43 protein-coding genes and 1 pseudogene are annotated in these 41,407 nt (G+C 66.5%); 18 read left to right on the top strand and 26 right to left on the bottom strand.

Annotated elements, in window-relative coordinates:
• Positions 1–185: pseudogene (locus D6M19_RS34460) on the top strand (HNH endonuclease signature motif containing protein); the annotation flags it as partial.
• A 43-nt stretch (positions 186–228) separates the two neighbouring features.
• Here the strand turns inward: D6M19_RS34460 and D6M19_RS31925 are convergent.
• Complete coding sequence (locus tag D6M19_RS31925) at positions 229–501, bottom strand: hypothetical protein (protein ID WP_164478794.1); 273 nt, start codon at positions 499–501, stop codon at positions 229–231.
• Between the two features lie 326 nt (positions 502–827).
• On the opposite strand from D6M19_RS31925, the gene D6M19_RS31920 reads away from it, so the two are divergent.
• Positions 828–2,369, top strand: a complete 1,542-nt coding sequence (locus D6M19_RS31920) for an adenylate/guanylate cyclase domain-containing protein (RefSeq protein WP_123029307.1) — start codon at positions 828–830, stop codon at positions 2,367–2,369.
• A gap of 113 nt (positions 2,370–2,482) precedes the next feature.
• Positions 2,483–2,773 (top strand): CDGP domain-containing protein, encoded by a 291-nt coding sequence (locus tag D6M19_RS31915; protein ID WP_123029306.1) that lies wholly within the window; start codon positions 2,483–2,485, stop codon positions 2,771–2,773.
• 6 nt (positions 2,774–2,779) lie between these two features.
• Here D6M19_RS31915 and D6M19_RS31910 read toward each other — a convergent pair whose 3' ends face one another.
• The 6 genes from D6M19_RS31910 to D6M19_RS31885 form a co-directional block, all read right to left on the bottom strand.
• The gene (locus D6M19_RS31910; RefSeq protein WP_123029305.1) at positions 2,780–3,211 is read right to left on the bottom strand and encodes a prepilin peptidase; all 432 of its coding nucleotides are present in this window, start codon (positions 3,209–3,211) and stop codon (positions 2,780–2,782) included.
• A 9-nt stretch (positions 3,212–3,220) separates the two neighbouring features.
• Positions 3,221–4,039 (bottom strand): shikimate dehydrogenase, encoded by an 819-nt coding sequence (locus D6M19_RS31905; RefSeq protein ID WP_234835148.1) that lies wholly within the window; start codon positions 4,037–4,039, stop codon positions 3,221–3,223.
• Positions 4,017–5,267, bottom strand: a complete 1,251-nt coding sequence (gene mltG, locus D6M19_RS35045; RefSeq protein ID WP_123029304.1) for an endolytic transglycosylase MltG — start codon at positions 5,265–5,267, stop codon at positions 4,017–4,019. Before mltG ends, D6M19_RS31905 begins: the two co-directional genes overlap by 23 nt.
• Positions 5,260–5,757, bottom strand: coding sequence for a Holliday junction resolvase RuvX (gene ruvX / locus D6M19_RS31895; RefSeq protein ID WP_123029303.1), 498 nt, complete (start codon positions 5,755–5,757; stop codon positions 5,260–5,262). The genes mltG and ruvX overlap by 8 nt, the downstream gene beginning before the upstream one ends.
• 4 nt (positions 5,758–5,761) lie before the next feature.
• Positions 5,762–8,452: an alanine--tRNA ligase gene (gene alaS, locus D6M19_RS31890; protein ID WP_123029302.1), complete on the bottom strand. Its 2,691-nt coding sequence runs from the start codon at positions 8,450–8,452 to the stop codon at positions 5,762–5,764.
• A 79-nt stretch (positions 8,453–8,531) separates the two neighbouring features.
• Positions 8,532–8,933, bottom strand: coding sequence for a secondary thiamine-phosphate synthase enzyme YjbQ (locus D6M19_RS31885; RefSeq protein WP_123029301.1), 402 nt, complete (start codon positions 8,931–8,933; stop codon positions 8,532–8,534).
• Positions 8,934–9,036: 103 nt separating this feature from the next.
• On the opposite strand from D6M19_RS31885, the gene D6M19_RS31880 reads away from it, so the two are divergent.
• The 3 genes from D6M19_RS31880 to D6M19_RS31870 all read left to right on the top strand — a co-directional run bounded on the left by D6M19_RS31880 (position 9,037) and on the right by D6M19_RS31870 (position 10,709).
• Positions 9,037–9,657, top strand: a complete 621-nt coding sequence (locus D6M19_RS31880; RefSeq protein ID WP_206428690.1) for a hypothetical protein — start codon at positions 9,037–9,039, stop codon at positions 9,655–9,657.
• Between the two features lie 94 nt (positions 9,658–9,751).
• Positions 9,752–10,063: a GlsB/YeaQ/YmgE family stress response membrane protein gene (locus D6M19_RS31875; RefSeq protein WP_123029300.1), complete on the top strand. Its 312-nt coding sequence runs from the start codon at positions 9,752–9,754 to the stop codon at positions 10,061–10,063.
• Positions 10,064–10,184: 121 nt separating this feature from the next.
• Positions 10,185–10,709, top strand: coding sequence for a cupin domain-containing protein (locus tag D6M19_RS31870; protein ID WP_123029299.1), 525 nt, complete (start codon positions 10,185–10,187; stop codon positions 10,707–10,709).
• 17 nt (positions 10,710–10,726) lie between these two features.
• Here the strand turns inward: D6M19_RS31870 and D6M19_RS31865 are convergent, their stop codons facing one another.
• From D6M19_RS31865 to D6M19_RS31845, 5 genes are all read right to left on the bottom strand, one after another.
• Positions 10,727–11,200, bottom strand: a complete 474-nt coding sequence (locus tag D6M19_RS31865) for an SRPBCC family protein (RefSeq protein ID WP_123029298.1) — start codon at positions 11,198–11,200, stop codon at positions 10,727–10,729.
• Positions 11,197–11,529 carry an ArsR/SmtB family transcription factor gene (locus tag D6M19_RS31860; protein ID WP_123029297.1) on the bottom strand — a complete coding sequence of 111 codons (333 nt, stop codon included), beginning with the start codon at positions 11,527–11,529 and terminating at the stop codon, positions 11,197–11,199. The genes D6M19_RS31865 and D6M19_RS31860 overlap by 4 nt, the downstream gene beginning before the upstream one ends.
• Positions 11,530–11,667: 138 nt before the next feature.
• Complete coding sequence (locus D6M19_RS31855) at positions 11,668–11,853, bottom strand: hypothetical protein (protein ID WP_123029296.1); 186 nt, start codon at positions 11,851–11,853, stop codon at positions 11,668–11,670.
• A gap of 61 nt (positions 11,854–11,914) precedes the next feature.
• Complete coding sequence (locus D6M19_RS31850; RefSeq protein WP_123029295.1) at positions 11,915–13,258, bottom strand: replication-associated recombination protein A; 1,344 nt, start codon at positions 13,256–13,258, stop codon at positions 11,915–11,917.
• A 46-nt stretch (positions 13,259–13,304) separates the two neighbouring features.
• The gene (locus tag D6M19_RS31845; protein ID WP_123029294.1) at positions 13,305–14,141 is read right to left on the bottom strand and encodes a DUF3097 domain-containing protein; all 837 of its coding nucleotides are present in this window, start codon (positions 14,139–14,141) and stop codon (positions 13,305–13,307) included.
• A 23-nt stretch (positions 14,142–14,164) separates the two neighbouring features.
• On the opposite strand from D6M19_RS31845, the gene D6M19_RS31840 reads away from it, so the two are divergent.
• Genes D6M19_RS31840 through D6M19_RS31825 form a run of 4 tightly spaced genes read left to right on the top strand, consistent with a single transcriptional unit; the run spans position 14,165 to position 16,804 of the window.
• Positions 14,165–14,758 carry a hypothetical protein gene (locus D6M19_RS31840; protein ID WP_123029293.1) on the top strand — a complete coding sequence of 198 codons (594 nt, stop codon included), beginning with the start codon at positions 14,165–14,167 and terminating at the stop codon, positions 14,756–14,758.
• The gene (locus D6M19_RS31835; protein ID WP_123029292.1) at positions 14,755–15,546 is read left to right on the top strand and encodes an SDR family NAD(P)-dependent oxidoreductase; all 792 of its coding nucleotides are present in this window, start codon (positions 14,755–14,757) and stop codon (positions 15,544–15,546) included. The genes D6M19_RS31840 and D6M19_RS31835 overlap by 4 nt, the downstream gene beginning before the upstream one ends.
• Before the next feature lie 2 nt (positions 15,547–15,548).
• On the top strand, positions 15,549–16,028 hold the full coding sequence (locus D6M19_RS31830; RefSeq protein ID WP_206428689.1) for a nuclear transport factor 2 family protein: 480 nt from the start codon (positions 15,549–15,551) through the stop codon (positions 16,026–16,028).
• The gene (locus D6M19_RS31825; RefSeq protein ID WP_123029291.1) at positions 16,025–16,804 is read left to right on the top strand and encodes an SDR family NAD(P)-dependent oxidoreductase; all 780 of its coding nucleotides are present in this window, start codon (positions 16,025–16,027) and stop codon (positions 16,802–16,804) included. Before D6M19_RS31830 ends, D6M19_RS31825 begins: the two co-directional genes overlap by 4 nt.
• Here D6M19_RS31825 and D6M19_RS31820 read toward each other — a convergent pair.
• The 5 genes from D6M19_RS31820 to D6M19_RS31800 are packed head-to-tail and all read right to left on the bottom strand — an operon-like array spanning position 16,801 to position 21,508.
• A complete protein-coding gene (locus tag D6M19_RS31820; protein WP_123029310.1) occupies positions 16,801–17,667 on the bottom strand; it encodes a polysaccharide deacetylase family protein in 867 nt (288 codons plus the stop codon). The two genes, D6M19_RS31825 and D6M19_RS31820, sit on opposite strands and share 4 nt — an antisense overlap.
• Positions 17,664–18,623: an agmatinase gene (gene speB / locus D6M19_RS31815; RefSeq protein ID WP_123029309.1), complete on the bottom strand. Its 960-nt coding sequence runs from the start codon at positions 18,621–18,623 to the stop codon at positions 17,664–17,666. The genes D6M19_RS31820 and speB overlap by 4 nt, the downstream gene beginning before the upstream one ends.
• Positions 18,620–19,366, bottom strand: a complete 747-nt coding sequence (locus tag D6M19_RS31810) for an SDR family NAD(P)-dependent oxidoreductase (RefSeq protein ID WP_123029290.1) — start codon at positions 19,364–19,366, stop codon at positions 18,620–18,622. Before D6M19_RS31810 ends, speB begins: the two co-directional genes overlap by 4 nt.
• A gap of 1 nt (position 19,367) precedes the next feature.
• Complete coding sequence (locus D6M19_RS31805) at positions 19,368–20,051, bottom strand: SDR family NAD(P)-dependent oxidoreductase (protein WP_123029289.1); 684 nt, start codon at positions 20,049–20,051, stop codon at positions 19,368–19,370.
• Positions 20,048–21,508 carry an APC family permease gene (locus D6M19_RS31800; protein ID WP_123029288.1) on the bottom strand — a complete coding sequence of 487 codons (1,461 nt, stop codon included), beginning with the start codon at positions 21,506–21,508 and terminating at the stop codon, positions 20,048–20,050. Before D6M19_RS31800 ends, D6M19_RS31805 begins: the two co-directional genes overlap by 4 nt.
• 236 nt (positions 21,509–21,744) lie before the next feature.
• Here D6M19_RS31800 and D6M19_RS31795 point away from each other — a divergent pair, with 236 nt between their 5' ends.
• Positions 21,745–23,238, top strand: coding sequence for a PucR family transcriptional regulator (locus D6M19_RS31795; RefSeq protein WP_123029287.1), 1,494 nt, complete (start codon positions 21,745–21,747; stop codon positions 23,236–23,238).
• Here the strand turns inward: D6M19_RS31795 and D6M19_RS31790 are convergent.
• From D6M19_RS31790 to D6M19_RS31770, 5 genes are read right to left on the bottom strand one after another with little or no spacing between them, the layout of a single operon-like run.
• Entirely contained in the window at positions 23,203–24,258 is a 1,056-nt protein-coding gene (locus D6M19_RS31790; protein ID WP_123029286.1) for a zinc-binding metallopeptidase family protein, read from the bottom strand. The two genes, D6M19_RS31795 and D6M19_RS31790, sit on opposite strands and share 36 nt — an antisense overlap.
• Positions 24,251–25,165, bottom strand: coding sequence for a transglutaminase family protein (locus D6M19_RS31785; RefSeq protein WP_123029285.1), 915 nt, complete (start codon positions 25,163–25,165; stop codon positions 24,251–24,253). Before D6M19_RS31785 ends, D6M19_RS31790 begins: the two co-directional genes overlap by 8 nt.
• Positions 25,162–27,804 (bottom strand): circularly permuted type 2 ATP-grasp protein, encoded by a 2,643-nt coding sequence (locus D6M19_RS31780; RefSeq protein ID WP_123029284.1) that lies wholly within the window; start codon positions 27,802–27,804, stop codon positions 25,162–25,164. Before D6M19_RS31780 ends, D6M19_RS31785 begins: the two co-directional genes overlap by 4 nt.
• A complete protein-coding gene (locus tag D6M19_RS31775; RefSeq protein WP_123029283.1) occupies positions 27,804–31,130 on the bottom strand; it encodes a transglutaminase family protein in 3,327 nt (1,108 codons plus the stop codon). Before D6M19_RS31775 ends, D6M19_RS31780 begins: the two co-directional genes overlap by 1 nt.
• 42 nt (positions 31,131–31,172) lie before the next feature.
• Positions 31,173–32,102 (bottom strand): DUF389 domain-containing protein, encoded by a 930-nt coding sequence (locus tag D6M19_RS31770; RefSeq protein WP_123029282.1) that lies wholly within the window; start codon positions 32,100–32,102, stop codon positions 31,173–31,175.
• 144 nt (positions 32,103–32,246) lie between these two features.
• On the opposite strand from D6M19_RS31770, the gene D6M19_RS31765 reads away from it, so the two are divergent.
• Together D6M19_RS31765 and D6M19_RS31760 are read left to right on the top strand one after the other, a co-directional pair.
• On the top strand, positions 32,247–32,663 hold the full coding sequence (locus D6M19_RS31765) for a lipoprotein LpqH (protein ID WP_123029281.1): 417 nt from the start codon (positions 32,247–32,249) through the stop codon (positions 32,661–32,663).
• A 4-nt stretch (positions 32,664–32,667) separates the two neighbouring features.
• Complete coding sequence (locus tag D6M19_RS31760; protein WP_123029280.1) at positions 32,668–33,042, top strand: MmcQ/YjbR family DNA-binding protein; 375 nt, start codon at positions 32,668–32,670, stop codon at positions 33,040–33,042.
• On the opposite strand, the gene D6M19_RS31755 is transcribed toward D6M19_RS31760, so the two are convergent.
• Entirely contained in the window at positions 33,039–33,515 is a 477-nt protein-coding gene (locus D6M19_RS31755) for a winged helix-turn-helix transcriptional regulator (RefSeq protein WP_123029279.1), read from the bottom strand. The genes D6M19_RS31760 and D6M19_RS31755 overlap by 4 nt on opposite strands.
• 95 nt (positions 33,516–33,610) lie before the next feature.
• Between D6M19_RS31755 and D6M19_RS31750 the strand changes: the two genes are divergently transcribed.
• Both D6M19_RS31750 and D6M19_RS31745 read left to right on the top strand, forming a co-directional pair.
• Positions 33,611–34,792, top strand: a complete 1,182-nt coding sequence (locus D6M19_RS31750; RefSeq protein ID WP_123029278.1) for a thiolase family protein — start codon at positions 33,611–33,613, stop codon at positions 34,790–34,792.
• A 79-nt stretch (positions 34,793–34,871) separates the two neighbouring features.
• A complete protein-coding gene (locus D6M19_RS31745; RefSeq protein WP_123029277.1) occupies positions 34,872–35,777 on the top strand; it encodes an NmrA family NAD(P)-binding protein in 906 nt (301 codons plus the stop codon).
• On the opposite strand, the gene D6M19_RS31740 is transcribed toward D6M19_RS31745, so the two are convergent.
• Complete coding sequence (locus tag D6M19_RS31740; RefSeq protein WP_123029276.1) at positions 35,746–36,177, bottom strand: nitroreductase family deazaflavin-dependent oxidoreductase; 432 nt, start codon at positions 36,175–36,177, stop codon at positions 35,746–35,748. The two genes, D6M19_RS31745 and D6M19_RS31740, sit on opposite strands and share 32 nt — an antisense overlap.
• Positions 36,174–37,949, bottom strand: coding sequence for an aspartate--tRNA ligase (gene aspS, locus D6M19_RS31735; RefSeq protein ID WP_123029275.1), 1,776 nt, complete (start codon positions 37,947–37,949; stop codon positions 36,174–36,176). Before aspS ends, D6M19_RS31740 begins: the two co-directional genes overlap by 4 nt.
• A 78-nt stretch (positions 37,950–38,027) precedes the next feature.
• Between aspS and D6M19_RS31730 the strand changes: the two genes are divergently transcribed.
• From D6M19_RS31730 to D6M19_RS31720, 3 genes are read left to right on the top strand one after another with little or no spacing between them, the layout of a single operon-like run.
• Entirely contained in the window at positions 38,028–38,915 is an 888-nt protein-coding gene (locus tag D6M19_RS31730) for an oxidoreductase (RefSeq protein WP_123029274.1), read from the top strand.
• 18 nt (positions 38,916–38,933) lie between these two features.
• Positions 38,934–39,431 carry an SRPBCC family protein gene (locus D6M19_RS31725; RefSeq protein ID WP_123029273.1) on the top strand — a complete coding sequence of 166 codons (498 nt, stop codon included), beginning with the start codon at positions 38,934–38,936 and terminating at the stop codon, positions 39,429–39,431.
• A gap of 30 nt (positions 39,432–39,461) precedes the next feature.
• Complete coding sequence (locus D6M19_RS31720; protein WP_407665429.1) at positions 39,462–39,962, top strand: SRPBCC family protein; 501 nt, start codon at positions 39,462–39,464, stop codon at positions 39,960–39,962.
• Here D6M19_RS31720 and D6M19_RS31715 read toward each other — a convergent pair.
• Positions 39,959–41,407: carboxylesterase/lipase family protein (locus D6M19_RS31715; RefSeq protein ID WP_164478793.1), on the bottom strand; the 1,449-nt coding region annotated here is incomplete at its 5' end. The genes D6M19_RS31720 and D6M19_RS31715 overlap by 4 nt on opposite strands.

The following is a 41,407-nucleotide window of genomic DNA, read 5'->3' as shown; positions in this document are numbered from 1 at the left end:
TGTGCGCGCCCACCGCCACCCTCTGGACCGGCCAACCACCAGAGGTCGAACCGGCCCAAGGCCGCGGGGCGATGATGCCCAAACGCCGACACACCCGCGCCCACACCACCGCCAAAGCCAAAGCCGCAGAACGCAAACTCAACGACGCCCACGTCGCCGAACGCAACAAACCACCACCGTTCTGATATGGACACCAGCACATCGTTGCGGATGACAGTTATCCGACACCTACACGATCCCAAAAACCTTCGCTAGCCACTCGATGCCGGATCCGCGGCCAAAGTCGTGGTCGCGCCCCAAGGCGTCCCGTATCAAATCGACGAGTTGTTCAAAGTTGTTCGGCTGGTCCGTTGTAGGAGTACCCGTTCTAGGAGGACTGTCGTTCAGCACGATGTCGCCGAAGAGGTTGGTGACCCGACATGGCCCTTCGCAGGTAGCGGTTTTGAGCGGCACGAGGCTGCCCACATCAAGGGTGACCACATACTTCACTCCGGTTCCCACCTGGTTGATGGTTATTTTCACCTTGTTGTTTTCAAACAGACGCTAGGAACGTCGATTGCAAGGTTTTCTCCCGGGTGCATGCATCGAACGACACGGGGGCAGCGATGGCATTGGCGTCGCGAGCGCCGTCACGCGTCGTGCGCCAGGCGACGCGCAACTATCTGTTCAACGCATGACGCGTCTTCGTAAACCTTCGGGAGTTGTTGCGAGCTGAAGTGCCCTTCGCGCAATCGCAGCCACCGTCTACTGAGAACATTCCGGACCGGCGCGGTCCTCATGCAGCCGATACCGTACCGCTCGTCACAGCGTCAATTACGCTCGATGCTGTGCCGGAGACGTCGTATGCATCCTGCGGCGACCTCAGCCTGGCGTATCAGGTTTTCGGGGACGGGCCAATAGAGCTCGTCGTCGCCGGATCGTTCGCCAGCCACGTCGAGCTGTACTGGACCATGCCCGAATTCGTGGCCTTCTTCGAGCGGCTCTCCACGTTCTGTCGCGTCCTTCTGTTCGACAAGGCAGGGGCGGGGCTGTCGGACCCGGTGCCGAAAGTTCGCACGCTGGACGATCGAGCGGCCGAGATCGAGGCTGTAATGGACGCCGCCGGCTTCCAAAGAGCGGTCGTTTTCGGTGCGAGCGAGGGCGGCCCGGCCGCCATCGTGTTCGCGGCAACACGACCGGAGCGAACGCGGGCGTTGATTCTCACCGGCACCTCCGCGTACTCCTTCGCCAACGGCTGGGATGACCTGGACCGCGATCCGACCGAGGTGCGGGCGCGCCTCCTGCGCGATCTGGGTGAGGACTACACGCCTTCGGTGAAGCAGATCGCCCGCTGGCAGGCTTGGTGCCGCGCCGCCGTCTCGGCGTGGGGCAGCGGCGAGGCGGCGAAGGCTCTGCTGCCGTCGGTGCGGTCGATACGCCTGCTTGCAATGGTGGAGCGCATGAGCGCCAGCCCCGGGATGGCGCGGGTGTCATTCGAAGCCATGTTCCGGATAGACGTGCGGCCGATCCTGCCGACGATGAGCACGCCCACCCTGCTCATCCATGCCCACGACGAAGTCGTTCCTGTGCAGTGCGGCCGCTACCTCGCCGACCACATCCCTGGTGCGCGGCTGCTTGAAGTCGAGGGCAGGGACCACGCGCCATGGCTCGCCGATCCCGACCGGATCTTGACCGAGGTCGAGGAGTTCCTCACCGGCAGCCAGGGGGCGCCGTCGCAGTCACGTCGCGCCCTGCGCACCGTGTTGTTCACAGACATGGTCGCCTCCACGGAACACGCGGCGACGACGGGCGACGAGCGGTGGCGTGCGGTGCTGCATCGCCTTGGTGAAATCACCGCCGACGTCACGCAACGATTCGGCGGGACGGTGGTGGAGAGCACCGGCGACGGCCACCTCATCACATTCGACGGCCCGACGCAGGCCATCCGCTGCGCCGAGGCCTTGCGTACTGACGCCGAGTCGTTGGGTATCGATCTCCGCGCCGGCATTCACACCGGCGAGTGCGAACTGCTGGGCAGCCGCATCGGCGGGATTGCCGTGCACATCGCGGCGCGGATAGTCGGCCAGGCCGGCGCCGGGGAAATCCTCGTTTCCCGCACCGTGCGTGACCTGGTGGTCGGATCGGGCACGGGCTTCGAGGACCGCGGCAGCGTCGAACTGCGCGGCGTGCCCGGCACCTGGCAACTTTTGGCGGTCGATCGCCACGGCCCTCGGCCGGGTTCGGCCGAGGCCGAACTGGTGTCAGCGCCGACCCCCGGCCCCCAGACCGTGATGCACCGTTCGGACCGCGCCGTGGCCGCGATGGCCAGGCGCACGCCTTGGATCCTGCGAGGGATGGCCCGCCTCGCCCCGTCCACGGGTCGCAGATGAGCTGAGACACGTTGAGCCGATGATGCCCAAGCGCTGAATTTCGGTGTCGTGCAAGGCCGCAAAAACCGGGTACACAAGCGGTAACGTCAGCGGCGTTGTGACGGGAGACAACCATGAAGCGCAACATCGTCGGAGCATCGGCGACCCTGCTGATGGCCGCAGGGCTGATCACCTCGGCGCCGCCGGCCAACGCCGGCTGCTGGTACGGAGGACCCGTCATCAGCAAGTGCGATGGCGCCGTCCAGCCTGACGGCACCTGGCAACGTTGCGTGGCAGTTGCCCGCCTGATTCCTAGCGGCTTCAGTTCCTACCTGGTGCCAGAAAAGCGCTGCGACTTGATGGGTCCTGACCTGCACCCGGCGGATCTCGCCTTCGCCGACCCGCCAACGCACATCGACGACTGAGCCGTTCTAAAGTATGACCAGCGCCGCGGCCGCCACGGTGGCCAGGCACATCGACGGACCATGGGGAACAGCCGAACCGGAGCGACGGATGACGGCCGCAGATGCCCATATCGCGGTCAGCAGTGGAGCAGTGACCGCGGCCAGCGCCCACACGTCGAATCCGAACGCACCCGTCAGTCCACCCACGCCCAGCGCGAGCTTCACATCACCGGCACCCATCGAAGCAGGCGATATCAGGTGGACGACGAGATACAAGCCGGCAAGCCCGATCGCACCCCACAGTGCCGGAACGCCGCGGCCCGCCGCCGCGGCGACCGCGAGAATGACCAGCGCGCCCGGCATCGTCAACCAATTGGGCAACCGCCGATCACGGACGTCGTACACGGACAGCACGACAAGCCACGCCGACACGCATACGGCGGCCACCCCCACCCCCATGTAACGAGGCTAATCCTCCGGAAGCGCCGCTCTCATCGCCTCTTTCGGCGCGGGTAGACCGGTGAACTGCTCGACCTGGGCGTAGGCCTGGTGGAGCAGCATCTGCAGGCCGCTGATCACTCGGCCGCCTTCCGCCTCGACCGCCGCAGCGAGCGGCGTCGGCCACGGGTCGTAAATCGCGTCGAGCAGTACCGGTGTCGACGACAGCACCGCGGCGTACCGTGCAGCTGCTTCCGCCGGGACGGTGTTCACCACTGCATCCGCAGACGCGACCACCTGCGCCACATCGGCGCCGTTGATGTCACACCAGTTGGCATCGACGCCCACCCTGGCCGCGAGATCGACCACCGCGGCGACCTTTTCACGGTCACGCGCCACTACCGTGATGCGCTTCACGCCGAGTTCGACCAGCCCTAACACCACCGCCGGTGCAGTTCCGCCCGATCCAACGACGATCGCGTGACCCGATGCCTCACCCAACGCACCGGTCACCCCGTCGATGTCTGTGTTGTCGGCGCGCCATCCCGTGGACGTCCGCACCAGGGTGTTGGCCGCGCCAACCAACTCCGCTCGCGTGGTGCGCTCGTCGGCGAACCTCAGCGCGGCGAACTTGTTCGGCATCGTCACCGAAACGCCAACCCACTCGGGACCGAACTCTCGTACCACGGACGGCAATTCGTCTGCCGTGCACTCGATGCGGTCGTAGGTCCAGCTGTCCAGCCCCAGCGCGCGGTAGGCCGCCAGATGCAGCTGCGGTGAACGCGAGTGAGCAATCGGCGAGCCGAGGACGCCCGCCTTGCGTGGGTTAGCGGGCGCTGTCGAGGACACCGTTGCGCTTCGCGAGCTCGATGTTCGCCAGGTGCTGTGGGTAATCCCGGGTGAAGAGCGTCGTGCCCTGCATGTCGATGGTGACGAAGTACAGCCAGTCCCCGTCGGCTGGATGTTCAGCGGCGGCGAGCGCGTCGGAACCCGGCGAGCAAATCGGGGTGGCTGGAAGTCCGTCGCGCACATAGGTGTTCCACGGGGTCGCCTTCCCACGGTCGGCGTCGGTGGTGGCGACCTCCTGGCGATCCAGTGAATAGTTCACCGTTGAGTCGAACTCCAGCCTGCGGTGATCCGGTGCGACCAAGCGGTTGTAGATGACCCGAGCCACCTTGTTGAAGTCCTGGGGTTTGGATTCCCGCTGCACCAGCGACGCCACCGTCAGGATCTGGTACGGCGACATGCTCAATGACTTGGCGGTGTCCAACAGCCCGCCCTGCGCGTACTGGTAGGCGCTGGCACCGATGAGGGCGGACAGGATGTCCTTCGGTGAGGCGGAGGGGTCGACATTCCATGAGCCGGGGGCGATCAGACCTTCGAGCCTGCGATGGTCATCACCCATGGCCTCCACCGGCTTGGTCGCCCAGTCGGGCACGGACAACTCCGCAAGAGATGCGCTGCCTGCCGCGTCGCGAAGGTCATCGACGGACACACAGTGGCGGTCGCCGTCGAGATCCACACAGGTGGCGTTCGAGATCAACTGGAAGATGCCATCGGTGACATCGTTGGTCTTGACATCCTGGATGTCGTCGAGCTGGCGGCCTTCGGGGATGACGAGCTTGCCCACCCGGTTCTGCGCATCGGCAAGCCGCGCAACGGCATCCGCCGCCGGTATCTCGGTGCGCATCTTGTAGAAGCCGGGCTGGATGGCCTGGATGGCGGCGTTTCCTTCGGCGGCGCTGACGAATGCCTTTGACGTCGCGACCACCTCGCGGTCTTCGAGCGTCTTGCCGATAGCCGTGGTGGAGTCGCCGTCGTGGACCTGGATGACGACGTCCGACTTGCCCTCACCCGAGTAGTCGGAGCCCCCGCCGAACACGGTGTGCCACAGCCGCGAACCGAGGAAGACGGCGCCGATAACGATCACGATGAAGACGCAGAGGGTAACGGCACGCACCGCGCGGCGCCTTCGGCGGCGACGAGCCTCGCGTATCCGGTCCGCACGGCTGAGGCGACGCCGCGGCGGCCCGACCGCCACCGGCTGTGGGCGTCCGCGATCCCACGCGTCAGGCATTGCCGACCTCGTTGATCGAGGTGCGCCGCTGATCCAGCCAGCTCTGCAGGATTCCGACGGCCGCGGCCTGGTCGATCATCGCCTTCTGTCCCCTTGCCCGAACACCGGCTTCACGCAGCGAGCGTTGCGCCGTGACAGTGGTCAACCGCTCGTCAGCCATCCGCACCGGGGTCGGCGCGACGCGGCGCGCCAGATCCTCGGCGAGGCCGATGGCGTCCTCTGCGGACGGACCGGTCCGGTCGGCGAGCGTACGCGGCAACCCGACGACCACCTCAACAACGTCCAACTCGTCGACGAGTTTGGTGAGCCGTCGCAGGTGGCGGTCCGTCCTGTCGCGGCGGACGGTCTCCACCGGCGTGGCGAGGATGCCGTCGGGATCGCTTACCGCGACACCGATTCGAACGCTGCCCACGTCGACGCCCAACCGTCGTCCGCGACCGGGGTCGTCGCCTCCGGGCCGATCCGGCAGACGGTGTTCAGGGTTGCCCACGTGGCTAGCTCCGGCCTATCTCCGCGCGTAGGGCGGCCAGCGCCGCGTCGATGCCTGCGGCCCCCTTGCCGGAGCCCTGCGCCATGTCGGCCTTGCCGCCGCCGCGGCCGTTCACCGCCGCGCCCAGCCCCTTGACCAGATCGTTCGCCTTCAATCCGAGATCCTGGGCGGCGGGGTTGACCGCGACCACGAACGGGACGCTGTCGTCGTCCCCCTCTGCGATCAACGCGATGACAGCTGGTTCGGAACCGATCTTGCCGCGGATATCGCCGACGAGGCTACGCAGATCCGAGGCCGATGTTCCACCAGCCATCCGCTGCGCCACGACACGGACCTTACCGACCTGCTCGGCGCCCGCTGCGGCGTTCACTGCGGCAGCCCGCGCATTGGCCAGCCGCATCCGGTCGAGTTCCTTCTCCGCGGTCTTCAAACGGTCGACCAGCTGGGCCACCCGCGCAGGAACCTGGTCGGAAGGAACCTTCAGCGACGACGCAAGCCCCGCCATCAGGGCGCGTTCCTTGGTGAGGTGGCGGAATGAGTCAAGCCCGACGTACGCCTCGACCCGCCGCACACCAGATCCGATGGACGACTCGCCGAGAATGGTGACCGGGCCGATCTGCGCCGAATTGCGAACGTGCGTGCCGCCGCACAGTTCAAGTGAGAACGGGCCGCCGATCTCGACCACCCGCACCTCCTCGGGATAGGCCTCGCCGAACAGCGCCATCGCGCCCATCGACTTGGCCTTCTCGAGGTCGGTGGTGAAGCTGTGCACCTCGTAATCGGCCTCGACGGCCTCGTTGGTGACCTCTTCGATCTGGGTTCGCTGATCCTCATTCAACGGGCCCTGCCAATTGAAGTCGAACCGCAGATATCCGGGACGGTTGAGTGAACCTGCCTGAACGGCGTTGGGGCCCAATACCTGTCGCAGCGCGGCGTGCACCATGTGTGTGCCTGAGTGCCCCTGCGTTGCGCCATGGCGCCAGCGCGGGTCGACGGCCGCCACGACCGTATCGCCCTCGACGAACTCTCCGGACTCCACGTTGATCCGGTGCGCCCACAGCGTTTTGGCGATCTTCTGCACATCGCTGACGGCCGCCTTCGCCGTCGCCGACGCGGCGGTTCCGGTGATGCTGCCTTCGTCGGCGATCTGGCCGCCGGACTCGGCGTAGAACGGGGTGCGGTCAAGGATCAGCTCGACGCGCTGGGCCTGCTGACCGTCGTGGGCCACGACAGGCACCCGCTTGCCATCCACAAAAATACCGAGAATTCTTGCCTCGGTTGATAATTCGTCAAAGCCGGTGAACTCGGTCGGGCCAGTGTCGACCAGTTCGCGGTACGCCGACAGATCGGTGTGAGCCTGCTTGCGGGCGGCCGCATCGGCCTTCGCGCGCTTCCGCTGCTCGGCCATCAGGCTCCGGAAGCCCTCTTCGTCGACGCTGAGGTCGGCTTCGGCGGCCATCTCGAGGGTCAGTTCGAACGGGAAGCCGTAGGTGTCGTGCAGGGTGAACGCGTCGGTCCCTGAGATCTCGGATTTGCCGGACCGCTTCGTCGTGGTGGCTGCGTCGTCGAACAGCCGAGAGCCCGACGCCAGCGTGCGGTTGAACGCCGTCTCTTCTGCCACCGCGATCCGCTGGATTCGGTCGAAATCGCTGACCAGCTCCGGATATGACGGCCCCATCGCATCACGCACGGTGGCCATGATGTCGCCGATGATCGGCTGGTCGATCCCCAGCAGCTTCGCAGACCGGATGACCCGGCGCAGCAGGCGGCGCAGCACATAGCCACGGCCGTCGTTGCCGGGGCTGATGCCGTCGGCGATGATGATCGCCGCGGTGCGGCTGTGGTCGGCGATGATCCGGTAGCGAACATCGTCTCCGTGGCTGCCCCTGCCGTACCCGCGGGGGGCGATGCCCGCGACGAGGTCGATCACCGGGCGAAGCAGATCCGTCTCGTAGACGTTGTCGACGCCCTGCAGCAGGCAGGCAACGCGTTCAATGCCCATGCCGGTGTCGATGTTCTTGCGCGGCAGCGGCCCGAGGATCTCGAAGTTGTCCTTCGACGTGCCCTCGCCGCGCTCGTTCTGCATGAACACGAGATTCCAGATCTCGATGTAGCGGTCCTCGTTGGCTTCTGGGCCGCCCTCAGCGCCGTACTCCGGGCCGCGGTCGTAGTAGATCTCCGATGACGGGCCGCACGGACCGGGGATGCCCATCGACCAGTAGTTGTCGGCCATACCGCGACGCTGGATCCGCTCTGCGGGTATGCCGGTGACCTCCCGCCACAAATCGGCGGCCTCGTCGTCATCGAGATAGACTGTCGCCCAGAGCCTTTCGGGGTCGAAACCATATCCGCCCTGATCGACGGGATTAGTCAACAGCGACCAGGCCAGCTCGATGGCGCCCTTCTTGAAGTAGTCGCCGAACGAGAAGTTGCCCGCCATCTGGAAGAACGTGTTGTGCCGAGTGGTGATGCCCACCTCGTCGATGTCGGGTGTGCGGATGCATTTCTGGATGCTGGTCGCGCGATTCCACGGGGCGGTGCGCTGACCCAGGAAGTAGGGCACGAACTGAACCATGCCCGCGTTGACGAACAGCAGGTTGGGGTCGTCGAGGATCACAGAAGCGCTGGGCACCTCGGTATGGCCCGCGTTCACGAAGTGATCGAGGAATCGCTTCCTGATCTCGTGTGTCTGCACCCTGTCGTCCTCTTTGTTCTCGGCGTCTTCCGGTCAACCCGACCGCACCACAGTACCGGGCTGGTTTGTCGCGCCTTAACTAGCCGTTTATGAAGCTCAAGCGCACCGAGCGGCGCGGATTGTCCCTGTTCAAGTCAACGAGGACGACACTCTGCCATGTTCCCAGCAGAGGTTGTCCATCCTGCACCGGCACCGTCACCGACGGCGCGACGAGAGCAGGCAGGACATGGTCGGCTCCGTGGCCCGGCGAGCCGTGCGAATGCTGGTATCGATCGTCGCGCGGAAGCAGGGTTTCCAGCGTGTCGACGAGGTCGTCGTCTGAACCGGCGCCGGTCTCGATGATCGCGACGCCTGCCGTCGCATGCGGCACGAAGACGTTGCAGAGGCCGTCGCGGTGGGCGGCGCAGAACTCACGGACCTGCTCGGTGAGATCGACGATCCGCTGCCGCGACGAGTCGATTTCGATTACGTCGGAATCCATAACTCCAGGCTACGGACCTTGAAGGCGTCGCTCGGTGGGAGGATCCTAATCGATGGTGGGTGGCGCCACCGGGGCGCCGCCCCTGAGATAGAGGGGGTGGACCGTGTACGCACGCTCTACCACTATCCAGGCGCAACCCTCGTCCATCGATGAAGGGATCGCATACGTCCGCGACGAGGTCATGCCGGCGCTGAAAGCAATGGACGGCTATGTCGGGCTGTCTCTATTGGTCGACAGGGAGTCCGGTCGGTGTATTGCCACCAGCGCGTGGGAAACAGAAGACGCGATGCGCGTAAGCACAGAGCGCACGAGCCCGCTCCGCGACCAGGCGAGTGTGAGGTTCGGCGGCAAAGCCACGGTCGACCAGTGGGAGATCGGAGCAATGCACCGCGAACACCGCTCGGGTGACGGCGCATGCGTCCGGACAACGTGGATCAAGATGCCGCGCGATCAGATCGACCGGTCCATCGACTTCTATCGAACCGATGTCCTGCCCTCACTTGAGAACCTCGATGGCTTCTGCAGTGCCAGCTTCATGGTGAACCGTGAAACCGGCCGAGGTGTGTCGTCGGCAACGTTCGACAGCCGCGAGGCGATGGCCCGCAATGAGGAGAACGCGAGAGAGCTCCGCAATGCGCGAACCCGCGAGCTTGGTGCGGACATCCTGGACGTCGGCGAGTTCGATCTTTCACTCGCCCAGCTGCGGCTACCCGAGATGGCGTGATCGCCACCCCGCTTCCGATTGATTGACGAGGGCGTTTATTTCGTCGTGGCGAGGGTATTTCATCTCCACCCCACTACGGCTCCTTGGAGGAGAAATGACCATTACCGGCGTTATCACCGCAATTCTGATCGGCATCGTGGTCGGTGTACTCGGCCGCCTGCTTGTACCCGGCAAGCAGTCGATCGGCATGCTCGTCACCATCGTGATCGGCATTGTCGGAGCCTTCCTCGGCACGGCAATCGCCCGCGCGCTCGGCATTCCGACCGTGACCAACGGCATCGACTGGCTGGAGCTGCTGGTGCAGGTCATCGTCGCAGCACTGGGCGTGGCCCTTGTCTCGTCGATGATGGGCCGCAGGCGTGGCGGCGTCGTCGGCGGACGCAGGCGTTCGAGCCTGTTCCGCTAGCCACCACTCAGCGAGCCCGGCGGCGCCCCCTGGCCGCCGGGTTCGCTCATGTTCGGACCGATATCCGGCGAGAACCACTTCGAGGCTTGGCATTCCGCCGATTTCGATGTTGCATCAAAAGATGACCTTCTCGAAGGACGCAGTCTTGACGGTGGTGCAGCCGAGCGAGGGCGAGAGCGTGGCGATTCCCGGCTTCGGAGCCGCGTTCAAACTCACCAGCCAAACCACCGGCGGGCTGGTCGCGATCGTCGAACATCCCTTCGCGGTCGGATTGATCACCGCGGCACATCGACACACCTATGAGGACGAGCATTCCCTCGTGCTTGCCGGAGAAATCGGATTCCGATCCGACGACGACGAAGTCGTGCTCGGCCCAGGCGGTTACATCACCAAGCCGCGCGGCCAGATGCACGCCATGTGGAATGCGGGTAGCGAGCCCGGGCGCATCGTCGAAGTCATCACACCGGGGGGCTTCGAGAACTACTTCCGCGAACTGGGTGAACTGCTGGCGTCGGGCACCGGTTCGACGCTGCACGAAACACCCGAGTTCATCGATCTGGCGACCAAGTACGGCCTGACCTACGGATCGCCGCAGTGGATGGCCGACATCGTGGCGCGGTACGGCTTGACGCCGCCGACGCACTGACGCCACGGGTTCTGCCCTCAGAGCGACTCCAGCAGCACGTCGAGCTTTTCGTAGCCTTCGGTCATGCCGCCCTCCATGCCCGAGGACAGCAGGGCGTCGCGGGCCTCGGTGTTCGGGCAGATCGACCGGCCGCGTAGCCGGCTGCGGCCGTCGCCGAGGTCCTCGAACCACATGAACTCGATGTTCACCATGTCCGGGGCGCCGTCGAATTCGAACGTCTGGATGATGAGTTCGTTCTCGCGGACGGTGTGAAACGTGCCGTTGAACCGGAAGTCGCCGTGCTCGTTGGAGTGCACATAGCGGTAGCCGCCGTGGCCGGTGAAGTTCCACTCCTCGATCACCATCTCCAGGCCGTGCGGGCCCAGCCACTGCTTGACCAGATCCGGCTCGGCATGTGCGCGGAACAACGCCTGCACCGGTGCGTCGAATTCGCGGGTGAACTCCATCGCCAAGGTGTCGACAGGGGCCGCCAGGTTGAGTGCGTTCGTCATCGCTTCTTCCCTCTCTTTGTGGTGTCGGTCATGCCGGCCAGCAGTGCGTCCAGCCGGCGGTAATTGCGTTCGGCGTCAAGCCGATATCGGTCGATCCACGCGGTCAGCTTCTCCAGGGCGGCCGCGTCGAGATGGACCGGCCTGCGCTGCGCATCGCGGGTCCTGGTGACCAGCCCCGCCTGCTCGAGCACCTGAATGTGCTTGGACACCGCCTGTTTGGTGATTTCGAACGGTGCGGCGAGTTCGTTGACCGTCGCGGGTCCGCGCGACAGTCGCGCGACAATGGCCCGACGGAACGGGTCGGCGAGCGCCATGAAGGCGCGATCCATCCGCGCGTCTGCATCTCCATCACTCTCCAATAGTCAACCTTGTGTTTGATCAACAAGTTGGTTGATTACAACGGTACGACGCGATCGTCGAGGCGTCAAGGATCAATCTGGGGCGGAAAAGCGAGGGCCGGCGGTGAACTACAGCTTGCGCGACGACTCAACGCCCGCGATGACCACGGCGAGAGCCGCGACCACGAACACGACGGCCGCGAGCGCGGTCGCGACGACTTCGCTCGGTCCTCCGTGAATTTTCCACATTGTCACCGTGACAGCGATCGCCGCCAGAACACCGGACACAATGACGACCACCCAGACTTCGCGCACGTGCGCGACGATACTGCCCGCCCCCCGGCACGGATGCGAATATGAAGCAGCGGCTCGCGCCTCAAGAGCGTCGGCCGGTCCTGCGAATAATTGCGCGCAGCTTGTCCAACCTGCCCGAGATCTCCCGTTCGGCGCCGTGGTTGGTCGGCTTGTAGTAGTCCACACCTACCAGCTCGTCGGGCGGATATTGTTGCGGCACAACACCGTCGGGGTCGTCATGGGCATACTTGTAACCGACCGCGTTGCCGAGTCCCTCGGCGCCCGAGTAATGCCCGTCGCGCAGTGCGGGCGGAACGAGGCCCGCCTTGCCCGCTCTGACGTCGGCCATCGCCGCGCCGAGCGCCGTCGTCACGGCATTGGACTTCGGCGCGGTCGCGAGGTGGACGGTGGCGTGGGCAAGCGTGAGTTGCGCCTCCGGCATGCCGATCAGCGTCACCGTCTGCGCGGCGGCGACGGCGGTCTGCAGCGCGGTTGGATCTGCCATCCCGATGTCCTCGCTGGCCAGAATCATCAGCCTGCGCGCGACGAACCGAGGGTCCTCCCCCGCAACAAGCATGCGGGCCAGGTAGTGCAGGGCGGCGTCGACGTCCGAACCGCGAACGGATTTGATGAACGCGCTGATGACGTCGTAGTGCTGGTCACCGTCGCGGTCGTAGCGGACCGCGGCCTTGTCCAGCGACTGCTCGATCGTCTCGACCGTGACCGTTGGGCCGGCCTCGGACGCCACCTCCAACGCTGTCAGCGCGCGCCTCGCGTCTCCCGCGGAGAGTTGCACCAGCAGTTCCTCCGCCTCGGCGGTCACCGTGACCTTGCCGGCCAACCCGCGAGGGTCTTCGATCGCGCGCGTGACGACGGCACGGACGTCGTCGGCGGTCAGCGGCTGCAACTGCAGGATCAACGATCGGGAAAGCAGCGGCGCGACGACCGAGAACGACGGGTTCTCCGTCGTGGCGGCCACCAGCAGCACCACCCGGTTCTCGACGGCGGACAGCAGCGCGTCCTGCTGGGTCTTGGAGAACCGGTGCACCTCGTCGATGAACAGCACCGTCTGTTCGCCGTATGCGGCGGCCCTGCGAGCCACGTCGATGACGGACCGGACCTCCTTGACCCCTGCCGACAGCGCGGACAGCGCCTCGAACCGGCGACCGGTGGCCTGTGAGATCAGCGACGCCAGCGTCGTCTTACCCGTGCCCGGTGGACCGTAGAGGATGACAGAAGCCGCGCCAGACCCCTCGACAAGGCGGCGCATCGGCGAGTTCGGCGCAAGGAGGTGATCCTGCCCGACGACCTCGTCGAGGGACGCAGGCCGCATCCGCACTGCCAGCGGGCTCGAGGCGCCAATGGGGCCCGCTGCGCCTCCGGTCGAGGTCGGCTCGCCGGGGACGTCGAATAGACCGTCGGACACGCTCTCTCTCTACCACGGCGCTACGACTTCGCCGACGGCCGAGCCGTCATGTATGCAGAGCCGTCACGAAGTCGATCAGTTCCTCGACCCGGCCGATGAGTGCCGGTTCGAGGTCGTTCCAGTCTCGCACCCGGCCACGGATCCGCTGCCACGCCTGTGCGATGTCCGCCTGCTTGGCGTGCGGCCAACCGAGCGCATCGCACACGCCGTGCTTCCAGTCCACACCGCGCGGAATCGACGGCCACGCCGGGATGCCGAGCCTGGCCGGCTTGACCGCCTGCCAGATGTCGATGAACGGATGGCCGACGACGAGCGTGTGCGCGCCGCCGGGACCCCGCCGCACCGCGTCTGCGATGCGGGCCTCCTTGGACCCGGCGACCAGATGGTCGACCAGCACGCCAAGCCTGCGGCCAGGCCCCGGAGCGAATTCCTCGACGATGGCAGCCAGATCATCGACCCCGCCGAGGTATTCGACGACCACACCCTCGACCCGCAGATCATCACCCCACACCTGCTCGACCAGTTCGGCGTCGTGACGGCCCTCCACGTAGATCCGGCTGGACAGAGCGACCTTGGCCTTCACGCCCGACACTGCGACCGACCCGGACGCGGTACGCCTGCCTGCGGTGGGAGCGGCCCGTCGGGGCGCAGTCAGGATGACCGGCTTGCCGTCGATCAGGTAACCCGGTCCGACGGGAAACGGTTTACGCCGTCCCCTCCTGTCCTCGAGTTCCATTCGGCCGTACTCGATCCGGACCACCGCGCCCACATAACCGGTCTGCGCGTCCTCCACGACCATGCCGATCTCCACCTGGCACTCGGCGGATCGGGGTTTCTTGTGCGGATTGTCGGCGAGGACATCCGAGCCATAGCGGTCAGCCACCGGGTGATCGTAGGGTCACACCTGTGCTGCTGAACCGCGACACGGCCGAGGGAATCGCGAACGGAAACATCACGCTTGTGTTGCGCCGGTGGGACGCGCCCCGCGCCAAGGCGGGTGGCACACAACGGACATCGGCGGGCACCATCCGCATCGATGCGGTCACTCAATACCCGGGCCGCCATCGCGTGACCGCCGCGCAGGCGCGTGCCGCGGGCTATCCCGACACCAAGTCCGCCCAGGCCGACCTGGACCGTAGGCCGGCGCGGCATACCTACGCGATCGAGGTGTCCTACCTCGCCCCCGACGAACGCCCCGACCTCGCCGCCGACGACCAACTCGGCGACTCCGATGTCGACGCCATCAGCGCGCGCCTCAAGCGATGGGACACGGCAGGCGACGGGTCGGCGTGGACCCACGAATATCTGGAGCTCATCGCCACCAACGAGGCCGTCCGCGCTCCTGACCTCGCCGCGCACATCGGGCTGGAAACACCGAAGTTCAAGCGCCGGGTGCGCCAGCTCAAGGGACTCGGCCTGACCATCAGCCTCGATGTCGGCTACCGAATTTCACCGCGTGGGCGTGCATATCTGGTCCGGCAGGGCACGATCGAGCGGTGACTGATCTGCAGAACTACGGGCCGTGGGTGGTCATCGCGGGCGGTTCGGAGGGCGTCGGGGCCGAGTTCGCTCGGCTGCTCGCCGCCGCCGGTCTGAATCTGGTTCTGTTGGCCCGCAAATCCGGGCCGCTCGAGGACACCGCCGAGCAATGCCGCGCGCATGGCGTGGAAGTTCGCACCCTCGCGGTCGATCTCGTCGACTCGTCGGCCATCGACGGACTCTTCGACGCGACGGCAGACCTCGAGGTCGGGCTGCTGATCTACAACGCGGGCGCCAACACCTGCAGCGAGCAATTCCTCGACGGCGACCTGGCCGACTTCCAACGCGTCATCGACCTCAACATCGGTGCCGCGATGCGGCTGGTGCAGCACTACGGGCGCCCAATGCGCGATCGCCGCCGCGGCGGCATCCTGCTGGTCGGGTCCATGGCGGGCTACCTCGGGTCGGTGCGCCACACCGTCTACGGCGGCGTGAAGGCGTTCGGGCGGATCTTCGCCGAGGGCCTCTGGCTCGAACTGCGGGACTACAACGTGCACGTGCTCGAGTTGGTTCTCGGCGTCACGCGCACGCCCGCGATGGAACGCGTCGGCCTGAACTTCGACGTACCGGGAATGCGGGTCGCCGAACCCGTCGAGGTCGCCCGCGAAGGCCTCGAACAGCTGCCGAACGGGCCTGTGTACATCGCAGGAGGAAACGGCGACGACGTCGCGCGCCGCAATGATTTCGACCGTGCGAAGGTGGTGCTCGGCACCCATCGCTTCATGCAGAAACTGTTAGGCGGTAACTAACCGTGAGCTCACTGGCCGAACTCGAAAAGCGGTTGCGCCACATCGAAGACGAGCGGGCGATCGAACGGATGATCGCCGCCTACGGGCCCCTCGTCGATGCCGGTGAAGCCGATGCGGCCGCCGGGCTGTGGGCCGTGGATGGTTCCTACGACGTCGAGGGCTGGCATATGCGCAGCCGCGACGACGTGGCCGCCATGGTGGCATCCGATGCCCATCAGGGCCTGATCCGCCGTGGCTGTTGCCATTTCCTCGGTCCCGCGGTGGTCACCATCGATGGCGACGACGCCATCGCGATTTGCGAGTCGGTGCTCCTGCTGCGCCGCGACGACGGGTACATCGCGGCGCGGGCGGGCGCCAACCACTTCACGTTGCGACGGCTCGACGGACGATGGCAGATCGTGGAGCGGAAAACCCGTGCGCTCGACGGCAGCGCCGAGCCGCGAGAGCTGTTGTCCTCAGGCGTGATCGGAAAGAATCAATGAGCGGGGCACTGACCGGCAAGGTGGCGCTGGTCACCGGTGCGGGCGCCGGGATCGGCGAGGGCATCGCGCGACGTTTCGCCGACGAGGGCGCCCGCGTCGTGGTTGCTGAGCTCGACGATGCCGCAGGCCGGGCCGTCGCACATCAGGTCGGCGGGCTGTTCGTGCGCACCGATGTGTCCGATCGCCAGCAGGTCGAGAACGCGGTCGCCACAGCAGTTTCCGAATACGGCGCGATCGACGTCCTCGTCAACAACGCATGGGGCGGCGGCGGCATCGGGCGGGTGGAGAAGAAAACCGACGACCAGGTGGCGGCAGGCATAGCAGTCGGGTACTACGGCCCGTTCTGGGCGATGCGGGCCGCATTCCCGCATATGAAAGACCGCGGCTGGGGTCGCGTCGTCAACATGTGCAGCCTCAACGGCGTCAACGCCCACATCGGATCGCTGGAGTACAACGCGGCCAAGGAGGCGCTGCGGGCACTCACCAGGACCGCCGCACGGGAGTGGGCGCCGACCGGCGTCACCGTCAACGCGCTGTGCCCGGCCGCCAAGAGCCAGGCGTTCTTTCGGGCGATCGGCGACTACCCCGAACTTGAGGCGATGGCCGATGCGGCCAATCCCATGGGCCGGATGGGCGACCCGTACGACGACATCGCGCCCGTCGCCGTGTTCCTCGCCTGCGACGCGTCGCGCTACCTGACCGGCAACACGTTGTTCGTCGACGGCGGCAGCCACATCAACGGTGTGGCGTGGGCGCCCGACCTCGATGCGTCCTAGAAGTCTGCGGGGTTGGGCCGCTCAACGGAGCGTGGGGTCAACCCAAGACTGCGTACGTGCTTCGCGATGGCCGCCAGGCTGGTGACCCATACATCGTCGTGGGAGCGCACGTACTCGATGAGCGAGTCCAGCGCCTGCGCCCTCGACGGCCGCCCGGACAGGAAGGGATGGTTGGTCAGCACGTAGGCCGCACCCTCGGCGCGCATCGCGTCGAACTCCAGTCGCCACATCTCGATTGCCTTGACAGGGCTTTCGATCAGGCCTGAGCCGCTGAACTCCGGCAGATAGCAGTACTGCTCCCAGTCGTCGAGCGCCCATTGGATCGGGATTTCAACCAACGGTCCGCCATCGGCAACCGCCAGCTCGTACGGGTGGTCGGTGTCCATCAGGCTGCTGTCGTAGAGGAATCCCCTGGCGCGCAGCAGCTTCGGGGAATGCCAATTGAGCTCCCACATCGGCGCGCGATACCCGATCGGACGTGTGCCGGTCACCGACTCGAGCGCGTCCAGCCCACGGTCGAGGATGTCGGCTTCCTGCTGTTCGGTCTTGCCGCGCATCGGTTCGTGCAAGTAGCCGTGGTGGGCGATCTCGTGGCCGTGCTCGGCGATCGAGCGAACGACGTCCGGGTAGCGCACCGCGGTATAACCGGGAACGAAGAATGTGGACGTGATGTCATGCCTGGCAAGGATTTTCAGCAGCCGGGGCACCCCGGTGAGCGGGCCGTAAGCCTGATGGCTGATCGCCGACATCCGGTCGGCGTGTGACGGGTCCACACCAAGCATCGCCGACTCCGCATCCACGTCGAACGAGAAGGACGCCGCGCACCTGGCACCGCCCGGCCACGCGATAGGTGCGACGGTCACTGGCGGCACCCGGCCTTGGCCAGCAGCGCGAGGAATTCGTATGCGAGATAGGCCGCGGCGATGCCGGTCAACTCCGCGTGGTCATAGGCGGGCGCCACCTCGACGATGTCGGCCCCGACAAGGTTGAGCCCTTCGAATCCGCGGACTATCTCGAGGAGTTCTCGGCTGGTGAGGCCGCCGATCTCGGGTGTTCCCGTACCGGGGGCATGCGCCGGATCGAGCACGTCGATGTCGATCGAAACGTAGAGCGGATGATCGCCGATGGCCTCCCGCAGCTGCGCGACCACATCTGCGACGGTACGGGTTTGGAATTCACGGCAAGAAACGATGGTGAACCCGAGTTCCGCATCCGACGAGAGGTCGTCGGGTGAGTAGAGCGACCCACGGATGCCGACGTGCGCGCTGTGTCCCGATACGAAGAGGCCCTCTTCGGCGGCCCTTCGGAACGGTGTGCCGTGGGTCAGCGGCGCGTCGAAGTAGGTGTCCCAGGTGTCCAGGTGCGCATCGAAGTGCACCAGAGCCACCGGTCCGTAGCGGCGATTGTGTGCCCGCAGCAGCGGGTAGGCGATGGTGTGGTCGCCGCCGATCGTGATGAGGCGTGCACCGTCGGCGATCAGTGCGGCTGCCTGCTCCTCGATCTGATCGCACGCCTTGGCGATGTCGTATGGCGTGCACGCGATGTCGCCCGCATCGACCACCTGTTGGGTGGCGAACGGCGAGACCTGCATCTGAGGATGGTACGGCCGCAGCACCCGTGAGCATTGCCGAACATGGGCGGGCCCGAACCGCGCACCCGGTCGGTAGCTGACACCGGTGTCGAACGGAATCCCGACGACGGCGACGTCATATGTCGCGACGTCGGTGATGCGGGGCAGCCGCGCGAACGTGGAGAAACCCGCGTATCGCGGCACGACGGTCCCGTCCACCGGCTGGACCGGTTGGTTTCGCTCATTCATGTCCGGCACCGCGTCGTTCCTCCGTTGATCTGGATGGTTTGGCCGACGAATGCACCCATGTCGTCGCGGGCCAATAGCGAGACGGCGGCGGCGATATCGTCCGGCTTTCCGATGTGGCCGACCGGTATCGCGCGCGCGTACTTGCCGTGCATCTCGGCGAGCGTGATTCCTGCGTCGTCGGCGTCGACCTCGAGCTGTGGCGTGTCGATGATTCCCGGCGCGATGGCGTTGACGGTGATGTTCTCCGGCGCAAGTTCGCGACCGAGCGACTTCGTCAGCGCGATCAGGCCGGCCTTGGACGCCGCATAGGCGCCCGCATTGGGCCAGCCGATCACGCCCCACTCGGACGCGATGATGACGATGTTGCCACCGCCTCGCCGCCGCATGCCAGGTAGGACGGCCTGAACCAGGTAGACGGTGCCCGATAAGTTGGTGTCGACGACTTTCCACCAGTCGTCGTCGGGGTGGTCACAAAACGACCCCATCGTCATGTATGCCGCGTTGCACACCAGGATGTCCACCGGCCCGCGGGCACGTTCGATCTCGCTGACCATGGCCACGACGGCCGAGGGATCTGAAACATCCCCTGCCGCAGGGAATCCGCCAGTTTCAGCGACGATCGTGTCCATCCGGTCGTCGCGCACGCGTCCGTTGACGCCGACGTTCACCCCCTCCGCGGCCAGCCGGTAGGCGATGGCCGCGCCGATTCCCTGCGTCGCGCCGGTGACCAAGGCGATTCGCATCTCAGATCACCGCGCCACTGTTCGGCGACAGCACCTCACCGGTGCAGAATCCGGCATCGTCGCCGACGAGATAGCGCACCACTTCGGCGACCTCCCCGGGGCGGGCCAGCCTGCGAGCGGGCAGCGTCGCCAGGTATTCCGGTGCGCGCCAGGGTGAATCGGGGGCCAGTAACGGCGTGTCGGTCGGGCCGGGGGCGACGGCGTTCACCCTGACGCCGTGCGCGGCGAACTCGGCGGCAAGTGAGCGCACCAGCCCGATGATGGCGCCCTTCGCCGCCGCATAGTGCGCCTCCCCGTCGCCGCCACCCACGGCGAGTTCGGAGGTGATGGCGACGATGGATCCACTGCCGCGCTCGGTCATCGACGGCAGTGCGGCGCGAGTGATGTTGCGGAGGCCGCCGAGGTGCACCCGCAGCATGCGGTGGAGTTGGCCGTGCGTGATGTCGGCGATCGGCACCGTCTCGTAGTGTCCCGCCGCACTGACCACGGCGTCGACAGGACCGAGATCGGTGGCTACCCTGCGCATCGTCGTTGCGACGTCGGTCGGATCGGCGACATCGACGGTGTACGGTGCGGTGTCGTTGAGGTCAAGTCCCGCAACGCGATAGCCGTCGCGCTCGAGCGCCGCGGCGATTGCCGCGCCGATGCCGGAGGACGATCCGCTGACGACGGCGACGCGCGTCACTGTGCGGGCGGCGTGTCGGCGAAACGTTCAGCGATCGGCGCCTGGATGCCACGGCGCACGGACAGGTAGATCAGCCCGCCGACCACCGCAAGCGCCGCGGTCGTCAGCACGCTTGCCCAGTTGATGAACCAGGGCTGGTCGGGCTGGGTGCGGGGCCACGCGACGTTGACGGTCTCGAAGATGATCCACAACGATGCGATGTAGGTGATCGGGGCGCCCCACCGGCCGAGGTTGAACGGACCCGGTTTCCATTTGCCCGTCAGCCGGGCAAGGGCGGCGCCGATCACGGGCACACCGAACGCGATGTAGAAGCCGATGATGTTGAAGTTCACCAGGACGCTGTAGAACTGCGTGCCTGCAAGCAAAATGAACACGATCGCGACGACCGCCGTCAACGCGATGGCGTTCACCGGCAGCCGTTCGGATCCCGCGAGTCCGCCGAGTACCTTCGAGCCGGGTAGGCTGCGGTCGCGCGCTGCCCCCCAGATGCACCGCGACACCGCCGCCTGCACGGCGAGAAAACTCGACACGAAGCCGATCACGAACATCGCGAGCAGCGGCTTGGTCACGCCGACGCCTAGATGCGTTGTGAGGGTGTCGGCGACCACGTCGCCGGACTGCGAGGCGACCACGCCGGGTAAGTCGGGAATCGAAAGGATAAGTGCCGCAGCGGAGAACATCACCACCAAGCCGACGAGCAACAGCGCAAGGATGATCGCCTTGGGCACATTGCGTTCGGGTTCGTCCACCTCCTCGGCCACCGACCCGGCAGCCTCGAACCCGAGGAACGACCAGCCCACGTAGGCGATGGCCAGCAGCATCGGACCTGACGTCCACGATGCGGCATCAGGGATGCCTGCGCTCGAGAACAACACCGAGAACGGGTTCTCGCGATAGAACAGCAACAGCACCAGACCCAGGCCGAGCGAGCCGACGACCTCGCACGTGATGCTGATGGCGACCATGATCTTCAATACTTTTCGGCCCACCATATTGACGATGGTTCCGGCCAGAACGATCGCGATCGCGACGGATGCGATCTGCCAGCGGTTGGGCTCGGCGACACCGAAGATGTTGAGCAGGAAGCCCCCCGCCGCGTACGACAAGGTGCCGAGTGCGAGCGTCAGGCCCCACATGTACGCCCAGGCGGCGACCCATCCCCACGTGGTGCCCTGCACATGCCGCGACCACTGGTAGACGCTTCCCGCATAGGGCCAGCGGGATGCCAGTTCGCCGAATACGGCCGCGACCATCAACTGACCGATGAGCACGATCGGGAACGCCCAGAAGAACTTCGGTCCCGCGGCGAACAGGCCGAGCGTGAAGATCGCGTACACCGCGGCGATCGGCGACACATCGGCGAAGGCCAGTGACAGCGCCGAGCGGAAACTGAACCCACGCTGCAGCCGCTCGGGGGCCGGCTCGCCAATGGTGGTGGTGTCGGTCGATTCGGCCATCTCGGCTCCCGTCGCTGGAGGTCTCACCAGCCGCAACTGTGGGCCGCCCGGCCGGGAAACGGAATACTCCTACCGTCTGAACTTGGTGCAATCCTTTATATGTTCATCTAGAGTCGAGCTGGATTCCGATCGCTGCGCACATTGAACTGCCAGCCGGGATACCCGGGACCTGGCGCTTTGGGCCCGGCAGGTTCAACGAGGCAACGAGGTAACCACGTGTTTCGAACAGGTGACTGATGGCGTATCGGGTTCGCGACCTCCTGGAAACACCACACCTTCGGCTCACGCTCAAGGGTGGTGGCGAGGGCCTGGACACGCCGGTGACCTGGGCGCAGACCTCGGACCTCGACGAGCCCTGGTCGTACCTGGCCGGCGGCGAGTTGCTGATGAAGAACGGGCAAACACTGCCGGAGTCCGCCCGCGGTCAGACCGCGCTCATCCGTGGCGTGGCCGGCAACGGCATGTGCGGCATGGTGATCGGGTTGGACGCGGCCACGCCCGCGCTCACCCCGGCCGCGTTGGACCTGGCCGACTCCTTGGGCTTCCCGATCATGGTCGTGCCGTACTCGGTGGGATTCGCCTCGATCGGACGCGCGGTCGCCGATGCCGCGGGCAGCGGCCGCATCGCGGTGACCGAACGGGTCTACAACGTGATCCGGCAGTCGGTGACCAATCCCGGGCCCGCCAACGTGCTGGCCCAACTGGAACGCGACCTGTCGTGTCGCATCGCGGTGCTCGATGCGTTCACCGGCACCGTGGCGCTCGAGGCGTCCCAACCGCCGCCGGAAGATCTGCGCCAAGTCATCACCACCGAAATCTCCGAAAGGCGAGGTGCGATTCCCGGCGTGCTGCACGTGAGCGCGGGCACCGAACGAGCGCTGGTCGTCGAGGTTCCCGACGAGGAGCCGACGGTGCTGGCGACGTATGCGTTCCGTGGACCGACCACCGATCTGGTTCACCTGCAGCACCTTGCGTCCGCGGTCGCTGTGTTGCTGGCGCAGCAGAATGCGCGCCGCGAACACGAGCGGCGCATCGGGGCCGAAGTGATGGGCCAGTTGTGCGACGGCAGAATGAGCGACCTCGATGGCGAAAGGGAGCTCGGCGAACGCGGACTGGATCCGGCGACGTGCTGCGTCGTAGCGGCCGACGGCGTATCGGCGACGAGCGAACGCCAACTCCACCTTGGTCTCGGCAGGCGTTCGGTGCCACACCTGCTGCTGCGCCGCGCGACGCTGTTGTATGCGCTGATGCCTGTCACGGAATGGGCGCTCGACGTGCTGGGTCAGCGGCTCGGCGGCCAGGCCACCCTGGGAATCAGTGAGCCGTTGTCGCGATCCTCGCGCGCTCCGACCGCCGTGCGCGAGGCGACGTGGGCGGTGCGCGCCGCCGTCACCACATCCAGCCGGAGTGCCCGGTTCGCGGACGCCACGATGTTCTCGGTGCTGCGCGACCCAGAGGAGGCGCGCGTCGTGGTCGATCGGACGCTGGGCCCGCTCATCGCCTATGACGCACGGCATTCCAGCGATATGGTTGCCACCCTCGATACGTTTCTGCGGTGCGAAAGGTCCTGGCTTCGGACGGCGAAGGAACTTGGCCTACACCGGCAGACCGTGGTCTATCGGATACAGCGCGTCGAGGAGATCACCGGCCGCAGGATCGCCGATACGGCAACGCTCGCCGAGTTTTGGCTTGCGCTACGCGCCAAGGATCTGCTCGCTGTCCCCAGTTAGCGTTGTGCCCTCGACGATGCTGTGGATGAAGCGCATCTTCTCGAGCACCGCAGCCGGCAGCACGAACGGGTAGAGGTCCTGCTTGCCCATCGACCTGTTGATCATGTTCAGCGACCACGCCAGCGGCAGCCACATGTCGATGACCTGGTCGAAGCCACTGGGGCCCAGCACTTTTCGCTCGAACGTCGCGGCGGCCGGGGCGATGCTGAAGGCCGCTGCGGTGTCAAGGGTGTCGCGAATGTGCAGATAATGGGCGAAGGTCTCCGCCCAGTCTTCGGCCGGATGCATGGTGGCATACGACGATACATAGTTTTCTTCCCAGTCGGCCGGTGGACCGTTCTGGTAGTGCCGATCCAATGCGGCTTGGTAGTCAGCCTCGGCATCTCCGTACAGCTCGCGAAACCGTTCCGTACGGTCCTGCGACGTGCTCACCAGACGGTAGTAGTAATAGTGGCCGATCTCGTGACGGAAATGTCCGAGTAGTGTGCGATACGGCTCATCCATCGCGATGCGCAGTTGTTCGCGATGCACGTCGTCGCCCTCGGCGAGATCCAACGTGATCACGCCGTTCTCATGACCGGTGAACACCTTTTCGTACTCGCTGGAGAGCAGGTCGAACGCCAGCCCGAAGTCCGGGTCCTCGTCCCGCCCCACGATCGGCAGCGTGAGCTCGGAAAGCTCAGCGATCAACCGGCGTTTGGCCTTCTCCGCTTCGGCGAACGCGACGAGCGCCTTGGTGTCGGCGTCGTTCGGTCTGGTGCGGGTCAGCACGCATGAGGTGCAGAGCCTTCTGACGGGGTTCTTCTCGACCAGCCAGTTGCATTCGGCGAGATGCAGATTGGCGCACAGCTCGTACTTGTCGGAGTCGACGAAGCCGGCTTGCGAACTCTCCTCCCCCGACGCGATGACCAACAGCGTCATGTCGTCCAGCGAGAAACCCAACGGGCTGCGACACGACAGGCACACCGAGTTCTCGAACGCCAGGTGCTGACCACATTTCGGACAGATGAAATCACGCATTGAGCACTTCCCCCTCGAACGGCGCCACGTCGACCGACACGTCGATGACGCTCTTCTCGGAGTCGGTGTAGATGATGCCGCGCAGCGGCGGCACATCAGCATAGTCACGACCCCAGGCCACCACGATGTAGCGCTCGTCCACCATCTGGTCGTTGGTCGGGTCCATTCCCAGCCATTGGTTCTGCGGCGTCCACACCGATGCCCACGCATGGGTGGCGTCGATACCGACCATCCGCTCCTTACCCGGCGGCGGATCGGTGGCCAGGTAGCCGGAAACATAGCTTGCGGCAAGGCCGTTGGCACGCAGGCAGGCGATAGCCAGCCGGGCGAAGTCCTGGCAGACGCCTTCCCGCGCTGCCAGCACGTCGTTGACGCCGGTGGAGACCGTCGTCGAGCCGGACCGGTAGGTGAAGTCGCGGTAGATCCGCGACGAAAGGTCCTTGCACACCTCGATCAGCGGCCTGCCTGCGGTAAAGCTGGGCGCGGCGTAGTCCCGCACCTCGTCGGTGATCTCGGGTGGCTTAAGGTCGAGGGTGAATTCTGTGGCCAACGCGCCGTCGAGGCCGACCGGGCGCGCGATTTCCCACGGCGCCGCAGCGGATCCGGCGGCGTACAACTCCGCGGGCGCCGAATCCACCTCGACGATCGAATCGCTGGTCACCGACAGCCTGCGATGCCGTTCGCTGACGTGGAAATACGAGCTGATGTTTCCGTAGGCGTCCCTGCTCGTGGAACTGTCTGCCGGTTCGGGATCGATGCGCAGCGCGTGCGAGAGGCAACGCTGCCGGGGGGTGTCGCGCGGCGTGAGAAAGCCGCGACCGTAGGAGCTCGTCACGACGTCGGAGTACCCGTAAATCGTGCTGTGAGTCACCTGATATCGGCGGGTGCCCGTGCCTTGGGTGCTCATGGCATCTCCCGCCGCTCGTCGGGTCCCCACAACGGCTGCATGCCGCCCGGGAGCGACAAATGTGTCGCCGTGATGATGCGGGACAGCTCGCGCAGGTCGGCATGCAAACCGTCGAGCAGATCGGCCAGCTCACCCCGGCGCCCGTCGGCGGTGGCGTCCTCGAGGTCCGCCGGGTCGATTCGACGCAGCCTAGTGCCGATCTCGTCGACCAGTCGCTCAGGGCGCGACGAGCCCGACGATCCGGGCAGCGCCTTGAGGTCGGCGCGCAGCCGCTCGAACTGGTAGACCAGCGACCGCGGGTTCTCGGCGTCGAGCAGCACGAGGTCGGCCACCGCGCCGATGTTGACCACGCCAAGGTTGCGCCTGCGGTAGATGACCGATGATTCGCACGCCACCAACGCCGATTCGGTGACGGTCTGCTCGGCACCCCGGCTGCGGACCTTCGTCAAGGTCGCGCCGAGCAAGGCGGTCACCGCCAGGCCACGTTCGATGCGCTTACCGATGTCCATCATCGTCCAGCCGACGTCCTGCACCATCGACTCCGCGGCCACCCCGGACAACGCCAGCATCCCCGCCAACGTTTCGCGGTGCGCTTTTTCCAGATAGGCCTCGCCCTCGGTGTGCGACTCCGGCATCGACCTGCCGCGGTGCAGTACCGTGCGTTCGACGGCGGCCAACACCATCCAGGTGTCGTTCGACATCTGGTCGCGAACTGCCCGAGCCGCAAGCCCGAGCCGCTCTACCGACTGCGCCAGCGCGCCTGGCCGATGCCGGTCTGCGGTCAGCGACCACAGCGTCGTCGGTGCGGTCGCGATCATCTCGTGCGAGTCGCCGGCTGCGCCGGTATCGGTTCCGGTGATCTGGCCCAGCGCCGCCAGCAGCACCGGCACACAGTCGCTGCCCTGCATGTCCTGCCGGTAGCGGTATTCGTGGTAGCGCTCGCGGGTGACGACCAACAGCCTGGCCATGTTCTCCGCCCGCTCGGCGTATCGGCCCATCCAGAACAGATCCGACAGCACACGTGGTGAGCTCACGGCGCGCGTTGGGCTCGGTGTCATCGCGGGCAGCTCGACCGGCGGCGACGTGAGGATCCGCTCCGCAGTCACACGCGTCGGCGTCCGTACCCAGATATCCTTGGCTGCAATAGTTTTCATTGCATAGCTGGCATTGCCGGGCATCAGTAGATAACCCAGGCCGCCGATCATCGGAGCGTAACCGCCGCGCTGTGCCACCGTGAACAGCCGCATGCCGACGCTGGCCGAGGACAACCCTCCCGGTTGGAAATCCGTTGGGGCCGAGGAGAACTGCGGCAGATCCTGGCCGATCCACTGCCACGGGGTGGCCTCGATGCGGACGCCCAGCTCCTTACGCTGCTTCGCCGTCAGCGCAGGCCCGACGATCGCGTCCCCGCCGGTCACCGGCCTGATCAACAGCGACCCCAGTCGAGTCAACAGGTGAGAGCGCTCGGTACTGATGCCGCCCCAGTACAGCGGGGCTGTCTCCAGCAACGGCGTCTCGCCGAGCAACGTCTCGGCCAGCTCGGGTAGAAAGCGAAGCAGCCCAGGGCTTTCCAAGATGCCACTGCCGAGGGAGTTGACCACCGTCACCGCTCCCCTGCGCAGCACTTCGACCAGCCCCACCACACCAAGGCGCGAATCAGCGCGCAGATCAAGAGGATCGGCGTATTCGGCGTCCACTCGCCGCAACACCACGTCGACCCGTTTGAGGGTGCCAAGCGATCGCATCCACAGCTTGCCGTCGCGCACCACCAGATCGGCGCTCTCGACCAGCGGGAAACCCAGCACGCTCGCCAGATAGGCCTGGTCGAACGAGGTCTCGGAGTGGATACCGGGGCTGAGCACCACGACCATCGGCTCCTCGGCGGATTCGGGCGCCGCGTCAATCAGCGCCAGCCGCAGCGCCTGCGCCCACGGCGAGGCGGGGCGGGGCCCGATCCGCTCGTAGAGATCGGGCACGGCGTGTGCGACGACGCGCCGGTCGGCCAGCGCGTAGCCGGCACCCGACGGCGCCTGGGTCCAGTCGGCGTTAACCCGGAACACGCCGTCGGCGCCTCTGCTGACGTCGCAGGCATGCATGAACAGCTGGTGGCGGCCCGGCACCTCGATCCCCCGCGCGGCTCGGACATAGCCGGGATGGGCGAACAGCAGCTGCGCGGGCAGTACGCCACCGGTCACCGAACGGCGCGGGCCGTACAGGTCGGCCAGCACCGCGTCGAGCAGCCGCGAGCGCTGCACAAGACCGGACTCTAGGGTGTCCCAATCGGACGCCGAGATGACCAGCGGAAGGGCGTCGAGATGCCAAGGCCCCGGCACGGGACCCCCGTCGCCGTTGGTGACCGCTTCACCGTTCGGGTCGAGCTGCACGTAGGTGATGCCGTCGTTGTCGACCAGGCTGCGCACCAGGTTGCGCAGATGATCCAACCCGCCGCGGCCGCGCTCGCCGACACACTCGGCCAACTCGAGCCAGGATGGCCGGACATTGCCTGCCGCATCGACGAATTCGTCGTAGCCGGTGACCGCACCTCCACGCGGATCGAACAGCGCCTGCTGGGCCCGCGCCGTGCGATAGCCGGCCAGCAGGTTGTCGATGTCGTGCGGATTCGCAGCGGGAAGGGCCATCAGTGCAGAACGGTACGCACCCGGCGCAGATCCAGGATGCCCGGCGCGCCCACGTCGGTGGATTGGCGCGCCTGCTTTTCCCTGATGTCTGAGGTGTCGACCCGACCGGGGGTGAAGCCGGTGGCCTCGAACCGGCGGCCGCGGCGGGATTCGGCCTCCACCGCGTTGACGGGCGGCGTCTCGTAGGAACGGCCGCCGGGGTGCGACACGTGGTAGGTGCAGCCGCCGCGGGACGTCCCGGCGGCCATGTCCAACAGCTCGAAGCGAAGCGGGCCGTCGACCGTGATGGTCGGGTGCAGCGCGCTCGGCGGCTGCCACGCGCGGAAGCGCACACCGCCGACCTGGATGTCGGGATTGTCGGTGGCCAGCAGCGGCACCGGGTAACCGTTGACCGTGACGACGTAGCGCTGCCGGTCGGCGCCGATGAGCCGCACCTGGATGCGCTCCACCGACGAGTCGACGTAGCGGGCCATTCCCCCTGCGGTCGCCTCTTCGCCGAGCACGTTCCACGGCTCGATGGCGCCGCGCAATTCGATCTCGACGCCATCGAACACCGCGGTGCCGATGCGCGGGAAGCGGAACTCGGTGAATGGGTCCAGCCAGCTGGTGTCGAAGTTGATGTCGTGGGCGCGCAGGTCGGATGCGACGTTGGCGATATCGTGAATCAGGAAGTGCGGCAACAGGTATCGACCATGCAGGTTCGCACCGTGGCGGATCAGCGGCGCGCGAAGCGGCGCGTCCCAGAACCAGGCGACGAGCGAGCGAACCAGCAGCGACTGGACCATCGCCATCTGAAAGTGGGGCGGCATCTCGAAGCCGCGCAGCTCCAAGAGGCCGAGCCTGCCGCGCGCGCTGTCTGGGCTGTACAACTTGTCGATGCAGAACTCGGCGCGGTGGGTGTTGCCGGTGATGTCGGTCAGCAGGTGCCGCAGCGCGCGATCGGTCACCCACGGCTTCGCCGTCCCTTTGCCGCCGGTCAGCCGGGCGATTTCGGCGAAGGCGATCTCCAGCTCGTAGAGCGCCTCGGCTCTGCCCTCGTCCACCCGCGGCGCCTGCGACGTCGTGCCGACGAAGCGGCCTGCGAACAGGTACGACAGCGACGGATGACGCTGCCAGTAGGTCAGCATCGAGACCAGCAGGTCGGGCCTGCGCAGCAGGGGCGAATCGGCGGGAGTGATGCCGCCCAAGGTGATGTGGTTACCCCCGCCGGTTCCGCCATGGGTGCCGTCTACGTCGAACGATTCGGTGGACAACCGGGCCAGCCGCGCTTCCTCGTACAGCGTCCGGAGTTGGTCGCGCTGTTCTGTGAAGCTCGCCGTCGGGGCGACGTTCACCTCGATCACCCCTGGGTCGGGGGTGACGGTCATCGATGTGAGCCGTGGATCCGGCGGCGGGCCGTAGCCCTCGATCACCAGCGGGCAGTCGATCTTGGCCGCCGCGGCCTGCACACGGGAGATCAGGTCGACGAAGTGCTCCAGTTCGTCTGTGGGAGGCAGAAACACGCGCAGCAGCCCGTCACGGATCTCGGCGACCAGAGCCGTGATCGGTGCGGATTCTTCGTCGTCTGGATCCGGGTCGACGACGGCGTCGGGCTCCTCATCAACCCGCAGGCTGGCGCGCCGTACCAACGGGTCGGCGGGATGTGATGCTCGCGGGGGCCGCCAGCTGATCGAGTCGAGAGGCAGGCGCAGGCCCGCGGGCGAGTCGCCCTCCAGCAGCACGACGCGGCCACGCCGCAGCTGCCAGTCCGCGCTGGCCCAGCCCGAGTCGTCGTCGCGGCGGTGCAACGGCAGCACATGGGCGGCGGCTTCGGTGACCGACTCGTCGAGATCGGCCAGCAGTGCGGCACGCCGCTGCGCGGAGTCGCTTTCCAGGTCGTCGTCGGCCGCGACGGGTTCGCCTGCGGGCCTGCGTACGGAATTGAGCAGCCGGCTCAGCGGGTCCTCGTAGGCGGGCCGCACCTGGGCGGCGGGCAGGCCGAGGCCGTCGGCGATGGCGCCGAGCAGTTGGGCCCCGGCGTCGGGAGCCACCGCGATCGCCTGGGATTGCGTCGGCCACGGATCGGCAAGCAACGCATCGTCGGTCCACAGCGGCTCACCGTCGGTGCGCCAGTAGAGCCCGATCTGCCAGCGCGGCAACGGTTCTCCCGGATACCACTTGCCCTGGCTGTACTGCAGCAGCCCGCCGGGCGCCCACACCCGCTTCAACCGCGCGGCAAGGGCCGATGCGCGCTGGCGCTTGTGCGGACCGTCGGCGTCCGTCGTCCACTCGGCGTCGACCTGGTTGTCGATCGAGACGAACGTCGGCTCGCCGCCGACGGTGAGCCTGACATCGCCTGCCGCCAGCCGCTCGTCGACGCGTGCGCCCAGTGCGTTGATCGCACCCCAGGCTGCCTCCGTGTACGGCAGCGTCACCCGCGGATCCTCGTGCACGCGGGTGACGATGTTGGTGAACTCGAGCGTCGTCTCGCAGGGCTCCGTCGCCCCGGTGATTGGGGCGGCCGAGTCCGGATGCGGCGTCGCCGACAGCGGAATGTGACCCTCGCCTGCGAACAGACCCGACGTCGGATCGAGGCCGATCCACCCCGCGCCGGGGATGTACACCTCGGTCCACGCATGCAGATCGGTGAAGTCGGCCGCCGGACCTGACGGTCCGTCGAGCGCTTCCACGTCGGAGGTCAGCTGCACCAGGTAGCCGGACACGAAACGGGCCGCCAGACCGAGTTGCCGCAGGATCGACACCAGCAGCCAGGCCGAGTCGCGGCACGACCCAATCCCGGTGCGCAGGGTGTGATCGGGCGTCTGCACGCCGGGCTCCATCCGCACGCTGTAGCCCACGTCGGCGTTCACCGCACGATTGAGTGCGACAAGGAAATCGATGGTGCGGATGTCGGGGGCGACGGAGAAGTTACGGACCCACTCCCTGGTGAGGTCGCCGGGCCCGGAGCCCTCATCGGTCTCATCGACGGGCCGCAGATACGGCTTCAGATCCTCAGCCAGCGCCTTGGGGTATTCGAACCCGATGCGCTCGGCCCAATCCTCGATGAAGAAGTCGAACGGGTTGACGACCTTCATATCGGCGATCAGCCCGACGGTGATGGTCAAGCTGCGCGCACGGTCAGGGAAGACCAGCCTGGCGAGAAAATTGCCGAATGCGTCCTGCTGCCAGTTGATGAAGTGGTCGGCCGGTTCTACCTGCAGCGAGTAGGCCTCGATCGGGGTACGCGAATGAGGCGCCGGGCGCAGGCGGACGACATGGGGGAACACTTCGACCAGCCGATCGAACGTGTAGCTGGTGCGATGCTCCAGCGCCACCTTGATTCCCATCCGCTGATCCCATCACACGCAGCGGACCGCCGCATCGCGCGATCACCCCACCGGGTGCCAATGCCGTCGCTCGGCCAGCCCTCGCAACCAGAGCACCGCCACCCCCGCGAGCACGATTCCGAGCAGGTTGGTCGCCAGTTGAGCGGCCGACTTGGCGGCGATATCCCAATCTCCGACCGTTGCCGCGACAACCGCAAAGCCCGCCGCGGGCACGGTCGTCACCGAGATGAAGACGCCGACCAGGGCGGCCGACTTTGCCGAGACCAACGACAGCATGCCTGCCGCACCGGCAAACAGCGCGACGATGAACGAGAGCGGCCCGACCTGAAAGATGAAGTCCACCTCGTTCAATTCGCGGGTGCTCGTCACCTCGATCCAGCCGATCGCCTCTCCCGCCAGCACGCCGAGCGCGGTGACCAGCATGGCGATCGGGAACCCGACCAGCAACGCCAGCGCAGCGCGGCGGGCCAGATACGTCTTGCGGCGTACCAGCGCGACGGCCAATGCGGCCAGCGGGCCGAATTCCGGCCCGACCACCATGGCGCCGACCACCGTCACGGGCGAGTCGGTCACCACGCCGACGGCAGCGATGAGGCAGGCCAGGGTCAAAAACGTCATGTACGTCACGTTCAACGAGGATTCCTCGCGGGTCCTGGCGGCCAGTTCATCCCAGACCACAGCGTCGGCAGGGTCGCCCTCGGCCCTCTCCTCGGCCCGATAGGCGCGCGTCGACAACACGGTGTCGACGACGTCGAGGGTGATCGCCCCGCGCTCCTTCACGCCCAAAGACTTCAACGCACCGAGGACGTCGTTGGCACATTCGCGGGCGATGTCGGCGGTGATCTCGTCGCCCACCGGGTCTCTTGCGGCGTCGGGGTGAACCACCAGAGAGGCGACGCCGGGATTATCGGTCAGGGCGTCGATCACCTCATCTCGCAACTCGGCAGGTGCGATGACGCGTAAGTGCAGCATTTTCGGCAGAGTAGTGACATTCACCGCTGCGCACGGCATCGCCGACCCTTGATCGGACAATTTGGCGCGACTGTCCCTTCGCCGACGCCCGCTGCTCTACTGTCACCTGTGTCGCCGAGTTGGTTCCTAGAGGGGGATTCACATATGAAGCGCCGGTTCCTCGTCGCAGCCGCTGTCCTCGTCGCAGCCGTGGCTGGCTGCTCGAGTCCCCCCGCGGCACTGGGTAACCATGACGCCAAGGTGATGATCAACGGCAAGGCCACCAACGCGCTGCAGCCGGTGACCTGCAACCAGACCGGGCGCAGTTGGACGATCGCGACCGTCGACAAGGAACCCGGGTTCACGGCGACCATCGAACTGGGTGACGAGGTGAAAGCGCAGACGGTGGAGATCCGCAATCTGGGCAATTTCACCGGCACGTACTGGGACGGCAACCTCGGTAAGGCCAAGGCGAAGGTTTCTGAGGGCAAGTTCAGCGTCAGCGGTGAGGCGCAGGGAGCGTTCGCCGACAAACCCAACCAGAGCACCACTGCCACGTTCGACATCACCACCGACTGCTGAGCCGGTGGCGTCCTGGGCAGACGTGGCCCGTATCGTCGCCAAGCTTCCGGAGACGACCGAGCCGACGCCGCGCAACTGGCGGGTCCGCAAGAAGCTGATCGCGTGGGAACGCCCGCTGCGCAAGGCCGACTACGAAGCGCTGGGCGCGGCCGCGCCCGACGGCGACATCCTCGGTGCCCGGGTGTCCGATGAGGGCGTCAAGTTCGCGTTGATCGCCGACGATCCCGGTGTGTTCTTCACCACGCCACACTTCGACGGCTATCCGGCCGTGCTGGTGCGGCTGGCCCAGATCAGCGAGCCCGACCTCACCGAGCTCATCACCGACGCATGGCTTGCGCAGGCGCCGAAGACTCTGGTCAGGCAGTTCCTCGCGGGCTAGTTGCTTGTCCTTGCAAGTCGCACCCCGAGTTCGTCCGCAGGAACCTTGTGGTCCTTGGTGCAGCGGATCTCGACGGAAGCGTCTGCTCCGCACTCCTGGTGGAACAGCCGCAGCGGCGAGCGGTTGGGCAGATGGCGGCGTCCCCATTCGAACATCGCCCAGACGACGGGCATGAACTCGACGCCCGACGGCGTCAGCACATATTCGTCGCGGGCGCGCTGGCCGGGCTCCTTGTAGGGCCGCCGCGTCAGCAGCCCGGCGTCCACCAATTCGGTCAGCCTGGCGGAGGCCGCCGCCCGCGTGATGCCGACCCGCGTGCAGAAGTCGTCGAAGCGGGTCGTGCCGTAGTACGCCTCCCGCAGGATCAGCATCGCCGACTTGGTGCCGAGCAGCGCCATCGTCTTCTCGATGGGGCACTCGCCCACCGCCGACCATGCGGAACGATCGGCCAGCCTGCCTTGCAGAACTGTCATGGAATTCACCCCATCTCTGAGTTGTTCTAAGTATACCCAGGTGGTATAGCTGAGTTTAGGAAGGTTTACTCAGCGTGGAGTCACAGGAGGCAGAAATGGCCGGATATCTAGGCCGCGACGCGGTCATCGTCGGGGCGGTGCGGACCCCCATCGGGAAGGGCAAGGTCGGCGGAGCACTCCATGACGTGCTGCCGGTCGACCTGCTTGCGCACAGCCTGAAAGAACTCGTGGCCCGCACGGGCGTCGACCCCACCGAGATCGACGATGTGATCGCGGGCGCCGTCACACAGGTCGGTGACCAGGCCGTCAACATCGCCCGCAATGCGTTGCTGGGCGCCGGATTCCCCGAGTCGGTGCCTGGCACGACCGTCGACCGCCAGTGCGGCAGCAGCCAGCAGGCGATCAGCTTCGCTGCGCAGGGCGTGATCGCGGGCGCTTACGACATCGTTGTCGCCGCCGGTGTCGAGTCGATGGGTCGGGTGCCGATGGGCTCGAGCGTGCTGCCCGGCAGCGACCCGTTCGGCGCGATGGCCCAGCGCTACCCCGACGGCCTTGTGCCGCAGGGCATCAGCGCCGAGTTGATCGCCGCCAAGTGGGGTTTCTCGCGGCAACAGCTCGACGAGTTCTCGGCGGGGAGCCACGAAAAGGCCGCCGCGGCAACGAAAGAGGGGCGCTTCGACAACGAGTTGGTGCCGATCGCCGGGCTGGCGACCGACGAGATCATCCGACCGGGCACGACGATCGAGTCGCTGGCGGGCCTGAAGCCGGCGTTCTACAACCCGGCCTACGAGGCCCGCTTCCCACAGATCAATTGGGAGATCACCGCGGGCAACTCGTCTCCGCTGTCGGATGGCAGCGCTGCGGTGCTCATCACGACCTCGGAGGTGGCAAACCGGCTCGGCCTGCGACCGCTGGCCCGCATCCACACCGCAACCGTGGTCGGGTCGGACCCGCTTTACATGCTGACGGGCGTCATCCCGGCCACCGAGAAGGTGCTGCATCGGGCCGGACTCAGCCTCGCCGACATCGACCTGTTCGAGGTCAACGAGGCGTTCGCCCCCGTGGTGCTGGCATGGGCGCACGACACAGGAGCCGACCTGGCGAAGACGAACGTCAACGGCGGCGCTATCGCGATCGGGCACCCGCTCGGCGCCAGCGGCGCGCGAATCATGACCACGATGGTCAACGCGTTGCAGCAGCGTGGCGGTCGCTACGGATTGCAGACGATGTGTGAAGCCGGTGGCATGGCCAACGCCACCATCATCGAACGCTTGTAAAACAAGAGCCGGTTTTGCGCTCAGGGTCGTGGTCAGGTGCCTTCTGCGACCCTGAGTGCAAAATCAAGAAGGAACCGTCATGACGAGAATCCTGGTGACGACAGCCAACGGCGATACCGGACGCCCCATGGCCGAGTACCTACTCGAAAGGGGAGTCCAGGTCAGGGCGATGGTCCGGGCCGACGACGCTCGCGCTCAACGCCTTCGCGACAAGGGTGCCGAAGTGGTATTCGGTGACCTGCTGACGTTCCGCGATGTTCGTGCGGCACTTGACGGTGTGCAGCGTGCTTACTTCAACTTCCCTGTCGGCGAGGGACTTGTCGAAGCGGCAGTCATGTTCGCCCAGGCGGCGAGAGAAGCAACTCTCGAACTGATCGTCAACATGTCACAAATCCAGTCGCGCCCTAAGGCCAGGAGCAAGGCGACGCAGAACCATTGGCTCTCAGAGCAGGTCTTCGACTGGTCGGGAGTGCCGACCACGAACCTGAGGGTCACTTTCTTCATGGAGTGGCTGACTTATATCGCCGGGTTGATCCGATACGGGCGCTACGTGATGCCGTTTGATGCGGACAGTCGCTTCGCCCCGATCGCCGGACGCGACATCGCATTAACCGCCGCCACCATCCTGGCCAATCCCGAGGGGCACGGCGGTCGCACCTACACATTGACCGGGCCCGTTGAGTACAGCCATCAGGAACTGGCCGCAGAGGTCAGCCGCGTCCTTGGGCGGGACCTCCCGTTCGAACAAGTGACGGTAACGACGTTCCTGGATCTGCTCGGCATACCTGATGACACGGCCAAGCTCAGACACTTCGAGGCGGTGACGATCGACCAACGAGAAGGGCGCCTGGCAGGCGTCAGCGATGCAGCAACGACAATTATCGGACACCGTCTGCGCAACGTCGAGGACTTCATCGTCGAACACCGCTCGCTATTCGAACTCGAAGACGAAGTCAGGCCCTCTGCAGCTCGAACAGCGGGATGACGCGCGACGTCTTCGACTGGTATTCGCCGAAACCCGGTGCGGCCGCGACGACTTTCTCGAAGAGCTCGTCGCGCTCGGGACGCGGCAACTCACGGCTGACAACGTCGTAGGCGTCGGTGCCGACCTCGATATGCGCGCGCGGGTTGGCCCGCAGATTGTGCACCCAGTCGGGGTTGGTGTCGGCCCCGGCCTTGGAGCCGATGATGATCAGCTTGCCGTCGACGGTGAAGCAGGCCAGCGGCGCCAGTCGCGGCTGACCCGACTTGGCGCCCGTCGTCGTCAGCAGCAGCAGGTTCGCGTCTGCAAACTGGCCGCCTACCTTGCCGCCGTTGGCCCGGAACTCCTCGATCAGGTTCTTGTTGAATTCCCGCATGAAGTCTGCGCTCGGTATTTCGCTCATTTCTCGTCCAGCTTCTGCGGCTTGGCATCTATTCCCGATTCCTTGCGCTGCAGCGGCGTGATCGGCGCGGGCGCGTCGGTCAGCGGGTCGACGCCGCCGCCGGACTTGGGGAACGCGATCACCTCGCGGATCGAGTCGGTGCCGGCAAGCAGCGCCGTGATCCGGTCCCAACCGAACGCGATGCCGCCGTGAGGTGGGGCGCCAAAGGTGAAGGCGTCCAACAGGAACCCGAACTTCTCGGAGGCCTCGTCGTGATCGATGCCCATCATCGCAAAGACTCGCTCCTGGACATCGCGACGATGGATACGGATCGACCCACCGCCGATCTCGTTGCCGTTGCACACGATGTCGTAGGCGTTGGCCAGCGCGGAACCCGGATCGGTGTCGAAGGTGGCCTCGGATTCCGGCTTGGGCGAGGTGAACGCGTGGTGCACGGCCGTCCAGGCGCCGGAGCCGAGGGCGACGTCACCCGAGGCCGTCACCTCGTCGGTGGCCTCGAACAACGGAAAATCGACCACCCAGGTGAAGGCCCATGCGGCCGGGTCGATCATGTCGAGGCGCTTGGCGATCTCGATGCGGGTGGCGCCGAGCAGTGCGCGCGCCGTCTTGGCGAAGCCTGCGGCGAAGAAGATGCAGTCCCCCGGCTTCGCGCCGACGTGTTCGGCCAGCCCGTCGCGTTCGGCGTCGGTGAGGTTCTTGGCAACGGGCCCGCCGAGCGTGCCGTCCTCGGCCACCAGCACGTATGCCAGACCCCTGTGGCCGCGCTGCTTGGCGAACTCCTGCCAGCCGTCCAGCGTGCGCCGCGGCTGCGACGCGCCACCCGGCATGACGACCGCGCCGACATAGGGCGCCTGGAACACCCGAAACGTGGTGTCGGAGAAGTACTCCGTGCACTCGACGAGCTCGACGCCGAACCGTAGGTCCGGCTTGTCCGAGCCGAACCGGCGCATCGCCTCGCCGTAGCCGATCCGCGGAATCGGGGTCGGCAGGTCGTACCCGATCAGCGCCCACAGCGCCTTGAGGACCTTCTCGGACACCGCGATGACGTCGTCGGCGTCGACGAAGCTCATCTCCATGTCGAGCTGGGTGAACTCCGGCTGCCGGTCGGCACGGAAGTCTTCGTCGCGGTAACAGCGCGCGATCTGGTAGTAGCGCTCCATGCCCGCCACCATCAGCAGCTGCTTGAACAACTGCGGGCTCTGCGGCAGCGCGTAGAACGAACCCGGTTGCAGCCGCGCGGGCACCAGGAAGTCTCTGGCGCCCTCCGGGGTGGACCGAGTCAGCGTCGGCGTCTCGATCTCGATGAAGTCGTGCTCGGCAAGCACACCCCTGGCGGCGGCGTTGACCTTGGACCGCAACCGAATTGCGTTACCCGGCCCCTCCCGCCGCAGGTCGAGGTAGCGATACTTCAGCCGCGCCTCTTCGCCCGCCGTCTCGTCGAGCTGGAACGGCAACGGCGCGCTCTCCCCCAACACCGTCAACGCCGTCGCGTTGACCTCGATGTCACCGGTGGCGATCTCCGGGTTGGCGTTGCCCTCCGGCCGGATCTCGACGACGCCCTCGACGGCGATGCAGAACTCGGCGCGCAGCCGGTGGGCGGCCTCCAGCACGTCGGCTTCACGGAACACCACCTGCGACACCCCTGAGGCGTCGCGCAGGTCGATGAAGATCACGCCGCCGTGGTCGCGGCGGCGCGCGACCCAGCCGGCCAACGTCACCTTCTGACCGGCGTCGGTGGCCCGTAACGAACCGGCGGCATGGCTGCGCAGCACGAAAAATCTCCCTGGGAATGGCCTGACGAGACGACTGCCACAGTGTAGAGGCCGCGAATCCGCCGGTAGCTTGGCCGTATGGGTAGCAGCATCGCGGTCGTCGGCCCCGGCGCGATCGGCTCGACCATGGCCGCACTGCTGCACACCGCAGGCCATCAGGTGCTGCTGTGCGGGCACACACCGCGCGACCAGGTCGAGGTCAGACCCGACGACAGGGATCCGATCGTCGTACCCGGGCCGGTGCACACCGATCCCGCCGAGGTGGATGGCCCGGTCGACGTGGTGCTGCTCGCGGTCAAGGACACCCAGAACGCGGGTGCGGCTGGTTGGCTGGCCCGGCTCTGTGACGACCGCACGGTGGTGTGCGCCCTGCAGAACGGCGTCGAGCAGGTCGAGCGGGTGGGTCCGCTGTGCCCGTCGTCAGACGTGGTCCCTGCGGTGGTGTGGTTCTCCGCGGAGCCGCACCCCGATGGCTGGGTTCGCCTTCGCACCGGCGTCCGCCTGGTGCTGCCCGAGGCGGACGGCGCGAACAGGCTCGCCGATCTGCTGCGCGACACGGAAGCAACCGTCGAACTCGACCCCGACTTCGTCAGCGCGGCGTGGCGCAAGCTACTGGTGAACGCGCTGGCCGATCTGATGGTGCTGACCGGACGCCGCGCGGGCATGTTCCGTCGCGACGACGTCGCGGCGCTGTCGCGCCGATATCTGGCCGAATGCCTGGCCGTCGCCCGTGCGGAGGGCGCCAACCTCGACGACGAGGTGATCGACGAGATCGTCGGCATGTTCGCAAAGGGGCCCGAGGACATCACCACTTCGATGCTCACCGACCGCGAAGCGCGAAGGCCGCTTGAATGGGACATCCGCAACGGGGTGATCTCACGGAAGGGTGCCCGGCACGGCCTGTCCACTCCGATCAGCGACGGCCTGGTGGCGCTACTGGCGGCGGCGAGCGACGGTCCCGGCTAAGGTCTTGCCGTGCCGCAGATGTACCCATGTGAGCGCGTCGGCCTTGAACTCATCGAGAGCGCGCGCTTCCGCTCCACCAACTCCGTGGACTTGAACGTCACCCCTTCGCAATTGTGGCAAGTGCTCGAGGACGCGGAATCCTGGCCGCGCTGGTCGATGCTGACGAAGATGACGTGGATCAGCCCGCGGCCGTACCAGGTCGGCAGCACACGCGCCATCGAGATGCGCGGCGGAGCACGCGCCGTCGAGGAAGTCATCGCGTGGCACCCGCAGTCCCACTTGGCTTTCCGGATGAACCAAATCTCGGAAGGCATAGCGGGTGCATCCGTCGAGGAGCACCGCATCGAGGCGACTGCACAGGGTTGCCGGCTGACGTGGACGCTCGCGCACGACCCGAAGGACCCCCCATTGTTGGACAAACTGATCGCGAAACGCGTGATGAATCACCAGTACCGCCAATACCTGGCCAAGCTTCGCCAGTACACCGACAGTCGGTTCGGCAGGACAATCTATTAGGCTAGACACCGTCCTCTACTGTGTATGGCCATGAAGCCATGCGAACGGGTCGGGTTGGATTTCGTCGACAGCGCGCCGTTTCGTTTCGTCAGCACCGTCGACCTGCCCATCACCCCCGAACAGGTGTGGGAGGTGCTCGACGACGCCGACTCGTGGCCGCACTGGGCGACGGTGATCACGAAGGTGACGTGGACCAGCCCGCAACCGCACGGTGTGGGCACCACCCGGGTCGTCAACATGCGTGGCGGCATCACGGGTGATGAAGAATACGTTGCCTGGGAACCGCACGTGCACATGGCATTTCGGTTCAACGAGGCCTCGAGCGGAAGCATCGCCGCATTCGCCGAGGACTACCGCATCACGCCGACAGCGGGCGGCTGCCAGCTGACCTGGGTGATGGCGATGAAGCCCAACGGCGTGGCCGCGCGGCTGGGGATGACCCTCGGGCGGCCGGTGATGTCGTGGCTCTTCCAGAAGTTTCTCTACAACCTGCGCGACTACTCCGCGAAGCGATACCCGGCGTCGACCTAGTAGAGGCCGGCCCACGCCTTGCGACGCGCGCTGTCGGGGTCGGAGACCACCTTGTCGCGGGCGGAAAGGATGATCCGGGTCAGTCGTCGCTCGGTGTCGTACATCGGCCAGTCCTGACCGCTCGACCACTCGATCTCGCCCGTCTCCCACCCCTTGGCGGAGAAGTCCAGCCAAGCCCGCTGCATGCGTCTGCCGACCGGTGGCTGCAGGCGCCGCCCCAGCGGGTGCATCTTGCGGCCGAGGAACGAGCCGTAGCTGTGCTGGACGTGGACGATCTCGCTGCCGTGGGTGGCACCGAGCCCGAGCAGCCGCAGGCTGAAGCCGAAGTGGTCGAACCGGTACATGTGCGTCGGTGCATGCGCACTGTAGGCGTCGGCGAACGCCCAGGCCGGTGCACCGAACATGACGTCGGAGCCGAACGCCACCAGCTCCCGTCGCCGCGGATAGTGCAGGTAGGCCGCAAGCAGTCGCTCCCTCGCGTCGGGTGCGACCCGGTTGATGTATGCATCGATCGACGCCTTGGTCGTGGGCAGCATCGGTGGCTTGGTCCAGGCGAACATCGACGCCTCGTGACTGTTGGTGCCGATGATCAGCGGAATCTTGGCCACCCTGCCCGCGCGCGCGGCATCGAGCGGGTGTTCGGGCAGCAGGTCGACGCCATAGGTCAGCCCGTAGGCCAGTGTCGGCGTTGTCGTGGCGCTCTTCAGCTGGATCCGGCCTGCGGCGCGCCGCAACTGCCGTTGCGGCAGGGCCTTGACCTCGTCGGCGCGCACGCCTAGTCGCGCCAGGAACTCGTGCGCGCGTTTGGCCCGCGTCTCGCGGTCGGCGATCAACGGCAGCGCGGGACTCTGCGCGATCGCGCGCCGGAAGAGCCCCTCGGCGGCCGGACTGGCCAGCAGCGCGAGCACGGACGATCCGCCTGCGGACTCGCCGAACACGGTCACCCGGTCGGGGTCACCGCCGAACGCCCCGATGTTCTCCCTGATCCAACGCAGCGCGGCCAGCTGGTCGCGCAGTGCGAGGTTGTCGTCGAACCCGTCTCCGAGATCGCTGAGTTCGAACCCGCCGAAAACGCCTATCCGGTAGGTGATGTTGACCACGACGACGTTCCCGTTGACCGCAAGGCGCGACCCGTTGTACAGCTGGAACTGGCCCGCGCCGAACACGAAGGCGCCGCCGGGAATCCACACCATCACCGGCAGGGACGCGCTGGTGTCGGGTGACCACACCGTCAGCGTGAGGCACGCCTCGTCGCGGACCTTCGGGTCGTCGCGGCCACCGCCGACGAACGACTTGCTCTGCGGTGGCAGCGGTCCGTGCTCGACGGCATCCCGCACCCCGGTCCACGGCTGCAGCGGGGCGGGCGCCAGAAACCGTCGCTGGCCGACCGGCTGCTCGGCGTACGGGACACCACGCCAGACCCCGACCCCACCCTCGGTCGTGCC

The organism is Mycolicibacterium stellerae (assembly GCF_003719305.1).
GTDB classification, from domain to species: domain Bacteria; phylum Actinomycetota; class Actinomycetes; order Mycobacteriales; family Mycobacteriaceae; genus Mycobacterium; species Mycobacterium stellerae.
The sequence above is the reverse complement of the archived record's forward strand: the minus strand, read 5'-3'. Positions and strand labels throughout refer to the sequence as shown.

What these genes read in the sequence shown, in the direction of transcription:
- D6M19_RS31915 (WP_123029306.1), top strand. Translation starts at nt 2,483, where the DNA reads ATGAAGCGCAACATCGTCGGAGCATCGGCGACCCTGCTGATGGCCGCA.
- D6M19_RS31910 (WP_123029305.1), bottom strand. Translation starts at nt 3,211, where the DNA reads ATGGGGGTGGGGGTGGCCGCCGTATGCGTGTCGGCGTGGCTTGTCGTG.
- mltG (WP_123029304.1), bottom strand. Translation starts at nt 5,267, where the DNA reads ATGCCTGACGCGTGGGATCGCGGACGCCCACAGCCGGTGGCGGTCGGG.
- D6M19_RS31885 (WP_123029301.1), bottom strand. Translation starts at nt 8,933, where the DNA reads ATGGATTCCGACGTAATCGAAATCGACTCGTCGCGGCAGCGGATCGTC.
- D6M19_RS31875 (WP_123029300.1), top strand. Translation starts at nt 9,752, where the DNA reads ATGACCATTACCGGCGTTATCACCGCAATTCTGATCGGCATCGTGGTC.
- D6M19_RS31870 (WP_123029299.1), top strand. Translation starts at nt 10,185, where the DNA reads ATGACCTTCTCGAAGGACGCAGTCTTGACGGTGGTGCAGCCGAGCGAG.
- D6M19_RS31865 (WP_123029298.1), bottom strand. Translation starts at nt 11,200, where the DNA reads ATGACGAACGCACTCAACCTGGCGGCCCCTGTCGACACCTTGGCGATG.
- D6M19_RS31860 (WP_123029297.1), bottom strand. Translation starts at nt 11,529, where the DNA reads ATGGATCGCGCCTTCATGGCGCTCGCCGACCCGTTCCGTCGGGCCATT.
- D6M19_RS31825 (WP_123029291.1), top strand. Translation starts at nt 16,025, where the DNA reads ATGAGCGGGGCACTGACCGGCAAGGTGGCGCTGGTCACCGGTGCGGGC.
- speB (WP_123029309.1), bottom strand. Translation starts at nt 18,623, where the DNA reads ATGAATGAGCGAAACCAACCGGTCCAGCCGGTGGACGGGACCGTCGTG.
- D6M19_RS31810 (WP_123029290.1), bottom strand. Translation starts at nt 19,366, where the DNA reads ATGCGAATCGCCTTGGTCACCGGCGCGACGCAGGGAATCGGCGCGGCC.
- D6M19_RS31800 (WP_123029288.1), bottom strand. Translation starts at nt 21,508, where the DNA reads ATGGCCGAATCGACCGACACCACCACCATTGGCGAGCCGGCCCCCGAG.
- D6M19_RS31795 (WP_123029287.1), top strand. Translation starts at nt 21,745, where the DNA reads ATGGCGTATCGGGTTCGCGACCTCCTGGAAACACCACACCTTCGGCTC.
- D6M19_RS31790 (WP_123029286.1), bottom strand. Translation starts at nt 24,258, where the DNA reads ATGCGTGATTTCATCTGTCCGAAATGTGGTCAGCACCTGGCGTTCGAG.
- D6M19_RS31785 (WP_123029285.1), bottom strand. Translation starts at nt 25,165, where the DNA reads ATGAGCACCCAAGGCACGGGCACCCGCCGATATCAGGTGACTCACAGC.
- D6M19_RS31780 (WP_123029284.1), bottom strand. Translation starts at nt 27,804, where the DNA reads ATGGCCCTTCCCGCTGCGAATCCGCACGACATCGACAACCTGCTGGCC.
- D6M19_RS31775 (WP_123029283.1), bottom strand. Translation starts at nt 31,130, where the DNA reads ATGGGAATCAAGGTGGCGCTGGAGCATCGCACCAGCTACACGTTCGAT.
- D6M19_RS31770 (WP_123029282.1), bottom strand. Translation starts at nt 32,102, where the DNA reads ATGCTGCACTTACGCGTCATCGCACCTGCCGAGTTGCGAGATGAGGTG.
- D6M19_RS31765 (WP_123029281.1), top strand. Translation starts at nt 32,247, where the DNA reads ATGAAGCGCCGGTTCCTCGTCGCAGCCGCTGTCCTCGTCGCAGCCGTG.
- D6M19_RS31755 (WP_123029279.1), bottom strand. Translation starts at nt 33,515, where the DNA reads ATGACAGTTCTGCAAGGCAGGCTGGCCGATCGTTCCGCATGGTCGGCG.
- D6M19_RS31750 (WP_123029278.1), top strand. Translation starts at nt 33,611, where the DNA reads ATGGCCGGATATCTAGGCCGCGACGCGGTCATCGTCGGGGCGGTGCGG.
- D6M19_RS31745 (WP_123029277.1), top strand. Translation starts at nt 34,872, where the DNA reads ATGACGAGAATCCTGGTGACGACAGCCAACGGCGATACCGGACGCCCC.
- D6M19_RS31740 (WP_123029276.1), bottom strand. Translation starts at nt 36,177, where the DNA reads ATGAGCGAAATACCGAGCGCAGACTTCATGCGGGAATTCAACAAGAAC.
- D6M19_RS31730 (WP_123029274.1), top strand. Translation starts at nt 38,028, where the DNA reads ATGGGTAGCAGCATCGCGGTCGTCGGCCCCGGCGCGATCGGCTCGACC.
- D6M19_RS31725 (WP_123029273.1), top strand. Translation starts at nt 38,934, where the DNA reads ATGTACCCATGTGAGCGCGTCGGCCTTGAACTCATCGAGAGCGCGCGC.
- D6M19_RS31720 (WP_407665429.1), top strand. Translation starts at nt 39,462, where the DNA reads ATGAAGCCATGCGAACGGGTCGGGTTGGATTTCGTCGACAGCGCGCCG.